A 57,671-nucleotide genomic window follows, 5' to 3' on the forward strand; every position below is an offset into this window, starting at 1 on the left:
AACCGTTCAGCTTGGTATTGGTTTTACGTGGACAAAAACACCGGAAGAACATAGAGAAGCGTTAAAAAAGGCTTGGCAAATTGTAAAAAAGGAATTGCAGGATGAAACGACGGATTTACTCGTTTTGGATGAATTAAATAATGCACTGGCGATTTCCAAATTTCAAATCGATGATGTTTTGCCTTTAGAGGAAGTACTTGAAGCAATACGTAATCGACCGGCCACAATGCATTTAGTCGTTACAGGACGTTCAGCACATCCGGATCTTATTGCAATGGCTGATCTGGTTTCAACCGTTGATGCGACAAAACATTATTACAGCGAGCAGGACGTCACAGCAATGAAGGGGCTGGAGTTTTAGTGCAGGCAATCATGATTCAGGGCACCGCATCAGATGTAGGGAAAAGTGTACTCTGTACAGCACTATGTCGCATTTTAGTTAATGACGGTTATCGGGTTGCTCCATTTAAATCACAAAATATGGCGCTGAATTCGTATATTACAAAAGATGGCGGAGAAATTGGTCGAGCGCAAGGGGTTCAGGCAGAAGCGGCAAAAATTGATGCAACAACAGATATGAACCCGATATTACTGAAGCCTAAAGGGGATATGGTATCAGAAGTGATTCTGCACGGTAAACATTTTGCCAATATGGATGCGGTCAGTTATCGTGAACAATTTGTAGAGGCGGTCATGCCTGAAGTTCGTACCTCACTTGACCGTTTATCGGAGAACTATGATGTTCTTGTTTTGGAAGGTGCGGGAAGTCCCGCGGAAATCAACTTGAAAAGCCGTGATATTGCCAATATGCGAATGGCTCATGAAACAGATGCGGCTGTGATTTTAGTGGCGGATATTGAACGAGGTGGTGTTTTTGCTTCACTTGTCGGGACACTGATGTTATTGGATGATGCGGAGAAAGCCCGTGTCAAAGGAATCATTATTAACAAGTTTCGCGGCATGAAAGAACTGCTGACAAATGGAATCGAATGGCTGGAAGAGTATACAGGAATTCCTGTACTGGGCGTTATTCCGTATTTCGATATTCAAATTGAGGCAGAAGATTCAATGGCGCTATCCAGCTTACGCTTGAAGAAGCCACAGCAACACGAATTTGCGATTGATGTTGCTGTCATCCGGTTACCGCGTATATCGAATTTTACCGACATAGATCCATTGTTTGAAGAACCCGGCGTAGGCGTGCGCTTTGTTTCCAACCTAAGTGATTTAAAAAATCCGGATGTCGTAATTTTACCAGGGACTAAAAACACGGTGGAAGATTTTTTATGGCTTCAGCAAACCGGGTTAATGCAAGGTATTTTACAATTAGCGAATCTAAATGTCCGCATTATCGGTATTTGTGGAGGTTACCAGATGCTGGGTGAAACTATCCGTGATGAGCAGGCGGTGGAAAGCACTGGCGGAACGTATTTAACTTTAGGTCTGCTGCCGGTTGAGACAACGTTCATTAATAGTAAGCAAACGGTTCAAGTTTCTGGAAGGAGCTGTACAGGTCATGAAATCGAAGGTTATGAAATTCATTTAGGACGTAGTGTAGCGACTAAACCGTTGAAACCTTTCATCCAATTTTATGATGGCCGGACAGATGGTGTGTATACGGAGCAAGTATTTGGTACATATGTACACGGGATTTTCCAAAATCGCCTATTCACACGTGATTATTTTAATACAGTCCGTATACAAAAAGGGATGGAACCAATCTCAGGAGAGGTCTTATCCGATTTTGAACGTCGCGAACAAGCCTATGAAATGCTGGACCGCCATGTACGTGAGCATTTGGATATGGAGAAGATTTATTCGTTTATTTCCGAAACTACTGTTGATAAGAGGTGAAATTGATGGCTGTTTTACATGGGCCACTCGCAATTGATTTTGAGCAGCTCTGGAAGGAAGGGATGCTGGACTGGAATGGGAATATGCCTGAACGGATGAAAAATGATGCATTGGAAGAAGCTTTTTGGGCACAGTCGATGCAAAAAAAATCCTATAAACAAACGGATGCACATGCCGTTCCGATTTATGAAAAGATTCGTCAATACATACCACAGGGCGCAAGCTGTCTGGAAATGGGACCCGGTTGGGGGAATTATACATTTCCTTTAAGAGAAGATGTCGGAAAACTGACATTGGTTGATGGTTCAAAAAGTGTTTTGGATTACTTGCAGCAGTATTTCATAGAAGACGATGCAGTACACTTTGTCCATGCGAAATGGGAAGAAGCAGATGTTGAACAGCATGATATTGTAATCGGAGTCAATTGTTATTACCGAATATATGAGATGAATGATGCATTGCTTAAAATGAATGATCGTGCAAAGAAAAGAGCGATCATCGGTTTAACGACAGGACCGATTCAACCACATTATGATGTTTTAGCAAAAGAATATCACTATCAGATTAAATATCCGAGACGTGATTATATTGAAATTTTAAATATGCTGTATCAGCTCGGTATTTACGCTGATTGTGAGATGCTGCCATTAGAGCGCGTTTATTACTATGAAAATTATGAAGCACTCTATGAAGCACAAAGTAAAAAGATATTATCGGAACCTTTTGATTTTGAGCATGTTAAAGAGGTACTTGCCCGATTCGTTATAGAGGAGGAAGGCAAGATTGTTTACCGTCATAAATTTTATGCAGCGATCATTAGTTGGGAGCCGGTAAACTTTTATGAATAAAAAGAAATTTTGGCTATGGATGTCTATTTTTATTATTGTGCTAGGAATATCGATTATTGGTGCAATCATGGTAGGTTCTGTAGGAATTACACCCCAGTTAATTATTGAGGTTTTACTTTATAAAATCGGAATTTTAAATGAAACCAATGCTACAAATGCGCAGCAAGTAATCATTTGGGAAATTCGGGTACCACGCGTATTATTGGCATTTTTAGTTGGGGCTTCATTAGCAATATCAGGTGCCGCAATACAGGCGCTAGTTAAGAATTCCATCGCAGATCCATACATACTCGGTGTATCTTCGGGTGCATCTGTAGGGGCAACTTCGGTAATTTTATTCGGTGCTTTTAGTTTTTTCGGCGTGTTTGCTTTATCGCTTGCTGCTTTTTTGGGTGCGGTATTTGCCGTAGTGATTGTCTTTATGCTTGCGCGTGTGAACGGGAAAACTTCGATGATTCGATTGTTACTTTCGGGAATTGCGGTCTCCATGGTTTTAGGAGCCATGACCAACTTTATGTTAATGATCACGAAAGAACAGGGCGGAGTCCAGGCCGTCATGTTTTGGATGCTTGGCAGTTTAGGCGGTGCAAAGTGGTCAAATCTCGGAATACCTTTTGTTACTTTTTGTATCATATTCCCATTATTACTACTAAGCTATCGTCAACTGAACGCACTGTTGCTAGGTGAGGAAACAGCATCGACATTAGGGATTAGTATTGAACGATTCAGGTTGTTCATTATTATCATTGTATCGTTATTAACCGGAGTCGTAGTTGCTGTAAGCGGGAGTATCGGATTTGTCGGTCTCATTGTCCCGCATATTGTGCGCATGATTGTCGGGTCCAATTATAAAGTAGTTTTACCGCTAAGTGCCTTACTTGGGGCAATTATTATTATCTGGGCTGATATGGGTGCACGTATTGCAATTGCACCGGAAGAAATGCCGATAGGAATTATTACCGCATTATTCGGCAGTCCGTTCTTTATTTGGATGCTTCGTCGCGAGCACTATTCTTTTGGGGAAGGGGAATGAGATGATCCAGCTACATCATGTTGAATATTCGGTTGATGATAAAGAGATTCTGAAAAACATTTCTTTGGAAATCATAGAAGGAAATTTTATAGGGATTATTGGTCCAAATGGAAGCGGGAAATCAACGATGCTTAAAATTTTGTACCGTCATCTGAAACAGTCATCGGGAAAAGTAACTTTGCATGAACAGGAAGTCTGGGATATATCCCCGAAAAAACTGGCTAGACAAATGGCTGTCGTTAGTCAGGAGTCCACTGTGTTATTTGATTTTACGGTAAGGGATTTGGTGATGATGGGGCGCACTCCTTATAAGGGCTGGCTCAGTCCTGATAACTCAGAAGATATGTCAATCGCGGACAGAAGCATGGAACTAGCCAATGTCGCGCATTTAGCCAATCGTACATTAAGCAATCTATCAGGTGGCGAGAAAAAACGGGTAATGCTCGCACGTGCTTTGGCACAGCAGGCAAGTATTCTCGTATTGGATGAACCGACAAACCATTTGGATATTGAACACCAGCTCCATTTAATGGATTTAGTCAAAGATTTACCGATTACGATTATTGCGGCGTTACATGATTTAAATTTAGCTGCAGCCTACTGTGATGACCTAATCGTTATGAAAGACGGAACATTACATATTCAGGGTTCACCTGAAAGTGTCTTAACAACAGAGATGTTAAAAGAAGTATTTAACATACATGCAGGAGTTTCTAGAAATCCATTCACAGAAAAAATGCATTTATTTTTTTATACTACTACAGCTATGGATACAAGAGGAGAACAATAATGAAATTACGAAAAAAAATTTGGGCACCAATTGCCCTGGCATCAGCACTAATTTTAGGTGCATGTTCGGGTGATGAGCAAAATATCAAACAGGTAACAGCAGATTCAGATGAGACGTCACAGACAATAACAATCGAAAACGATGGGGTATCCATTACATATGATGAAGCGCCCAAAAAAGCGATTTCTATTAATCAGCATGTAACAGAAGTGATGCTTGCACTTGGGTTGGAGGATTCGATGGTAGGTACAGCTTACTTAGATGATCAGATTTATGCTCCATTACAAGAAGCATATGACCAAGTTCCAGTACTGGCTGTACAATATCCTTCGAAAGAACAGGTTATCTCGACAGAAGCCGACTTTATTTACGGCGGTTGGGCAAGTGCATTTAACGAGAAAAACTTAATGACACGCGAAGAATTAGAACAACTGGGAATCGGCAGTTACTTGCAGTCTTCCTCAGTGAAAGTTGCTCCGGAGCTAGAAGATATCTACACGGATATTCGTAATATTGCAAAGATTTTTCGTGTTGAAGAGCGCGGTGAAACGTTGATAGAAGAAATGAATGCAGATATTGAAAAGATTAAAGAAAAAGTTCCTGCGGTGGACAAACCAATCGATGTTCTAGTATTCGATAGCGGTGATAAAGATGTATTTACAGCAACGCAAAACTTTATGAACACGCTCGTGAATATGGCGGGAGCAAATAATATTTTTGGTGATATCGAAAAAAACTGGGCAACGGTTTCAAAAGAAGATGCCGTTGAACGTAATCCTGAGGCCATCATTGTCATCGATTACGGTTCTACATCAGCTCAAGAAAAAATTAATTTCCTCAAAAATGATCCGGCATTGAGCCAAACACCGGCAGTACAAAATGAGCGTTTTGTTATTTTACCATTATCGGCTGCTTCAGAAGGTGTTCGAGTGGCAGAAGCGCTTGAAATTATCGTTAAAGGTCTTTACCCTGATTCATTTTAATTTTCAAAAACAAAAGAATTCTACCAGTCGCTACAAATGTGCAATTGATGAATGGGAGCGGTGATATATGCAAGAATTTGCTAAGAAAAATTTCGAGAAGGCGTTGCAGCTACCGATGCCGAACAAGACTTTTGCAAAATTAAAAGCAATGGATGACTATGTAGCATTAATTGTACGACCAGGGTTAATAAACAAACATTTAACAAGTAATCAGCTAATTGTGTTAGCGAATCTTGAAAAATCTGGCGCTGTAAAATATTCTGCCGGCCACAGTTTTATCGTCACTGTCCATCGTTCACACGTGGAGAAGGCAATGGAAAAATTAACGGAAGTGAATTTGTATGTGGCATCCCAAACACCAAGTGCTTTATTTAAATGTTGCGACTTTTGTGATGGGGATTTGTTAGACGGGTTACCACTTGCAAAGGACTTACTAGAACAAGTTGAACAAATGCCATTAAAAAATAGGGTACGCATCGGCTTTAATGCATGTACTAAAGCATGTTATAACGCCGTCCAGGATGACTTGGCGCTCATTTTTCATAATGGCAAAGTTGATATTTACGGAGGCGCGATTCCAATGGGCAGACGTGCCGGTTCCGGGCATCTATTGTTAAAAAAAGTACCGGAGGATCAAGTGATCGATCTTGTGAAAAATATATTAGGGAAGTACAATGCGTCATCAATCGATAAGTTTGCCGCTTTCATACAAAAAAATAAAACTTACTTTGATCAACTACAAGAAGGAGGATTCTATGACAACTTGGAATTTAGGTCAAATGCAGCGCCATCTGTTAATTTGTAACGGGGCTACTTGTATGGGTGCCGGTGCAGAAGAAGTAACACAGCAAATCCGGGATGAAATTCGTAAAAATCGTTTAGATGAAATGATTCATACATCACGAACTCGATGTAACGGGCGATGTAAAGATAAATGTGTTGTCATTGATTATCCGAAAGGGACATGGTATTCCGTTCAAAACGAGGAAACCTCGCGTGCCATTGTCCAGGATACCGCTGAAGAATCATCCATTATTTATTCGATGGAACACGGGGAAAGAATTCGTCATGAAAATCGAATTAAAGGGATTGATAAATATAAAAAAGGAAGAGGACCAATGAAAAAAGCAGTATTATTTGTTGGACATGGAAGCAGAGTAGATGCGGGAAATGAGGAGGTACGCCAGTTTGTAGAACAGATGAAAACGTACATTGATCCTGCACTTCTTGTTGAGACATGTTTTTTAGAGTTTGCTGCTCCGAATATAGAAGATGGAATTCAGCTATGTATTGAAAAGGGTGCGGATGAAGTTCATGTAATTCCAATCATCTTATTACACGCAGGACATTCAAAATTGCATATTCCAGCCGAAATCGAACATGCAAGAGAGCATTTTCCGGATATTCGTTTTACATATGGTCAAACAATTGGGATTCACGAGGAAATTTTTGAAATTCTTAAGTCGCGTTTAACAGAAGTCGGTTTTAATCCAGATGAAAAACATGAAGATACAGCTATCTTACTCATTGCACGTGGGGGGAGTGATCCATATGCAAATGGCGATTTCTATAAAATTACCCGTTTATTGTGGGAAAAATTGGATGTTCCTATTATAGAAAGTGCGTTTATGGGTGTAACAACTCCGTCTGTAGAACAAGGGATTGAACGTTGTATAAGACTTGGAGCAAAAAAAATTGTGATGCTTCCATACTTCTTGTTTACAGGAGTGTTGATGGAAAGAATGGCTAAAATGGTCGATCAGTTTACAGAGCAGTATGAAGACGTCGATTTTTTACTTGCAAATTATTTCGGCTACCATCCGAATTTGAAGAAAGTATTGTTGGAGCGCATGGAACAGGCTCTGGACGGTACTTCAACAGGTATGATCGATTTAGAGAATTTCCGCAAATATGCAGAAGAACACGGATATGAACACCACCATCATCATTAATATTAGAATTTATCCAGAGCATCGAATATGCTCTGGAATTTTCATTTCATAACAAACGAAAATAAAGGAGCGAGGGGCACGATGTATTTTATTATTTGTGTAATCGCAGTGCTCATCGATTGCATTGTTGGGGATCCGAAAAAATGGACACATCCCGTCATTTATATTGGCAACGTGATTTCGTTTTTTGAGAGGAAATGCAATAACGGCAGTGACAGTAGAAGACGGATCAATGGCTTTTTAACAGTTTTTTTCACGGTAAGTATAACAACGGGCTCGGTTTTCTTAATTGTCTTTCTTGCAATAAAAATACATCTTCTTCTCTGGCTTGTAGTCGAAATCTTTTTTATCAGTTTAGCACTAGCCCAGAAATCATTAAAAGAAGCGGCGATGCTCGTTTACGATTCCTTGAAAGCGAATGATTTACCCGAAGCAAGAAAATATTTAAGCTGGATCGTGGGCCGTGAAACGAATCATTTGGATGAAGCTGAAATTGTAAGAGGTGTCATTGAAACAGTCTCGGAAAATACGAGTGATGGCGTGACGGCTCCGCTTATGTATGCGTTATGTTTCGGGGCAACCGGTGCTTGGTGCTATAAAGCGATTAATACGCTGGATTCGATGATTGGGTATAAAAATGAACGGTATGCTGATTTTGGGTTTGCTGCAGCTAAATTGGATGATGTTGCGAACTATCTGCCCAGCAGAATTTCCGGGTGGTTCCTTATATTATTTACAAAATGTGATACGGTACAACCATTTAAACATCGCTATAAAAACTGGCTAAAAGATGCTAAAAAACATCCAAGCCCGAATAGCGGATATTTGGAGGCTGCTACAGCCGTGCAGTTAGGAATCCGTTTAGGCGGGTATAATCGTTATGGTGGGGTGGAATCATTTCGTGCTTATATGGGTGAACCGGAAAATACGATGCAGAAAATACATATAAAAAAATCGATCCGGCACATGTATGTTTGTACATGGTGTGTTGTGATAACAGGAGGAATATTGTATGGAATTGCCCGCACATGGAGCTAATGCAGCCGCGTTATATAAAGCGATGAACTTACATATGCCGGACAAAGTCATCGATGTTAGCGAAAATGTCAATCATCTCGGGTATCCGAAGCTAGTAGAGCAACAGTGGGCGAATTTGATGGATAAAATAGTGGGGTATCCGCATGAACAAGCGGAACCGTTTCGCTCTCAAGCGGCCGATGTACACGAAGTGGCAGCACAACACGTTGTCGTTACGAACGGTGCAGCAGAAGGGTTAATGGCTTTGGCACAGCTTTTCAATGGACAGGAGATTGCTTTGTTACAGCCAACATTTTCGGAGTATGCTAGAACACTAAAACAGCAGAATTGTGTCATTCATTCTATTTTAGCTGACGATATTGAAACATATCGATTTAATGAGGAAATATTGGAGAAACAGCTGAAAGATGTCCATGCCTGCTATATTTGCAATCCGAATAATCCTACAGGCGTATTATTGAAAAAACATTGGATTGAACAGTTGATTAAAAAGTATCCCCACTGCGATTTTGTTGTCGATGAAGCGTTTATGGACTGGACCGATGAATCGGAGAGCGTTGTTTCATTGGCAAACACCTATTCCAATTTATTTGTCGTACGATCCATGACAAAAATGTATGCAATGGCAGGGATTCGTCTCGGTTATGTCCTAGGGCAACAGGCAGAAAAAATCCGTCATTACTTGCCGCATTGGAATGTGAGTGCCATCGCAAATGAAATCGGCAGTCTCTGTTTACAGGACAAGTATTTTGTAAAGGAATCTCGTGAAAAGAGCAGTAAATTAAGAAGTCAGATGGTGAAGGACTTAAAATTAATTGGTTGTAAAGTATCAAACAGTGCAGCGAATTTCTTATTGTTTCAATTACCGGAACAGTATAATTCGGATAAATTTTTTGAGTATTTATTAAAACGAGGAATCGTATTGCGCCATACAAAAAACTATGTCGGCCTGGACGGCGCATGGTTTCGAATCGCTGTCAAAAGTGAAGAAATCTGGACTAAATGCAAGGGTGAGATAAGTAATTATGTTAAAAATCATTAACTACTACCGTCATGGTGAAACAGTCTGGAATAGAGAAGGGCGAATGCAAGGATGGCTTAATTCGGATCTGACGACAGAAGGAATAGAGCACGCAATGTCCGTGAAATGGAACCCGCAGATTGTATTTTCCAGTGACTTGAATCGGGCGGTACAAACAGCACACCTAATGTTTCCAAACCGCACTATTCATAAGAGCAAAAATTTGCGTGAAATACACTTAGGGCATTGGCAAGGCAGCTACATAAAGGACCTTCAGCAGGATGACCAGTATCTTTGCTATTTGAATACCCCGCATTTATTTGTGAATACGACTCAGGAATCCTTTAATGATGTAACAAAACGGATGCTCGGATTTCATGAATATTTGTTGCAGTTACCGTATGAGAGAATCGCTGTCGTATCTCATGGTGTTGCCATAGCCTGTTTGATGTCGGCGCTTCATAAACAGCCATACAACCAGCTATGGGGTTATATGTTGAATGGTGCTGCTTGTTTTTCGATAGAAGGGAATAGCGAACAATTACATAAAGGATATTTTTGTACAGTAATAATGGGGGAGAGCAATGATTTACGATGTTTGTGTAATCGGTGGTGGTCCTGCCGGGATATTCAGTGCATTTTATAGTGCATCTAGAAAGATGAACACTGTATTAATTGAAGGTAATCATGAACTAGGAGGGCGACTTAATCTATTTTTAAACTATGAAATATACGATATTCCTGGTCAATTTGGTGTTTTAGCGCGTGATTTTAAACAAGCGCTGATCGAACAGTTAAAAGTAAGTAAAGCTAATATGTTACTTGGAGAAATTGTTGAGGAAATTGAAAATATTGACGAGTTGTTTTATGTAACGACAACAAAGCAAACCATACTAGCTAAAACTATCATAGCGGCAACCGGCAATGGATTTAATGAGGTAAAAAGGATCGAACATGCGCACACCTCGGGAAAAATACAGTATGACCCGCCAGCTTTCCAACAATATGACGGTCCAATTGCAGTGATCGGTCATACACCGATGGCAGCAGATTGGGCAATTCAGTTAATGGGGTATGGAAATACGGTTACATTATATACCGACAAAGAGCTGAATTTACAGCCTATTTTAATGGACGGGCTTGCCAATAATAACATTCCAATTTATAAATTCTCGGATTTTAATGATTGGGCATATGAGGCTGTCTTTTGCCATATTGGTTCAAAAAAACGTACCATTGAATTCAACGGACGTATAGCGCAAAGAGATAATGGTTTAACGAATTGTCGCGGGTATTTTGTAGCAGGGGATGCCCGCTATGAGCAAGGTAAACTGAAACTCATCCACGGGGCAACACATGACGCAATGCAAGCAGTAAATGCGGCCTTTCAATATTTACACGAAGGGGCGAATTACCAGCCGATAGTTTCAACACATGACCCGATTTTTAAAGAATGGATAAAATGAACTTATTAAATAGGAAGAAACGCTATACCAGATTTTTGGTATAGCGTTTCTTTTAGAATTTAAACGTATCATCAGTTATAGGGGCCACTTTAGCAACCGCATATGTCGCTCCTTTTTGACTGAAGAAATCATAGGTTGACCCTGTATTGGAAATCCCGTTCATTACTATCGGGTTGACTTCCTCGTCAGGGAACATCGTATCGAACCCCAAGTTCATGAGCGCTTTATTCGCATTGTAGCGCACGTATTTTTTCACTTCAGGGGAAAGTCCCGTTTCTGCGTATAAATCATCGGTATACTTCATTTCATTTTGATATAAATCGAGTAAATATTCATAGCCCCACAAAGTAAGCTCCTGCTGTTTTTCTGCAGAGAACGTTTTGAAAATGTTCTGGGCGAAAAAGCCGACTGCTACTCCGTGGATTGATTCGTCGCGCAAGATTAAACTAATCACTTCTGCACTGTTTCGCAGTACGCCCTGTCCTCCTAAATAAAGAGGATAGAAGAAGCCGGAATAGAATAAGAAGCTTTCCAGCATGACTGAAGCGAACATTGCCTTCCATAAGCTTTCCGGGTCATCTTCTTTTATAGCAGTGTATACTTCACCGATGCGGTTTGCTTTATATTGAAGAAACTCATTTTTTTGCACCCATTCGAAAACTTCGTCGATTTCAGTGTTTGTACATAGTGTTGTAAAAATATATGAATAAGACTTTGCATGGATTGCTTCAAACGATCCGAATACGGTTAACACCGCTTTCTCCTGGAAATCAGGTGTGTACTTGGCAATTTCATTCATGCCGATGTTCGTTTGTACCGTATCAAGCAATGTCAGGCCGCCGAATACTTTTTTGTATGTATCCTGATGCTCGAATTCCTTCCATTGTTTGACGTCTTTACTGACTGCAATTTCTTCGGGGAACCAGATTTGTTTCCATTGCTGGTCCCAAAAAATGCGAGCGAGTTCACTCGTCGGGGTATTCCAGTTGACTGCTTTATACGTTAAATTTGACATGCGACACACTCCTCAATTGTAAGTAAACGTTGGCGTACGTAATAAACAGTTTTAATGCCTTTCGTCCACGCATATATATAAGCTTTTGCCAATTGTTCTGTGTTCCACTGATCTGTTACGTATAGTGTCATGGAAATCCCCTGGTCCACATGCTTTTGCGCTGCTGCGTAAAGGTCGATCAGTTCATACGGGTTTACTTCATATGCTTCGGTATAAAGTTCCTGGTTTTCATTCGTTAAAAATGGCATCGGATAAATTGTACGGCTGTCAGCATAATCGCGAACCTCCACGCGTTCTGTAACAGGGGCAATGGAAGCGGTACAGCTGCGGATGTAGGAAATGGAGCCAGTTGGAGCAATTGCAAGTCTATATGAGTGGAACAATCCATGCTCCAAAACGTCGGCCTTCAACTGCTGCCACATATTTTGAGTAATGATCGGTGTACCCCCAAGTGCTTTAATCACTTCAGGTGTAAGTTCTTTTTCTTCTTTATATATATAAGTTTCAAAGTAAACACCGCTCGCATAATCACTTTCCTCAAATCGATAAAACGTTTCGTTCTTTTGCTTCGCGATTTCCATTGATGCTTTTAATGAGTAATAATTCAGTGCTTCCATAAACGCATCGATAAATTCAATTGACTCTTTGGAGCCATAACGGATTCCGCTTTGTACGAGGTGTCCATGCAAGTTCATAACGCCCAATCCTACAGAGTGCATCACTTTGTTGGCTTTCGACACAGAAGGGACGTTTACAATATCGGTCATCGTTGAGACATTCGTCAAAAGACGCATTGCTGTATCGACAAGCTGTCCGAAATCCTGAACTTTCGTTGCTTCGTGAATGTCGATCGATCCTAAATTGCAAGAAACATCGAGGCCATATTCATTCGGCTCGTTTTGATCGGTAACAACACTTGTTTGCTGGTATTGGAGAATTTCGGTGCACAGATTCGACATCTTCACACGTCCGATTTCTTTTAATGGATGCTCGTTATTAACATTATCATCGAATATTTCAAAAGGGTAACCCGATTCAAACTGCGCTTTTTTAATTTCCGTATATAGTTTACGGGCATTTAATCGTTTCAGTTTACGGATGTTCGGATTATCCAATAGCTCATAGTACATTTCTGTAATCGAAATTTCCGACATGCGTTTCCCGTATTCTTTATAAATATCATATGAACTGAACAAGACGATATCTTTATCTCGGCGCATCAGTTCAAAGAAAATATCGGGTAGAATAATCCCTGTAGATAGTGTAGCTAATCGGATTTTATCGTCGGCATTTGGTTTCTTGGAAGAGATGAACGCTTCAATATCACCGTGGAAAACATTCAGGTAGACGACTCCTGAACCATTTCTTTGACCAAGCTGATTCGAATATGAGAATGAATTCTCCAGCAGTTTCGCAACGGGCATAACCCCGCTCGCACGGTTTAAGATCCCTTTTATCGGATCACCTAAAGGACGAAGATCGGTCAAGTTTACCCCGACACCGCCGCCTAAACGGGAAAGCTCCAGACAGTAACCGATGTTCTCGGCAATCGAGTTCATCGTGTCATCCATTGTCAGTTTAAAGCATGAGACAAGCTCACCACGCGCCTTTTTCCCGCTGTTTAAAGCAGTTGGGGTTGCTGGCTGGTAGGCAGTCATGACCGCTTCGATGGCCTTTTCCGCCAACATTTCATCACCTTGTGCTAAATAAAGGGCGATGATGACAATTCGATCCTCGTACTTTTCCAGAATTTCTTTTCCGTCACGGCTTTTCATCGCATAGCTTTCGTAAAACTTTGAAGCACTCATGAATGAAGGGAACCGGAACTTGTAGGAATAGGCTTTTTTGTACATCCGTTTAATAAAGTCCATCGAGTAGAAATCAAAAAACTCTTTTTCGTAATAGCCTTCATCAACTAAATAGCGCACTTTTTCCTCAATATCAATAAAGTAGCGTAAACGGACATTGACGTCTTCCAGAAAATAGCGGCGTGTTGCTTCTTTGTCTTTCGCCAAATCAAGTTCACCGGTTGCACGGTAACGGTTTAATATATCGTTATTTAATTTTAAATACTGTTTCATATCGATGCCTCTTTCCAAATGGAGTGGTAGTAATCTGTAATCGACTCGTAATTAGCCGGAGTTCCCCGCATTTCCACTTTTTCAATTAACGGAATTCCGTATTGTGCAGCTAAAAGGTCACCAGCACGGCCGAAAAAAGCATGACCGAAATTCCGGTTTCCGCTTACGATAATTCCTTTGCATAATTCAAAGTTCGCAGTCATGAACTGGTCGACGATAGGGGGGACAGAGCCTAATCCATCCGTATATGTAAATAAAAGATACGGTTCATCGATTTTCACCATCTCGGCCAGATCCTTTGCGGGTAAGCCGAGTTTTTGCACGATGTATCGTACATTGCCAGTTCGTGAAGCATAAATAATCATGCAGTCATTTCAGAAATGCGATCGATAATAGAAGTCGGCTCTGAAATGAACTCACCGTTTATTTCAAATAACGGCACAGACAGAAAACCTGCATCGATTACTTGTTGTTTTGCTGTTTCGTCCTGGTCGATATTGATGACCTCTACTTCCAAGTTGGCTGCATCAAGTTCTGATTTTACCCATAGGCATTTCGGGCAAATTGTTTTCGTATAAAGTTTCATATTAGAATCCCTCGCTATATAAATATTACTAGTTATCGTGTCGTACAGTATGCGGGAGAGATTTGTGACAAATAAAAAAGCTATCCCGGAAAACAGGATAGCTTGAAATGGAAACGAGTTAAAGAGCGCCTCCATTTCCTATTCCCCGAAGAAATGTACGTAGTTTTAACGCGGCAGGTCTCCTGGCTTTGCCTCATCCGTCAGACATACCTTCCCATGCATTGCACAGTGGTCTATTCGTCTTCAGTCAGCATTTACAGTTGCGGGGACAGCGTTGGATTCACACCAAACTTCCCTTTTAAACTACATTTAGTAGTACCGTGATAAAAAAACACAATATATAGTTGAATTGAGTATAAGCTTTAACAACATAAAAGTAAAGAGCCTAAAGAAAGATAACATAAATCCAATAAGATTTCTAGAAAACTCCCTATTGAAAATAAAGAAAAAATATGGTTTTGTTATAACTGCATGTAAATAGATTTTATTAATGAGAAAGTTGGTTGAATATGTCGATTCAATTGAAAATTAAGAAAACCCACCCGGATGCTGTATTACCGAAACAGGCACGGGAAGGGGATGCAGGGATGGATTTAAGCGCGGTTGAAGAGAAAGTTTTACTGCCTGGTGAATACGCATTAATTAAAACCGGTCTTCAAATCGAACTGCCGGAGGGAACAGAAGCGCAAGTACGCCCACGTAGTGGATTGGCACTCAAACATGGGATTACGGTGTTAAATAGTCCAGGTACGATCGATGCTGGCTATCGCGGTGAAATCGGCGTGATTTTAATCAATCACGGGAAAGAACCTTTTACGATTGAGAAAGGAATGCGCATCGCCCAGCTAGTCATTCAATATGTTCCGCAAGTTTTCATTGAAGAAACAGACAAACTGTCGGATACGGAGCGCGGTGATAAGGGCTTTGGTTCGAGCGGAGTGAAATAATGAAAAAAAGCCTGCTTTCGGATGAACACAGGCTTTTAATCTTCTTTTTTCCACTTTATGTAATTGTATGACGTTTGAAAAACAAATACGATCACGAGCAACAGCGTAACAAATATAAAGTTAGCGGAAAACCTTTCAAAATAATAAATGATTGCTAACGGAAAAATACAAAACGGGATTGAATAAATCGTGCGTAAAAATTTACGGCGATATGATAGGCAAACTTAAATCCTTTATCCACTTTCGGCTTTTTCCGGAAATACATAGACAAGACAAATGTCGTAATTGAAATCACTAATAATATGAATCCGTACTGAATTAAAAAATCTAAATCAACCATAGTAGTTTCCTTCCTCTCCTTTTGACTGAATATCGATCTGTGTCACAATTTTTGAAATCGGTAAATACAAAAGTTCACAATTATAACGCCCATCAGGTAGATCTTTCTAAAATCCAATGAGTACCATCATTCCCTCCTTTAGAATTTATTTTCTAATAGGTACTAAGTATGCATAAGGATATATAGAAACGTTTATCCGTTTAGAAGGTGATCAATCAATTTTAGTCGAATGCATAAGAATCATAGTAGAAAAAATAGGATGGAGGCATTGTATGCGTAGCGTGCAAAGTGTGTTGTTTGAGAAGTTTTTAATACTGCGAGGAACAAAGAAGAAATTTATGGATTTACGACTGCTCGATGAATTTATTGCAATGAAACATAACGAGAAACCGTATGAACTGGATGCTAAATTCAGAGATCAGCATCAAATACAGAAAGACGAATTGAATAGCATTCACTATTACACAATTAATGAACAGCAAACACCGGAAAAGGTCATCTACTATTTCCACGGCGGAGCGTATATTAATGATCCACTGATTTTTCATTGGCGTTATTTAGTAAAGCTTGCACAGGAGACAAATTTCACGATTGTTGTGCCAATTTATCCGAAGCTACCTAAACATACACATAGAGAGTGTTTTGTTGCCATCCATGACTTATATGATCATCTTGTTTTAAAATACGATGCACCGTTTATTTTTATGGGGGATTCTGCTGGAGGCGGGTTGGCAATGGCGTTGGCTCAGGATGTAAAGCGATGTTCGAAAAAGCAGCCTCAGCATATTGTTCTACACTCTGCCTGGCTAGATGTACGAGGGGAAGACCCGCGCTATAAAGAACTTGAAAAACGCGATCCGATGCTTGGAGTGATAGGCGCACAGGAGCTTGGCAGGTTATGGGCGGACGGCTTGGAGTTAACCGACTACAAAATAAGTCCTGTACATGGAGAACTGATAGACATTGGACAAATTACCGCTTTTGTGGGGACGGATGAACTACTGCTAGTCGATGCAAATATGCTTCTCGATAAGGCAAAAGAACAGGGAGTAGCAATTCAATACTACGAATATCCGAAAATGAACCATGTTTTCCCGGTATTTCCGATTCCGGAAGCAAAAAAGGCAATGAATCAACTGCTTAGGATTATAAAAAATTAGTACGAATTAACAAGGGAGCTTTAACAGTACGGAAACGTATATTATCCGACACATCAAAACGGAGGACAAGATTAGGAGACCAAGTTAACAATAGCTGATAAGGTAGGAATAAGCAGCTACACAGGTAATTTCAAATATCCCTCCAGCAGTTTTCTGATCGCCTGTTTACAGATGACAAACAGGAAACAGGTGTGTTGAAAGGTAAAAAAATTTCTACACACCTGCATTGCTTAAAAACTTTGGCATCCATTTATTAATAAAGGTCACTACATGAGACTTAAGGACCCCAACAAAGCGAAGATAGTTTGGATTTCGAACCACAAGCCATGCTAAAGAATGCGTCCTCTGGGAACAGAGATGAACATTCCTAAATTAATTATTGCACTGTGTACCCGCCATCTAAAACGATCGCCTGGCCAGTCATTCCTTTTGCTCCCTCCCTTGAGATAAATAGAGCCAAATCAGAGATTTCTTTTACATCAAGTAATCTTTTTTGAGGAACGAGTGGATAAATCACTTCTTCCAATACGTTTTCGAGAGGTATTTTGCGTGTTGCTGCTAAGTCTTGCAACTGATTTCGAACAAGTGGTGTATCTACATAGCCTGGACAAATAGCGTTAACCGTTATGCCATCTGATGCAGTTTCAAGTGCCGCAACTTTTGTTAGACCAATAACACCATGTTTGGCTGAATTATAGGCTGCTTTCCCTGCAAATCCAACAAGCCCGTTAATTGAAGCCATATTAATAATACGGCCAAATTTTTGTTTTCTCATATGCGGTAACACATGCTTAGTTAATATAAATGGGGCAGTTAACATTATTTTTATTAACAGTTCGAAACGCTCTGTCGGAAAATCTTCAATCATTGCAACATGCTGCATACCAGCATTGTTTATAAGTATATCGATTCGATCAAATTTCTGTACCGTTTCATCAATTGCTGCTATAATTTCTTCTTCTTTTGTCACATCACATTTAAGTCCAATTGCCCGTTCTCCAAGTGCGCTTGCTGCCTCTTTCACTTTTTCTTCATTTATATCTGATAGTACAACAAAAGCACCTTTTGTATAAAACTCTTTCGCAATCTCAAATCCTATACCTTGTGCTGCACCTGTAATGAATACCACTTTATTTTGTACCACCAAAAACGCCTCCTAGATAAGGAGCCAAAAGTGCTGGCTCCGTTTAAATTTTATTTCACTACTTTAAACTCTCGGTATATTAAACATACCATTTAATAACTACCGATCTATCATACTAATCCAAAGAATGTATAAAGTGCGATGATAACAAATACGGCTAGGGTTTTAATGATCGTAATTGCAAAAATATCACGATAAGACTGCTTATGTGTGAGTCCTGTTACCGCAAGCAGGGTAATAACCGCTCCGTTATGCGGAAGGGTATCCATGCCTCCTGAAGCCATTGCCACTACACGGTGCATTACTTCTGGTGGTATATTCGCAGCAATAATTGCTTGATTATACTTATCAGCCATTGCGCCCAACGCAATCCCCATACCACCTGATGCGGATCCCGTCATACCCGCAAGAGTAGTGGTTGTAACTGCACCATTGACAAGTGGATTTGTAAATGTTGTAGATATTCCGTCGCTGATTTTTGCAAATCCTGGAAGGGCTGCGATGACTCCGCCAAATCCATATTCAGCGCCGGTATTCATAGTAGCAAGCAGCGATCCTCCAATGGCTGTATTAACACCTTCTTTAAATCCATTAAATACCCTTTTAAAATCATAGGCAATCGATGATAAAATCCCCACAATCAACGCCATAATAATCGCCCAAATAGGAGCAGATGTTGCTACATCTACTTTATAGGCACTCAAGCCAATTGCTTCAAAGTCAAAGCCATTCGGATACCATTTCGGTATACTTGTAACAAATATTTTGTTGGTAACCCCAACCAAAATAAGCGGGACAAAAGCTAGGATTTGTCTAGAAAGCGATTGTTTGGCAGTTAAATCGGGAAGAGCAGGCTCATCCTTTACTTCTGCACTTTGAATCGTAACTGCCGTTTCCGAATCAAATCCAAAATAACCTTCTCCAGCTAATTCGGCTTTTTTCCTTCTAGATTCCAAGTATAGTAACCCAGCCGTTAAAACAATAATTGCCCCTATGATACCTAGAACCGGTGCAGCATAAATATCCGTTTTAAAGAAGGCGATTGGAATAACGTTTTGTATTTGCGGTGTCCCGGGAAGTGCATCCATTGTAAAGGTAAATGCACCAAGAGCAATCGTACCCGGAATTAAACGTTTGGGAATATTTGCCTGTCTAAACATTTGTGCAGCAAATGGATAAATTGCAAATACGGCTACAAATAAACTCACTCCACTGTATGTTAAGATGGCGCCAAGCAATACGATCGTGAGCATTGCCCGTTTCGCACCTAGCCAGCTGACAATTGTTTTGGCAATTGACTCGGCAATCCCCGACATTTCTACAACTTTTCCGAAAATAGCTCCCAATAGGAAAACAGCAAAATATGATTTAATAAATCCGACCATCTTTTCCATGAATATACCTGAGAAAAATGGTAAAACATTGCTTGGCGCAATTAATACAACAGCTAAAAGCGCACAGATTGGTGCAAATAATATGACGGAATAACCGCGGTAGGCAGCAAACATTAATAATCCAAGCGCCAATAGAATAACCAACAAATCCATATAAATCCCCCTCGTACAATAGTAGTAAGAGTTCTATTCTTTGGACAATTGCCATATGAAAGAAACTCTTATTTATGGTGTATTACATCGTTTATCTGACAGGAATACAGTTAAATGGAAACGCTCTCTTTTACATTCTCAATAATTAAATTTGCTTCCGTTGATTGAATTACATCCTCAACAGAATATCCTTCAAATACTTCTTTCAGCTCTAAACCACGTGATGTTACTTCAATTAGGGCTCTTTCCGTAATAATTTTATTGACTACGCCTTTGCCCGTTAAAGGTAAAGAACATTCTTTTTTTATTTTTGGTGAACCGTCTTTCGAGACATGGTCCATTATGACAATAATTTTTTTGGCACCATGGACTAAATCCATCGCACCACCCATACCTTTAATCATCTTTCCGGGGATCATCCAGTTGGCTAAGTCGCCTTTTTCGGAGACTTCCATTCCACCCAAAATGGCAACATCAATATGTCCGCCGCGGATCATTGCGAATGATTCTGCACTTGTGAAAAAAGAGGAGCCAGGTATTGTTGTGATTGTCTCTTTTCCGGCATTGATTAAGTCTGGATCAACTTCCTCTTTTGTCGGATACGGTCCGATTCCAAGCAAACCGTTTTCGGATTGCAGGATGACGGTTTTTTCTGGAGATATATAATTTGCGACCAATGTAGGCATCCCAATTCCTAAATTGACATAGTTACCGTGCTCTATTTCTTTTTCAGCCCGAATGGCAATCCGTTCCCTATTAGTTAAAGTCATTTAGAATACTCCTTTCTTATTAACGTACTGTTAATCTTTCTACTTTTTTTTCTTGTTTTGCCTGAAGCATACCCTGGACATAGATACTCGGCGTTTGAATCATATTGGGATCCAATTCACCCGTTGCCACAATTTCCTCAACTTCTGCAATCGTAACTTTTCCGGCTGCAGCCATTATAGGATTGAAGTTTTGAGCGGTTTTGTTATAAATCAGATTACCTAATTGGTCAGCTTTAGCAGCGCGAATTATAGAAAAATCAGCTATTAGTGCTGTCTCTAACACATAATCCTTTCCATTGAAATTTCGAATTTCTTTCCCTTCCGAGGTGATTGTCCCTACTCCGGCTGGTGTATAAAAGGCTGGAATGCCAGCACCTCCTGCCCGGATTCTTTCAGCAAGCGTGCCTTGGGGAGTCAGCTCCACTTCGATTTCACCGGAAAGTACTTGGCGTTCGAACTCTTTGTTTTCACCTACATAAGATGCAATGATCTTTTTGATTTGCTTCTTCCGCAATAAAAGTCCTAATCCCCAATCGTCTATACCGCAATTGTTCGAAATTACCGTTAAATCTTTTACTCCTTTTTCTTCAAGTGCAAGGATGAGCTGTTCAGGAATACCAACCAATCCGAAACCACCAACCATGAGAGTTGCACCATCTTGAATTTGACTTACTGCCTCTTCTGCAGAAGAGAAAATGCGTTTCATGTTTTTACCTCCAATAGAAAAGTATTTTTCGTGAAAATATTGCTTTAAAAGCATATTTATTTGTATTAAAGCAGAATATTTCAACGTGTACAATATCGTGTGACAGAACTGTGACGGAATTTGAGGCAGTTTTATTCCGATAAATCGGACTCAATTAGTGGGGGAGATAAAAAATATAAGATTGATGTGAAGTAAAAAAATCCGATGTTTCGGAATTTAATCCAAAATATCGGAATTTAGGTCATAAGTTGTGTTTTTTTATTTTTTCATAAAGTGTTGATCGGCTTATGCCCAACTTCTCGGCTATCCGCATTTTGTCCTTCTCATTTTCGAGATATTCTTGTAGAATCTGCTCTTCCACTTGAAAAAGGATTTCTTCCAAAGTTCCATTAATTCGAATATAATCCGGTTTTTGTCGTCGAATATAAATTGGTAATGCATCTTCAGTAATTTGCTCACCATTTGATAACTGAATAATTGCTTTTAACACATTTTTGAGTTCTCGAACATTTCCCGGCCAGTTATATTGTTGAAGCAGCAACCAAGCTTTTCGACTAAGCTTAAAATCTTGGCGACTCACTTCGGAACTGAATTTGTGCATAAAAGTTTGTATTAGTTCAGGAAGATCCTCAATCCGATCGCGAAGAGGGGGAATTTGCAATGTAATCGCCTGAATAAGATAAAATAAATCTTCACGAAATTGCTTTTCTCTTACCAGCCCAGCAAGTGATAAATTTGAACCTACGATTATGCGAACATCAACTGGGATTACTTCATCAGTGCCGGCTGGTTGAACTTTTTCATCCTGAATGACCTTTAACAGTTTTGCCTGTAATGTTGTTGGGAGTTCGCTTATTTCTTCAATAAAAAGAGTTCCGCCTTGTGCCCGCTGAATTCCTCCTGTTTTAATTCGCTGTTCGGCCGAATCCCATTTTCCAAACAATTCTCCTTCCAGCAACTCTTTTGGTATAGTGGAACAATTAATCTTCACGAAAGGATAATCAACCTGATCCGATAATCTATGAACACTCTGGGCAAACATTTCTTTACCAGTACCTGTCTCACCCTCGATTAAAACAGGCAGTTTTGTCGGAGCAATCATGAGGATTGTCTCTTTAATTTTCCGCATAGAGTTGGAGGTTCCTTTAATATCTGACAAGCTGTAAAATGATTCGCGGTATTGTTTCATATTTGTTTCAATTTGGTCTAAAGTCTTTCGAACATGAGAACTTAGTTTTTTCCAGTCATTTAAATCCCGGAACGTTACACTCCCGAAAGCTCCAATAATTTCCCCATCAATCACAATCGGAACACGATTGGCAAGCATATAGGTACCTTTAATATATTGAGGGGCTGCAATATCAGGTGTCCCTTTTTCTATGACGAGATGCATCTCACTATTTTCAATCACATCTGCTACATGCTTACCGATCGCTTCTTCACGTTTCACTTCAAGAAAATTACAATAACCTTCGTTAAGGTAAATAATTTTGGCATTTCTGTCTACGACAACAAACCAAGGAAAGGCTGTCTCCAAAATTTGCTTAATTGCAGGACCTGGTAAATTCTTTATCCAATCTTCCATTTTCCTGCCTCCATTCTTCTAATATTTTACATACTAGTTTATACTGTAAAAGAGTCAGAGGCTATAGATAAAGTAGTATTCATGCAGAAACTTGTATACTTTAAGCTTGATAATTATTTGATATTTTATGTTATATTGTCTGGCATTTTGGGAACTGGCCTGCTTATAGAAAAGTTTTCGTGTTAGAAATTGACTAAATTGTCATGGGGGATGACTGAAAGTAAAGTTGAAGGAATAAATAATCTGGAAATATGATTTAAAAAAGAGTCGACTCAATTTGAGGCGGCACCTCGCTATAAAATAGATATAAAATTTAGCGTAAGGAGATTTAAGTTGTGAAATTATATATAATCCGCCATTGTGAAGCCGATGGGCAAGCACCAAATGCTAGCTTAACGTTGGCTGGGAGAGAAACAAGCAGGCGTTTAGCAAAGTTTTTATCTGACTTAAATATCGAGCTAGTCATTTCAAGTCCATTTACGAGAGCAGTTCATACAATACAATCTTTCGTTCAGCACAACAACGTTCCATTTAAATTAGATGACCGTCTAAAGGAAAGGGTTTTAAGCAGTGAAGATATTCCCGACTGGTATGAAAAGTTACAGCAAACCTATATTGAAAAGGATTTAAATTTTACTGGCGGGGAATCAAGTAATGAAGCGACAAAACGTATAAATGAATTGGTGGAAGAATTAAAACAATGTAATTACAAGTCAGTGGCAATCGTTACACACGGCAATATTATGTCATTACTACTCAATCAATCTCAGCCGCATTTTGGATTTGACGAATGGAAGCAACTGTCGAATCCGGATGTTTTTGAAATAGATTTTGGCAATGAGCAAACAGTTGTAAATCGTATATGGCGGTAGGTAGTGTAAAATAGGTTGTAGAAAAGCGGGTGCAATATGAAAAATTATTTTATTATCAGTGATATCCACGGTCAGTATAAAGCATTTGAAAAGTTATTAACGTATTGGAATCAAAAGGATACCCTTGTTTTACTCGGAGATTTAATCGACCGAGGTCCACGGTCTTATGAGGTCGTGCAGAAAGTAATGGATTTAAAGCGGCAATACGGGGAACAGGTTATATTTTGTAAAGGGAATCATGAAATGATGTTGTTGGATTTTCTCGAAAACCCTGGACAAAAACACGCCTTTTATTACAAATACGGTGGTCGGGAAACAATGGCTTCATTTTTAAAGTGTTTACCTGTTGAAGTTAGTGAGCTTGATCCAATTGAACAAGCGCAAGTCGTAAAAGAGAAGTTTGCGGAGGAATTGGAATTTTTAAATAACGGCAAATTATATGAAATCGCAGGGAAACTGTTATTGACGCATGCAGGATTTGATTCGAGTTTTGAGACAGTTGATGAAACGCAGGATGAAAATTTCTTATGGATTCGCCAGCATTATAAAAATGAAAATAAAACACCGTATATCAATGTTTTTGGTCATACACCATTACAACATATTCATGCTTGCAATGATATTTGGATTAGTAAAGACCAAAAATATATTGGAATAGACGGCGGGTGTTATTTTACAGGCCAGTTGAATGGCATCGTTCTGTCGGAAGAAGGCCAAATCATTAATATATATGCGGTTACATCGGACAAAACCGAAAACTATGATAATTGACAGGTGTCGTTTAGATTGAGCATAAAGTTATAATTATATAATATTTTCTCTTGAATGTATGTTTTCCCCCGATTTTTTGGTATACTACAATTAATGATATGTAAAAGAGGTTATCCCGTTCGATTTTGTGCGGGGTAGCCTCTTTCGTGTTTAAACAAGTTTTTCAGGGAGGAAACATTTTGGAGCAATATACAAATTTACGAGCGGGCGAAAAAGGTGCCTATTTATCGATTATTGCCTACATATTTTTAAGCGCGCTGAAGTTAGCAGCAGGCTATTTAGGAGATTCAGAAGCATTAAAGGCAGACGGATTAAACAATACAACGGATATTATTGCTTCAGTAGCCGTTTTGATAGGGCTGAGAATTTCCCAGCGCCCGCCTGATGATGACCATCGATACGGACACTTTCGTGCAGAAACGATCGCATCACTTGTTGCATCATTTATTATGATTTATGTCGGGATTGAAGTACTTATATCGGCAGGTGAAAAAATCGCAAATCCGATCGATCAGAATCCTTCTATTTTAACAATTATTGTTGCTGTGTTTAGTGCAGCAGTCATGTTTGCAGTATATAAATATAATTTAAACCTCTCGAAAAGAATTAACAGTTCAGCTGTTAAAGCGGCAGCCTATGACAATCGCTCTGATGCCTTTGTCAGTATCGGGACAGCAATCGGTATTACCGCAGCGATATTAGGTTTCCCGATTGTCGATACGATTACTGCCTTTATTATTGGTCTTATTATTATTAAAACAGCTATTGAAATTTTTAAAGAGGCGGTGTTCTCGTTAACAGACGGTTTTGATACGGAATTGATCAGTTCGATTGAAGAGCGTGTTTCGAAAATTCCGCGAGTCCGTGATGTTACCGATGTACGTGGCAGACAGCACGGGAGCTTAATTCTTGTAGATATTACGGTAAGTGTTAATCCTAATCTAAATGTACGTGATTCACATGCCATTACAGAGCAGATTGAAAATGAAGTGAAGCAGTTGAATCCTTATGCAACAACACTTGTCCATATCGAACCGTACGACCCGAAAGAGCTGATTATTTGCGAAGATGATTTCCATTTCTAATGGATAGCCCTATAAAAGCTGTTCTGATTTTACTCTTCGCAAATTAGCAGAGGGCGATAACTATTAAATTAATTTGTTAAGGGCAATTGAGAAAATAATTCAGGAATTTTACAGGTAGTTTTAGAATTGAACTGAATCTGCATCTAACGATTCGATTAAGTCACACTCATTATGAGTTGTGGCTTTTTCTTATGCAATATTTTTTGTTAGTTGAGGCATGATAAGAAGAAATATTATTTACAAGGAGGAAAGTAGTTGGACGTTTTATTGGGTCAAATTCGTGAAGGTCTGGATTATCTGACTATACAAGGTAAGAAAGTAAATAAAATTAAAATGAATCCAAATATCTTCGGAAAAATGACTGACAAACATATGGACGTTGAGGTAAGTGACGATGCTGTTACTGTATTCGGAATTACGATCGAAGCTGATGAAAACATTGAAATATATGCTTTTGTAATGGATGAAGTCACTTAATTTTAAGTGGCTTTTTATTATACCCTCATTATCTGTGAATACTTGCACCACATTATCTAACGGAAAATGAAAATGACTTTTTACTATGGATGAATCAAAATACCCCAACTTCTGTTAAAATGTATGTACTTACGGGCAATCGTTTTAGTGGAGGTTATTATATGAAAAAAATATTTGCAATCATTGCAGTATTAATCATTGTATCAATCCCAATCTTTGAGTGGTTGTTAACGAATCCCTCCAATTCATTGGAACTGATGCAAACTTTAAGGAATTCTGAAAATCCGGAATCGCTTTTTATGGATGAAAATAATTTCGATGCCGAGATTGTTGAGTACATACAGGAAGAATTTAATCCAAATATGGTGAAGCAGTTTACAATACTGGACTTTGATGAGAAAAGTTTCTTGATTCAAACAACACCTGGCACTACAAAGTTAGAGATTATCAATATTGAGGAACTGCCAGAGGAAATAAGAGACTATTTTCTTTCACAAGAATGACTGTACCATGATTCAAAATTTATGAAAAAGAAAGAGGGAAATTTTTGCATACTACAATCGGAATTGTTGCTCATGTCGATTCTGGTAAAACGACATTTTGTGAGCAATTGCTTTATCATACAAATGCCATTAAAAAGCGCGGGCGGGTCGATCACCAAGATACTTTTTTAGATAATCATGCCATTGAACGGCAGCGCGGAATAACGATTTTTGCGGAGCAGGGTCGGATCGAGTATAACGGGCAAGTGTATACGCTGATTGATACACCGGGTCATATCGATTTCGCGCCGGAAATGGAGCGTGCGGTTCATGTAATGGATGCGGCCATTGTCATTATCAGTGCTGTCGACGGCATCGAAGGACATACAGAAACGGTTTGGCATTTGCTGCGGGAGCACCATGTTCCGACATTTATCTTCATTAATAAAATAGACCGTGAAGGAGCAGATGTTGCAGCTGTAATGTCTGCGATTAAAAAAGATTTATCCCCAAATACCTTACTGTTCAATAATGGAATGGATCCAACTGTAAAAGAGTGGCTTGCGGAACGTGACGAACAGCTGATGGAAAAATATTTTGCCGATAATCTAACGGAGAATGACTGTTTAGAGAGCCTGAAACATGCAATCAACAATGAACAAGCATTTGTTTGTATGTCAGGATCGGCTTTAAAAGATGAAGGGGTACTGGACTTTTTTGAAACGATTGCACAACTGATGGAAACAAAATTTGACGTGAATGGTGCATTTGAAGGTAAAGTATATAAAATTCGCCATGACAATCAGCAGCGACTCACATTTATGAAAGCATTATCGGGTGTTTTAAAGGTACGAGATGAATTTACATTAGGTGAAACGTCAGAAAAGATAACGGAAATCCGACTGTACAATGGCAGCAGTTTTACTCAGGTTCGTCAAGTGCAGGCGGGTGATATTTTTGCGGTGAAGGGATTGGCGACGCCGATTATTGGTGATGTGGTTGGAGCCACAGAAGTAAATCCTGCACAATTTGAGATGATTCCGACATTGCAGGCGAAAGTGATGTATGCAGGTGCGTTACATATTAAAGAACTACACCGGATATTTCGTGAAATTGAAGCAGAGGAGCCGAGTTTACGGGTCGTATGGAATGAAAAATTTCAGGAAATCTCGGTTCATGTTATGGGGACGATTCAGCTGGAAGTATTAACGGAGCTGGTGCAGGACCGCTTCGGAATTGATGTGCACTTTGGCAAGCCTCAAATTCTTTATACTGAAACGATTGCTGCACCAACAGTCGGCTATGGCCATTTTGAGCCGTTAAAGCATTATGCGGAAGTGCATCTAAAAATGGAACCGAATACACGCGGTGCAGGCATCACTTTCTCGAACCAGTGTCATGCGGATGACTTATCTGTCGGACATCAGCGGTTAATAGAAAAGCATCTATTTGAACGGGATCATCACGGATTACTTACAGGTTTTCCGGTAACTGATATTCATTTTACGATATTAACAGGACGTGCACATAATAAGCACACAGATGGCGGGGATTTCCGGGAAGCTTCGTTTAGAGCATTGCGACAAGGACTTGAACAAGTGGAAAATTTACTGTTGGAGCCTTATTACCGTTTTAAGATTAAAGCGTCAAACGACCATATCGGCCGGATGATGTCGGATATCCAACAGGCAAGCGGGACATTTGAAGCGCCGATTTTAACAGAAGATACCGTGACATTGTACGGACGTGCACCTGTAGCAACTTTTATGGATTATTCTACTCAATTTTCGGCTTACACAAATGGAAAAGGGGCGTTAACACTGCAATTTGACGGCTATGATGTATGTCATAACAGCGATGAAATCATCGAACAAATTGACTACAGTAAAAACGCCGATCCTGAATATACATCTTCAAGCATTTTTTGTGCAAAAGGGAAGGGATACAGTGTGCCCTGGCATGAGGCAAAAGATGCGATGCATTGTGAAGTGCGGGAAAATGAATGACGAATGAAAGAAGGATTTTGCAGGAGAATAAAGAAGTAAGCTTAAGGTGTTTGGAAAAAAGGAGGCTCTTCTAATGGCATATATTTTACAAGTAGATTTCAAAATGGATGGTCCCTTCGGCGAGGAAATGGCTGCTGGGTTTAAAGGTTTGGCTGAAAGTATTAACGAAGAAGAAGGCATGCTTTGGAAAATTTGGACAGAGGATGCGGAAGCTGGTGAAGCGGGCGGTATTTACTTATTTGAAACAAAAGAAAATGCTGCAGTTTACTTGGAAATGCATTCAAAACGTCTAAATGGTTTCGGTATTACAGCAATCAACAGCAAAATTTTTGCAGTAAACGAGTCGTTAACGAAGATTAACAAAGGTCCGGTTAATGTATAAATAGGGGTACAAAATTGCCAACAGTAAAAATATTGGGAAATGGTATTATGGGAATTAGGAGACACAATGGTGGTGTCTCTTTTTCCATGTTCTGATTTAATCAAACTTAATAATTATCAAACGATGATTTGGGGATGTTTGAACCTTAACGTATAATATAATATATTCCAAAAGTGAAGGGGGGAGGTTAGCGTTTTATGGAAACATTAGTTCCTTTATCTTTAATAGGTATTCCACTATTCTCGGTAGTGCTTTGTGTTAATATTATCAATTTGCTAAAAATAATAATCCATAATCCAGAACAATCTGTAAAAAAACATACTCTTTTAATTAGTATCAGCGTTGCTTACATACTATTTTCATTTTTATGTATACTAATCGTCATTGCCGATTCAGTTTGGGGAGGATCTCTATAAAAACTCCCTATTACCGAATTTGATTTAAAAACTCTAAAATACCAAAAATAAACATATATGGTATTATTATAATATCTAATATTATTTTATGGGGTGAAAGGGTTGAAAAAATATCTTTACATAAGTATTTTATCTGGAGCGATTGCTATATCAGGTTGTGCTGATGAAGGAACTGATAGTAAAAAAATTACAGAAGAAATCTCGCCATCTCTTTTAAATTTAACGCAAGAGCAAAAAGAGGATTATTATCAAAAATATTTAGCACTCATAGAAGACATAAACTCAGAACATGACACAGGCCTCAAGTTAGAGCCTATCACTTCATTTTCTGAGGACTATTGGGTTGAAGTAGAAACATTTAAAAAGCGAGCAAAAGAGCGAGTTGATATATCAATTGTTGTGTCAAAAAATAAAGAACGTTATCATCCGGCTTCAGTCCCAAAGACAGTGACGTTAGAAATCGGTCCGAATAAAGAGCGCATTATTTTTGAAGGGTCTTTTGATACACAATTAAGCGAAAATACTTCAAAAGGAAGACAACTATTTTCTGTATTCAATGGTATTTCTTCAGAAGCAGAAAATTCTGATGGAAGTTGGACTCAAATAGGGTACACAAATTCGTTAATGGAGAATGGATCACTATATGTTATCGATGTTTCAGGAAATTACTCACAAAACGGTATTCTTTCTATACATAACATATCTTTAGAATTTGATTGTAATAAAAATGGAGGAATTAGTTAGAGTAATTTACAAACACGAAAATAGCAGGAACGTTGTTAAAACAACGTTCCTGCTTTTCTATAGGTATGTTCTTTATGGATTGTTTTATATACTTCTACTAAATGCCAATAATGACAACGGTTTAAACGTACAAGGGTTTTGCAAAGTCATCGGTATTTTTGCATCCTCTAACCAAGTCAGCGTTTATTTTACAAAAAAATGTGCATCGCAATAACAAAGAGCTTTGCAACTTGGGCAATCGACTTGATAGGGCTCGAAATAGCGCGGCATATAAATAAATGGTTCAAAGCCCTGTGCTGTAAATTGTCGCTCTGCTGCCCAGCGGTTTGTATCGGATGGAACCCATCCAACCGTAACAATCGTTTTAGCAATCGGCTGTGCGGCTTCGAGATAAGCGCGTACAAGCTTTGTTCCAATCCCTCTTTTCCGTTCGTTTGGATGAACGACAAAATGACTTGTATAATAACTGATGCCTGATCCAATCAGTTCCTTTAACGACTGCAGCTCTTCGTGAAAGTAGGGAAAATCCTTGTTGAAAGCCTTTATTTCATAACCCGCAATATAACCGACAACTTCATCATGCTCATTCACGCATACATAACGAATGCCTCCAGCCTGATCGACGGTAATGTCTGTTTCTGGTTCAAATGGTAAAAAATCATTGAGCAATGCCGCAATTTGCACTGCATATTTCTTTTCATAGGGGTAAATATTCATCGGTGGACCTGCCTTATATTATAGATGGTTGTTATTGTAACATAGTAAAGGGAAATAAGGATATTTTTGATAATTGTAATTTAGGAACACTTGTTCTAAAATGGAGCTAAGAAAGGTGGAAGGGTAATGAAAGAACACTTGCAAAGAGCAATGCAACACAATCAAATATTGGATATTGTGTACATTGCCAAAGATCAGTCAATAACAAAGCGTCGAATAAAAATTATCAAAATGTCCGGAGACCATGTGCAAGCATATTGTTTTTCGCGCCATGCAAAACGAAATTTTATTATAGATAATATCTTAGCTGTACATCCGGTAAATAAAAAAGTAAGAGGGTTACAAGCATAAAATATATGTAACATTATCGAATATATAAAAGTATTATCATTTATTTATTAGTTTTGTGGAATTTTCTGACTATTTATGTTATTATTAAGTATAGGGAGGTGAATAAGTGATGCAAGCTTTAAAAAGAATGGGGGCAACAAACTTCTTTGAAAATATTGTGAAGAGTAAACCAAGGTTAAAGAAATTGAAATGCATGTATATATTAAGAAAGGAAATTTCGGATTATGTTAAAACAAAATAAATAAAGCCCTCCACTTTCAATTGTGGAGGGTTATTTTTTGTCAGAATAAAATGTAGCAATCGGATTAACTATTTCCGAGAAGTTATTCTTTAGAAGATTTTACAGTTTTGCCATTGGATAAAAACCAGCCAGCCAGTGCGATTGAGATTAATATTCCATAAAATATTAGTTTCCACTCAAGGGAGTGGGCAAACTCATAAGAGATGACACCTACATCAGGGTGACTTAAAGTTAATACAGCAAGTTTGACACCAACCCATCCAACTATTACAAAAGCTGCAATCTCTAGTCCTGGTTTAGATTCAAGAAGTTTCACAAAGAAGTTTGCAGCAAACCTCATAATAATTAATCCGATTAATCCCCCTGCAAATATGACAAGGAACTTTCCGCCATCCATGCCGCCAATCTGAGGTAAATCCGTATTAGGCAGCGTCATTGCAAGAGCTACTGCTGCTAAGATTGAATCAACCGCGAATGCTATATCGGCCAATTCGACCTTTATTACCGTACCCCAAAAACCAGACTTTTTCTGTTCTTTTTCTTTTTTTGGTCCTTTATTTTTAAAGTATAGTTTCCTTACGATGTGATTGATCGCTATAAATAATAGATATAGAGCACCAATAGCCTGAACCTGCCATACATCTACAAGAAACGTTATGATAAATAAAGAAGCGAAGCGGAAAATGAAGGCACCTGCAAGACCATAAAATAGAGCCCTTCGCCTTTCTTTTTCAGGTAAATGTTTAACCATAATGGCTAAAACGAGGGCATTATCTGCAGCAAGCAATCCTTCTAAGCCAATTAACAATAATAATACCCAACCATACTCTAGTAACAAAGAGATATCCAAATACATTCCCCCTAACTAAAATCAAAAAATGATAAATATATTAACATTTACGGTGAGTATACCCCCTTTTAAGTTTGATAAGCCTTCATAGGTTATATAAAATCAGTAAATTAGAAAAACGTTCATAGTATTTTCTTTCGATAAAATGGTTTTCTTACGGGAAATAGTAGTGTTAGAAAAAGTAATTTAAACAAAACAGGCACATAGTCCATTGGTAATCAATGAACTATGTACAATGAATAAATCGATATTAACTCAAATTCAATTAGAAGCGAAACAATATGTAATCCTTCATTTAATTAAGCGGCAATATCCGAATACCTATTAAGTAATTCATCCAGTTCCTGACTGCAATTGACAACTTCCGGATGAGTGAATCCTAAATCTTTTGCTTTTTTGTACATAATTTTTCTTTTTGTCTCAATTCGTAGTTTTAGTAGCTTTTTTAATAGTAAAAATTTCATCGATAAATTTCCCTTCAGTAGTAGTTGGTAGATTTAAACTTTTGTTAAAATAAAATAACAACTGTTTCATCCTAACTTATTTCGGATAAGATATGTGTCGAAACATGCTAAAAAAACATAATTCAATAATTTGTAAAAAATAAAAACTTTATACATAAATAGAATACTTTATATTTGACTAAACTTGAAATGTATGAATATTTTGTGGGATCTTGTGAGTGTAAAGACCATTCATAAATCTCTGAAATCCAATTTTTGTACAACTGTTAATAACCTTGCTATAATGAGCGATGTGAATACATATAAACAGAAAGAGGTTATGAAAAATGACAAATGCTTACGATGAATATATGCGTCAAGTGACACAGCCAATGCGTACAGAACTTGAGAGCGCAGGCTTTACACAATTAACAACGGCAGATAGCGTACACGAATTTATGGCTGAAACAAAAGGAACTGCTTTAGTTGTAATCAATTCTGTTTGTGGTTGTGCTGCAGGTCTAGCACGTCCGGCTGCTCGCGAAGCGGTAGCAGATGTGAAACCTGATCAGCTTGTAACAGTATTTGCCGGTCAAGACCCGGAAGCGACTGCAGCAATGCGCGGATACTTTGATGAAGTGCCTCCAAGCTCACCATCAATGGCGGTTTTAAAAGATGGTCAATTAGCTTATTTCATTCCACGTGATCAAATCGAAGGTCATCCAATGGAGCAAATCCGAGATCATTTATCAGATGTGTTAAAACAAGTATGTGCCGAGTAACGATTGTCACAACTGCAGGCAGACCGGACGAGCAATCGCTTCAGTTAGCTGAATTTGCAAGTAAGGAGCTGCAGGCAAAAATTGTACCTCGCCAAAAACGTTCGGTTCGTAAGCTTTGCGAAGTATACGATGCCAATGTCATTGTTGCGGGAAAAAATCGTTTTGAATACTATGCGAAAGGTGCCGAGGCGCCTTTCTTTTTTCATCCAAACTCCGCCGCATTTCGTTTGAAACGAGTCGCTCGCGGTGAAGACGAACCATTACTTACTGCATGTGCACTACAAAAAGGGCATACGTTTTTAGATTGCACCCTTGGTATTGGGGCAGACAGCTTACTGGCTGCTTATGTTGTAGGGGAAAAAGGTAAAGTTATCGGTGTAGAAGCAGATAAAAATGTGTCGTTTATTGTTAAAACAGGGATGCAAACCTATGATACGACTGAACTTCCATTGACGGCATCCATGAGAAATATCGAAGTCGTACATTCCGCAGCTCTGGAATATTTAAAAAAGCAAGAAAATGACAGCTTTGATGTCGTCTATATGGATCCGATGTTCGAGGAAGTCATTGAGGAATCGACTAATTTTGAAGCGCTGCGCTATGCCGGAAAGCACCTGACATTAACTGATGAATGGGTGGCAGAAGCAAAACGCGTGGCGAAAAAGCGCGTCGTGTTAAAGGCACACTATAAATCGGACTGGTTTGAAAAGTACCAGTTTCAGCGTGATATACGATTCACTGCCAAGTTTCATTATGGTGTGTATGAAAAATAAAGACGTTGAAGTTCTCTTCAATTAGGACTTCAACGTTTTATTTAAACTTTACATACCCCTTATAGGTATGGTAATCTGAAATCAAGTAAGGGGGATTGATCGAATGCATGAAAACGATAGTCTAATGGAAACTCATGAAGAAAGCTGTCGTAAAAGTCATCATCCTGAATCGATAAAAAAAGATTTAACGACGAGATTGAATCGGGTCGAAGGGCAAATTCGCGGAATTAAAGGAATGATTGAGAAAGACGTATATTGTGATGATATCATTACACAATTATCGGCAACACAATCGGCTTTAAACAGTGTCGCGAAAATATTGCTTGAGGGTCATTTAAAGGGCTGTGTTGTGGATCGTCTGAATGAAGGCGATACAGAAGTTTTGGATGAACTGGTAGTAACTATTCAAAAAATGATGAAAAAATAAGGAGTGTTCAACTATGGTAAATGTGACGTTAAATGTTAATGGTATGTCTTGCGGTCATTGTGTAAAATCTGTAGAAACTAGTGTTGGCGCATTAGCTGGTGTACAGGAAGTAAAAGTGGATCTTGCTGAGAAAAAGGTATCGGTAGCGTATAACGAAGATGCCGTTACTGTTGAGCAGATCAAAGAAACTATTGATGAACAAGGTTATGACGTTGTTTAGCGACTTAGGTTTACGAATGATTTAGGTTCTCGAAAATAGAGAACCTCTCTTTTTACAAAATTATATACCCCCTTGAGGTATAGAGAGGTGAGAATATGACGAAAGAACTGACGTTGCAAGTAACAGGTATGACGTGTGCGGCATGTTCGGCAAGGATTGAAAAAGGGCTGAACCGGATGGATGGGGTTGAATCGGCGAACGTCAATCTAGCGGTTGAAAAAGCGGCGATTCAATATGATGAAACGGTTATAAAAGCTCAGGATATCGAGCAAAAGATTCAGGCACTCGGCTATGATGTCGTCAAAGAGAAAGCGGACTTCACAATCGATGGAATGACGTGTGCGGCATGTTCAGCGAGAATCGAAAAGGTGCTTGGAAAAATGGACGGAATTGCTTCGGCAAATGTGAACTTGGCGCTGGAAAAAGCGACTGTTGAATTTAACCCGTCACAAGTATCGGTGTCCGATATAATTGCGCGTATCGAAAAAATCGGCTATGGCGCACAGCCAGTTGTTGAAGGAGATCCGGTTGATCATCGGGAAAAAGCAATTCAACGGCAAACGATTAAATTTATCTCGGCTGCCATTTTATCATTGCCGCTGTTATGGACGATGGTTGCCCATTTTTCGTTTACGAGCTTTTTATATGTGCCTGACATTCTTATGAATCCTTGGGTACAGCTAGTATTAGCAACACCTGTTCAATTTATTATTGGCTGGCAATTCTATGTGGGAGCATATAAATCATTGCGCAGTGGTGCTGCGAATATGGATGTGCTCGTTGTGATGGGAACGAGTGCGGCCTATTTCTATAGTATTTATCAAATGCTCGCACATCCTAGCGGTCATATGCCGCACCTGTATTTTGAAACGAGCGCGGTACTTATTACATTAATTTTATTAGGCAAACTGTTTGAAGCGCGTGCAAAAGGCAAATCATCACAGGCAATCAAGCAGTTGATGGGGATGCAGGCGAAATCAGCACTTGTTATCCGTGGTGGCGTCGAGCAGTCTGTACCGCTTGAAGAAGTACGCATTAATGATATTGTGCGAGTGAAGCCAGGTGAAAAAATTCCTGTCGATGGGGAAGTCGTTTCGGGAACTTCAGCAGTGGATGAATCGATGCTGACAGGTGAAAGTTTGCCGGTGGAAAAAAGCATTGGAGATTTCGTTTACGGTGCAACCCTGAATAAAAATGGTGCACTGGAAATGAAGGCATTAAAGGTTGGCAGTGAAACAGCACTGTCACAAATCATAAAAATCGTCGAGTCGGCTCAAGGTTCGAAAGCCCCGATACAGCGTCTTGCCGATAAAATTTCCAATATTTTTGTGCCGATTGTTGTAGGGATTGCCGCTGTGACATTCATATTATGGTGGCTGATCGGCGGAGAATTTATCCAGGCATTTGAGGCGACAATTGCAGTACTTGTTATCGCATGTCCATGTGCGCTCGGCTTGGCAACACCGACTTCGATAATGGCGGGTTCAGGACGTGCTGCACAGCTCGGTATATTATTTAAAGGTGGCGAACATCTTGAACAGACAGGTTTTGTCAATACGATTGTTGTTGATAAAACAGGGACCGTTACAAACGGAAAGCCGGTGCTAACAGATGTTGTACTGTTCAATAATTTTAATGAAGATGATGTGCTTCGCATTGTTGCATCAGCAGAAAAACAATCCGAGCATCCATTGGCAGAAGCAATTGTTGAAGGTGGGTTAGAGCGCGGGATTGAGCTTTCGGCTGTTTCTGGCTTCCAGGCACTTCCTGGGCTTGGCATTGAAGCGCATGTGGATAATACAGAAGTTGCCGTTGGTACGAGAAAGCTGATGCGAGACCAGCAAATTAGTATTGATAAATCGGTTGAACAGCAATTGATTTCATTGGAACAGCAAGGGAAGACTGCAATGCTTGTTGCGATAAACAAAGAATTTGCAGCAATTATCGCCGTTGCGGATACGGTAAAAGAAACATCAGCTGAAGCGGTAAAACGTCTGCATGCGCTTGGCCTGAAAGTCATTATGCTTACAGGAGATAATGAACGTACTGCAAAAGCGATTGCTGCTGAAGTTGGCATTGATGAAGTAATTGCAGAAGTGCTGCCGGAACAAAAGGCACAGCAAATCGAAAACTTGAAGCAACAGGGCCGGAATGTTGCGATGGTTGGTGACGGGATCAATGATGCACCGGCCCTTGCTGTAGCTGATATCGGGATGGCGATCGGTACGGGAACGGATGTGGCGATGGAAGCGGCGGACATTACATTGATTCGCGGGGATCTGAACAGTATTGCCGATGCGATTTTAATGAGCCGTAAAACGATGACAAACATTAAACAAAACCTGTTTTGGGCATTTGCCTATAATGTTATCGGTATTCCGATTGCCGCACTCGGTTTCCTCGCTCCGTGGGTAGCAGGTGCTGCAATGGCTTTCAGTTCCGTTTCGGTTGTGTTAAATGCATTAAGACTGCAGCGTGTGAAATTGTAAATCATCGGATATCCTGGATAAAGAATGCTGATGAGTTTGACGGAAAATGCGCAAGGATGATAATCAGTATTGAATTGAAGTTTAAATTCGATAAGAATATTCCAACATAGAAATACAGCATGTGTTTTAAAAATTATTGTAGTGGAAACGTACATTGGAAGTGTTAAATGCGTTTGAAAATAATAGCACTCTAATTTCTTAAAATGATTGGAGACAATAATATGAAGCAAGATTCAAAGTTATATGATGTCACGATTATCGGTGGAGGTCCTGCAGGAATGTTTACGGCATTCTACGGAGGCATGCGCCAGCTTGAAGTTAAGTTAATTGAAAGTCTGCCACAATTAGGTGGGCAGCTTGCAGCACTTTATCCGGAAAAATATATTTATGATATCGCAGGATTTCCAAAAATCCGTGCAAAGGAGCTCGTAAATAATCTGAAAGAACAAATGTCAGCCTTTGAGCAGGCAATCGTAACTAGTCAAAGTGTTGAAGCCATTGATAAATTGGAAGACGGAACATTTAAGCTGACAACTAACAATGAAATACATTATTCAAAAACAATCATTATTACGGCAGGTCTTGGTGCATTTCAACCAAGAAAGTTGGAAGTTGAAGGAGCCGATTACTACGAGGACAAAAACCTTCATTACTTTATCAACAGTATAAATGAGTTTGAAGGGAAAAATATAGTCATTTTCGGTGGGGGAGATTCAGCTATTGACTGGTCGCTTATGCTTGAGCCAATTGCCAAGAAAGTTACACTTGTTCATAGACGAAATCAGTTCCGAGCACATGAGCACAGTGTTGAAAAACTGTTCAATTCGAGTATTGAAATAAAAACGCCTTACATGCCTGATGGGGTGTTTGGTGATGAAAAGGGCATTAAACAAATTGTCATCCGGAATCAAGAAGGAGAAAAAGAAACACTCGAAGTCGATGACATCATTGTAAATTACGGATTTAAATCCTCTCTGGGTCCAATCAAAGAATGGGGTTTAGAAATCGAGAAGAATTCCATTGTCGTAAACCCTAAAATGGAAACAAATATCGAAGGAATCTATGCTGTTGGTGACGTAACTACATTCGATGGAAAAGTGAAGTTGATTGCAACCGGATTCGGTGAAGCGCCGGTTGCCATTAGTGCAGCGCGGTTGTATATTGACCCAACAGCCAAGAAACATGTACCGCACAGCACGGATCTTTTTAAAGGGGAATTGTAGCGGGTTTATCGGTATGAATGGAATTTTTAACAGGGAAGTGGAGACACAATTCACATATGAATTTGTGTCTCTTTTTTTATTGCTATGTTTAAACTGATACAAATTGTTATTTCCTGTTTTAGGGAAAATGGGGAATTATAGATTGTGACATTTTATACTTTCACTGCATGACAGGCAATTCTACGACAAAGTTGGTTCCACGATTTTCAATACTGTTCACATGGATTAATCCACCATGTAAAGTAACAATGGCAGCCACTATTGATAGTCCCAGTCCTGTCCCGTCAACTGAACGCGTCCGTGCGGTATCTACTCGATAAAAGCGGTCAAAAATTCTTTCTTTCTCTTTATTATTCATTCCTATGCCCGTATCTTCAAAGATTACCAATACCGATTTCCCTTGTTCTTCGATTGATATTTCAATCGTGCCGTTCGGTTTATTATATTTGATGGCGTTGGTTAACAGATTGTCCCAAACCGCATAAAGTAAGGACGGATCTCCGGTGATTTCTACATCCGGTAATGTGAACCCGAGCGTAATCCCTTTTTCACCTATTTGCCACTGATTGTTCCGTACTAGTTCCTTAATCTGTTTTCCGATATTAACTGTTTTTCTTTTCAAAATATCCTCATCGCGATCCAAAGAAGCGAGAAGCAATAATTGTTTCGTTAAAGTAGAGAGTCTTTCGATTTCCGCATTGATGATTAAAATGTAATTAGTTTTATCTTCAGGACTCGTTGAATCACTTTTTAACAGGTTTGTATATCCTTTAATATTGGATAGGGGTGACTGAATATCATGAGAAATGTTTGAAATAAACTCTTTTCTCATTGCATCTAATTGTTCCAGTCTACTGGCCATTCGTAAAAAACTAAGTGAAAGTTCTCCTAATTCATCATGACGGGTAGTATCAAGATCAACATTGTAATTTCCATTTGAGAGCGTTTTAGTTGCGGATGTAAGCTTTGAGATTGGATTAACTAAATATTTTGTAATAAAAATTACCATTATAATGCTCAGCATAATGGTCAAAGCTAGCAGCCACCCGAATAAAATATGCATTTCGTTAAATAGCAGCTTAATATCCGGTCTTAGAAAGAGGGCATACTTTTCCTCGTTATGTGTCAATGGAACACCAATCGTATTCTTTAATTCGTTCGCAAAAAATCCTGTTACAAATGTTTCCTGGGGGAAATTTGATATACCATGAAAAATATTGCCGTTAAGTACTTGTTCTTTAGTTGAATTGGACAAAGTGTTTTCCCTGAAAGGTGCACCAAAATAAAATTCATTTCCTGAATTGTCAACGAGGAAAATTTGATATCCTATTGAAGATATATTTTCAAGATAATCTATGAGGTTTAAATCAGGTTGATTTCCGGTAAATTCAGCGATTTCCAATGCAATTTTAGTGTTTTTTTGGTCATTAAATGGTTTTAATTTTTGCTGATAATACGTATTCGAAATTAAAAAGGCAAATATACCACTAAAAATCATAATTCCAATGGTGAACACAACAAATTTCACATAAAGAGATTTCATTTGCGGTTTGCCTCCAGTGAATAGCCAACCCCACGCACAGTCTTAATATGAAAATCGTCTGTCAATTTAGAAAAACGTTCCCTTAATCTTTTTACATGAACATCTACTGTCCGCTCATCTCCTTCAAAATCTACACCCCAGATGTTTTCTATTAGATGATCTCGAGAAAATACTTGCATAGAATTTGTAGCCAGGAAGTACAGCAGTTCAAATTCCTTTAAGGGTAACAGAATCGTCCGTTCTCCAATCTGAACCTCATAGCTTTTTTTATTTATAGTTGTACTACCTAAATGAATAACAGTTTCATCGGATTGTTTATCATATCGTCGTAGTAAGGCTTCTATTCTAAATTGTAATTCTTTTGGTTCAAACGGCTTGACTAGATAATCATCTGTGCCAGATTTATATCCTTCTTCCTTATCTTCAATTTGATTCTTAGCCGTTAAAAGGATGACTGGAATATCATATTTCTTTCGAATTACCTTTGTTAATGCATACCCATCCATAAAAGGCATCATCACATCGACTACTGCTAAATCACATACTTCTCTATTAAGAACTGCTAATGCTTGAGTCCCGTCCTTTGCTTGAACAACTTTGAATCCTGCCTCGGCTAAATGGATTTTTACAAGCTGTAATATATTGATGTCGTCATCTACGATTAGAATTGTTGTCATTCTTATACTCCTGTTTTATAAAAATTTTTGTCTGCTTTAAACCATATCAAATGAACAGCCATGCAACGTCCAGGCTGTTCATTAATTTCTGCTTATATCGATCCTTCTTTAAAATTTGCAGAACTTACTCTTTACTTTGCAAAACCATTCCATCGCTCATTTTTATCACATGGTCTACATATGAAAGCAATTCTTCATCATGTGTAACCATTAATGTAGCAATATTTAACGTTTTAGTTAACTCTTGAATCAATAACATAACATCTCTAGACTTCCTTGAATCTAGGCTGGCTGTTGGTTCATCTGCGAAAAGAACTTTCGGTTTATGGATAATGGCTCGTGCAATGGCGATCCGTTGTTTTTCCCCACCTGATAAAGAAGAGGGGTAGGCCAGTCTTCTATGATCCATTTCAACGAGTTGCAGAATTTTACGAACTTCAGCCATTTTTGATTGTTTGCTTAAGTTAGATTCAGAAACATCCAGCATCAAAATTAATTGCTCTTCAACAGTGAGAAAAGGAACAAGATGAGCAAACTGAAAGACAAACCCAAATTTACTGGCCCGTATTTTTCGAACCTGTTCAGAACTCATTGCAGTCATATTGTTTCCGTCGAAAATAACTTGCCCATTTGATGGGGGTTGTAATCCAGCAGCTATAGTAAGGAGCGTACTTTTACCGGAACCTGATGCGCCTACTAATGCTGTTATCTCTCCTTCTTTAACAGTAAGGTTAATACCTCTAAGTATTTCTTCTTCTATTTCCCCCGAAGTAAATGTTTTTCTTACATCTTCAATTGAAAATATTGTCATATTAAGCCTCTCCTTGTTGTATCGCATGTAATGGTTCGATTTTTTTGATTTGTATTCCAGAGAGTGTAGCTCCGATAAAACCGATGAATAGGAAAACTAAAGATAATTGTATGGTTGTTTCAAATGTTAAATGGAAAGGCATTCCATCAGGTGCAATCATATTAAATACTTGGCTGAATGAAATGGACAATATAAGAGAAATTATCGTAATGAAAAGCATTTGTGTCCACATAATTTTGAATAACCTGCTTGTTTTCATGCCAATTGCCTTTAAGATACCATATAAACCGACTTTTTGAATGTTCATCATGTAGAAAAAGATGGCAAACAACATGCCGCTAATGACAACTAAAAACCAGACAATCATATTTAAAGACATCTGTTCTGCATTATAGCTTGGAATTGTATTAAGGAAATCCTTGTTCGAAAAAGATTGCAGACCCGTGAATTGTTCTGAAGATTCTCCACCTGGTATGAATAACAATTGCATTTCCATAACTCGATAGATTTCCTTATAGTTCTTCATATTTATATATGCAACAGGGGCATGACTGAATTTCTTCTGATCGACAAAACCCTTAACTTTAAATTCACCACTAAATTGATTATTCGTTAAGACATCTCCAACCTTTATCCCTTTATCCTCCATTGAACGATCTAATATAATTTCCCCATCTTCAACCTTTTCAAATAGCTCTGAATCAGTGGATGTAACAAAGGCAACGCTATGCTGTTTGTCAGTTTCGCTATTTAAAAAACCCATTTGAATTGAGAATGCCAGTGCATCTTTTTGTTTATTTATTATTTCATCCTGTATATCACTGTCTATTTTTGAAAGATTGTAAGTTTCATCTCCCTCTTTATTCATATAAAATTGACCTTCTGGTAAATCTTTGATCAACGAAGCATTGTCTTGCGATAATCCATTCGCCAAACCCGATATTATAAAGGTCAATAAACTGACAAGAAAAATAATTGAACCTAAAATTAAAAATCTTACTTTGTTTTTCTTTATTTCTTTCCATGCAATATTCATTTGTAATTTCCTCCGATCTCTTCTTTACATCCATAGTTTATAGATTGAATATGAACGGGAGATGAACAGTAAATTACATTTCGGGTTCGTTCGAAATATTTACAAATGAACAGTACACAATTATTAGGCACTAGATTATTTAAATTGCGGAAAGTATCAGAATGAAAAAGTACCAGAGAATGGGGAAACAGTATTCAAAGTTAAATCAACAGTCATATCAATAACATGTCCTTACGAAGGAAAACCCGAGGTATAAAGGTATTAGGGCAAATCTTTAATCTCTTCGTACATATTAATTTCTGAAAATTCCATACTTTGTTATAATATAATTAGTAAATAAATAGAGATACTAAGGGAGTGCCAAAACTATGGAATATATCACGCTTAATAATGGAGTAAAAATGCCGATCGTTGGTACTGGTACAAATACGTATGGTAAACAAAATAATGACTATAACGGTGAATTAACAAATGAAATTCCTGAACTTGTATCAGCACTTGAACTGGGATATCGATCAATTGACGCAGCTATTAGTTATAGAAATGAAGAGCTTGTCGGGGGGATTTTAGCTGAAAGCACAGTGCCTCGAAAAGAGTTGTTCATTACGACAAAAGTTCCTGCGAGAGAAGAATATGTTTCTTCAAAGGAATCGACTCGAGCGGCAATCGATAATAGTCTGAAAAACTTTAAAACAGACTATCTGGACCTGCTTCTGATTCATGCCCCGATTGAAGACAAAGAGCAGCTAAAAAACACTTGGGAAGTATTTGAAGAATACTATGAGGCGGGTAAACTTAAAGCAATCGGCGTTTCGAACTTTAAGAAAAATCATCTAGATGAATTGAAAGAATTAGCAAAAGTGAAACCGGCCGTTAATCAAATACAAATTAATTTAAAAGAAAAGAACAAAGAGCTCCTGGATATATTGGAAGAAGAGGGCATTACACCTGTAGCGTGGGGGCCGATGAAAACGGAAGAACATCAAGAGGAAGTGTTGGATGAAATCGGTAAAGCGTATGGTAAATCGGGTGCACAAGTTTTATTGAAATACCAAATCGAGCGCGGTGTAGTCGTTATCCCGAAATCACATAATCGTGAAAACCAGGCAGCAAATCTGGATCTTTTCGGTTTTAAACTGACTGAAGCGGATGTAGAAAAAATTGAAAACCTTTAGTTAATCGCTACGTTTTTAAATCATTTAACCAGGCGCCTCCTATTTTGGGGACGCTTGTTCTGTATCTGCCTTTTTTAAAAGGCCACTTATCAAAATAAAAGCAACCATGCAAAACATTGTAATAAACAGTATGACCATCACGCCCATTCCTGCAAAGCCCTCTGCTTCCACAGGGGAATATTTAGGATTCAAGGGTAAAAGTATAATATTTATAGATTACCGATTATTTGGTAGATAGAAAGGAAGTCATCCATTGTCAAAAGGGCTTATTCATCATATTGAACTGTATGTTTCTGATTTAAAAAGTTCCATCAACTTTTGGGGATGGTTATTAGAAGAATTGGGATATGAATCCTTTCAATCGTGGGAAAGCGGACAGAGTTGGAAAATCGGAGAGACCTATATCGTTTTTGTGCAAGCAGAGGAACGGTATAAGGATGTACCTTATCATAGACGCAGAGTTGGTCTAAACCATTTGGCCTTCCATGCAAGCTCCCGTCAACAAGTAGATGATATGACAAGAAAGTTGGAAAGTAAAGGTATTAATATCCTTTATTCTGATAAACATCCCTATGCAGGAGGGGAAAATTATTACGCTGTATTTTTTGAAGATCCAGATAGAATTAAAGTTGAATTGGTAGCACCATGACCTTGCCTGTTTTGATGTTTTTTCTTCTACATGAAATTAAAAACGGAACGCCTACTGAATTGTAGATGTTCCGTTTTCACATATTCCAAACAAAGAAATCTATTCCTTCCGCATAATAAAGCTCAAATGTCTGCCTGTTGAGCGGTCTTGGCGATGGGAGAATCCATCATCGTCCATAAATGTGCACATACGGTCAACCGTAATATTTTTTTCAGGCACACCTGCAAGCATGCACTGTGTTTTCACGGTTAACTGGTTGTCGATATGGAATTTGCTCGTTTCTTCATTCCAGTACATAAATTCGTCCGCATAGCTGAGTGCTTTGAATTTTTCCTGAACATCGGCGTCCACTTCGAATTTCTCTTGGCTGATTGCTGGCCCGATCATTACTTTCAAATCACGTAAATCGCAATTTTCCTCTTGTTGTAAATGTTGAAGCAACTTTAATGTAATTTCTTTAATCGTCCCTTGCCATCCAGAGTGCACAGCCCCGATGACATTTGTTTTTTCATTATAAAATAAAACAGGCACACAATCTGCGGTAAAGCTTGAGATCACAACGTTCGGTTCGTACGTATACAATGCGTCGGTATCATGAACAGCAGTTGTATTGTCGGTTGCTCCTTTGCCGATTTCCGATTTTTCCACACGGAAGAAGTTGGCACTATGTGTTTGATTGGCGCATACAAACTCTGATAATTCGGTTTGCAGCAGTGAGGCAAGCTGTTGGCGGTTTTCGATAATATCAGCTTCGTTTTTGCAAACATGGAGTGCCATATTGTTGTCCTCGGCTAATGCTGGATCTTTTAATGTAATGCCTAGTACGCGTTTTTCATTATTTTCATAAAATTTTACCTTCATTTTATCACCCCCTGTACTATACCCGTAAATGCAAATTTTGTATAGGCAAATAGTGTTTGGTATAATGATTGGAAATAGGGGGAATGTGATGAAGAGTTGGCAAATCATTTTAACCGGTTTTTTACCTTATGTCATGGCGGTCATGGTTTTTATTGCATTTTCATTGCCTTATATAAATGAATCGATTACATTCGGTACGGCCATGTCCATAATTATTTATGTTTTGCCGATTTATTTTTTTGTCGTGATTCCCTGGTATTATGTGCTGTACTTCATGCGTAAAAATTACAGCAAACGGGCACTTTACTTAACAAGCTTTATTTTTTGTATTCTGCAGCCAATCGTATTCGGATACCTTATGAAAGCACCGGTCGGCAGCGCGTATTTTTTATTTTTTGTATCACCACCGTTTATAGTTGGCATAATGGTTAGTACATTATGTATTAGCATGTTCTACAAAGAAGATTTGCAGCAAACGAAAAATGGAAGGGGAGAGCCGATTGGAATTGACGATTGAATGGCAATACATTACAAAGACAAAGCAGGAAATAACATGGCGAAGTGATGCAATTCCTGCAGCGCATGCCTATACGCTCGTACTGGATATGGAAAATACTGGTCGCACAAAAAATATTGTGATGACAGATGAACATGACTGTACATGGACATTAAAAGAGCTGAAAAAATATTTGAAATCTCTCGAAACAGAACCTACCGAAGTGGAAGTGTATTTCGATGGCGGTTTTAATAGAGAAGAAAAGCTGGCCGGTTTAGGGATTGTTGTCTATTATAAACAGAATGGGAAAAACTATCGCTTGCGGACGAACCAGCTCGCGGAGTATTTAACATCAAACAATGAAGCGGAATATGCTGCATTGAATCTTGCGGTTGAACAGCTTGAGGAAATGGGCGTCCATCACCAGAAAATAAAAGTTTACGGTGATTCTCAAGTCGTTATTAATGAAATGAACGGCGAATGGGCAGTAACCGATAGTGTTTTGACAACATGGGCGGATAAAATCGATGCTAAGCTCCAAAAACTTGGCATTCGACCGGAGTATCAATATATTGACCGCAAGCTAAACGGTGAAGCGGATCAGCTTGCTAATCAGGCACTACAGGAAACCGAAATATACGCGGATATTGATATACGAAAAAGTAAGAAAAGATAAATAAAGGGGGATCTTTATGATTCGTTCTGTTGGCACAGGGAGTTCAAGTTTAAATAATCAGACACGTCCCCGAAATTTACAGCAACAAACTACAGCCTTCCCGAAAATCGGAGAAGAACAAGGTGTCGCACGAGAGCAGGAAAAGGTGCGAACGGATGAGGCTGAAAGAGGACCAATGATGGTTGGGGTCAAACCGAAAGCACAGCTGAAGTCCATTTTTGATGAACCGAATGGTGTCGTGAAGCTTAATGCGGACGGAGATAAGTTAGAAGTCAGCAAGCGTGCAATTTCACTCGCCAAAGAAGTACTCTATATTTAAAGAAAAAAGCTCCGCCGGGAAGATCTCGGCGGAGCTTTCGTTTTAAATTTTATTAATGTTTTTCAAATGCTCGTTCACCAGCAATACCTGGTTGCGTTAATTCGAATGGATTTAAAATAATATCCAACTGCTCAAGCGTGAAATAGTTGTACATTAAGCAAAGTTCGCGTACAGATTTGCCGCTATGCAGTGCTTCACGTGCAATTTGACTTGAACGCTCATAGCCTAAATGTGGAGCCAGTGCTGTAATTACTCCGATTGAACGTTCTACATAATCATGCAGTCGCGCTTCATTTGCTTCAATATGATCAAGACAGTATTTTGTAAATACTGTAAAGCCGTTTGTCATAATTTCAATCGACTGAAGCAGATTAAATACTAGAACTGGTTCCATTACATTCAGCTCAAATTGTCCTGCTTCTGAAGCAAGTGATATTGTCACGTCATTACCGATTACTTGGAATGCGATTTGGTTAATGACTTCCGGCATAACAGGATTTACTTTACCTGGCATAATAGAAGAACCTGGTTGACGCTCCGGTAAGCGGATTTCTGCAAATCCGGCTTTTGGACCTGATGCCATTAAGCGTAAGTCATTACAGATTTTTGACATATTCATCATTGCGATTTTTAACATTGATGATACTTCTGCATACGTATCGGTGTTTTGTGTACCGTCAATTAAATTGTCAACTTTTATGAACGGGAAACCACTGTAAGTCGCGATGTTTTCTACTGCCAATTTCATATATTCAGGGTCCGCATTCAGGCCTGTCCCGATTGCAGTTGCACCGATATTGATTTGCAGCATTGTTTGCTGCGCTTTTTTGATTCGAGCAATATCACGGGAAACAACGGCAGCGTATGCACCGAATTCCTGGCCTAAACGAACTGGTACAGCATCTTGTAAATGCGTACGACCCATTTTAACGATTGAATCGAATTCTACTGATTTTCTGATAAAGCTATCACGCATCATTTCCATCGCCATAATTAAATTATTTAACGTAGAAACTGTTGCAATATGAATAGCCGATGGGAATGCATCATTTGTTGACTGCGCCATATTGACATGGCTGTTAGGACTAATGATTGAATAAGTACCTTTTTCTTCCCCTAAAATTTCCAGTGCACGGTTTGCAATTACTTCATTGGCATTCATGTTCATTGAAGTGCCTGCTCCGCCCTGAATTGGATCTACAACGAACTGGTCATGTAATAGTCCTGAAATAATGTCATCTGATGCTTGTGCAATTGCATTAGCAATTACTGGATCCAATTTGCCGATATCGGCATTTGCAAGTGCCGAACTTTTCTTTACGATGGCAAATGCACGAATTAATTCAGGGTGCATTGTCATTTTAGTAATCGGGAAATTTTCTAATGCACGAGTTGTTTGAACGCCGTAATAAACGTCCTTTGGAATTTCTAATGTGCCTAAAAAGTCTTTTTCAATACGTGTACTCATCTGTACAAACCCTCCAAGAGAATGGTGTAATAGTTGGATAAACAACTACATTATACGCCATATAATGATAAAAGCTTACTTGCTGAATTATTAGTTTATTTGATTTTCTCAAGTAAGTTTAAATTAACCAATATTAACAAATATAATGAGGGCTATTTTGTAACTTTTTGATTTTTTAAACGACTAATAAGGAAAGGAATGAGGTGGTTGATATTGAAGAGGTGGCTAAGTTACATGTTGGTCGTGGGGATGATCTTGGTCCTTGCAGCATGTAATATGAAAGAAAACGAAACATCATCCGATTCAACTGAACCCGTGCAGGAAGAAAATAATGAGAATAAAGTAGAATATGAATTACTGTTTCATTTGGATTCGATACCTCCTGAGGTTGGTACGAGTATTTCAATCGTGCAGGATGAAAAGCTTTATACTACTTGGGCAGAGATTTTTGGTTTTGAATCGGTTCCACCTGTCGATTTTGAAAAAGAGGAAGTACTGTTTGTCACAGGATATTCAGATGGCTGTGGAAGAGAAATTGAAGAAATCGAAAAAGATGGGGATACTTTAGTCATTACCTTAAACTATCCGGAAAATATTCGAAGCGAGAAAGACATCGCCTGCACAGAAATAGCTTTAGACAATACTTATGTTGTCAAAATGAAAAAGACAGACACAACAAAAGGTAAGCTGATTGATATCAATCGGACAACATATGAAGAAGATTCGACGGTTCAGGAAAAACTGCATTAAACGAATACAGTAATACGAGGGGCTACCAATTCCTCTATATGAATATTACACTGAAAATATCGAATTTTCGGTGTAATATTTTTTTGGTCATAAATTTTCTGCAAATAGAAAACATTATGTTGGGAATAAGGTTAAATTGCTATTTACATAATAACAGGCTACGTTTATCCATTGTAAGACGGGCAAAAAATTGGTAATATGAATTATCGTACAATAATAGTATTGAACGCGAACTATAGAAAACTGGAAGATGCCAGGGAACTATAGGCAACTAATTGCATACATATCAAGCGTTGATCGCCGTGGATAAAACTACTGGCGGGAGCAGTTTCTGGAGAGAGCGCGATAATTCGCGTCGCCGAAGGGTTCATAATCTCAGGCAAAAGGACAGAAGAGTAATGAGAGATGCTTCTCTTTAACATTAGGTGTGAGAAAAATACCCTTTGTTTCATGAAAAGCCCTCGATAGATGTCACAGATTTTTTGAAATCTGGACGCGATTTCGCAGAGGCGAGATCGATTATTCTTACAAACAGGGACTGGCGCATAATCAGTCCCTGTTTTAATTTTCCAGAAAAAATTACTTGATGGACCGCGGTGAAGTACTTATTATTTTGCGCTGTGTAAACAGACAAAATACTTATCCTTTGGAGGAATCGTTTTGGAACAACAAGAATTAAAGCGCGACCTGAAAAATCGCCACGTTCAGTTAATAGCGATTGGAGGAACAATCGGAACGGGGTTGTTTTTAGGGTCAGGTAAAGCGATCTCACTTGCAGGACCTTCTATTATCTTTGCATACTTAATCGTTGGAATCGCACTATTTTTCGTAATGCGTGCACTTGGCGAATTGCTTTTATCAAAAGGCGGCTATGCATCATTTACCGAGTTCGCCACTGAATACCTAGGGGATTGGGCAGGCTATATTACCGGCTGGACATACTGGTTCTGCTGGATTATGACGGCAATGGCGGATATTATCGCTGTCGGTATGTACACGCAGTACTGGTTCGACATCCCGCAATGGGTACCGGCTATCGCATGTTTAGTAGTCTTACTTATTCTGAATTTATTGACGGTCAAACTTTTCGGAGAGCTGGAGTTTTGGTTTGCGTTAATTAAAATCATCACAATTGTTGCGTTGATTGCGATAGGCATTGTATTGTTGATCATTGGTTTTGAGACTGATACAGGCAAGGTTGCTGTCTCGAATTTATGGGAGCATGGCGGATTGTTCCCGAATGGTACATTTGGATTTTTAATGGCATTCCAAATGGTTGTCTTTGCATTCGTTGGGGTTGAATTAGTAGGGGTTGCTGCTGCTGAAACGGCAAACCCGCAAAAGAATATCCCATCTGCTATTAATAAAATTCCCGTTCGTATTCTGCTGTTTTATGTAGGGGCATTATTTGTAATTTTAACAATCAACCCTTGGGATACATTAAGTGCAGCAAGCTCGCCATTCGTTCAGGTTTTCGCATTGGTAGGAATTCCAATTGCAGCAGGTTTGATTAACTTTGTTGTGCTGACATCAGCTGCTTCTGCAGGAAATAGCGGAATGTTCTCAACGAGCCGTATGCTGTTCAGTTTAAGTAGTAATAAACAAGCACCGAAAGCTTACGGTAAGTTAAACAAAAATGCGGTGCCGCAAAATGGTCTGTTATTTTCTGCGGTTGTAGTATCGATTGGTGCATTGCTTAGCTATTTCATGCCGGACGATGCATTCAGTATCGTGACAACAATTAGTGCGATTTGTTTTATTTGGGTTTGGAGCATTATTCTGATTTCGCATATCATTTACAAAAAGCGTCATCCAGAATTACATAAATCTTCAATTTTCAAAGCACCTTTAACACCATTCGTTAACTATTTAATATTAGCATTCTTCCTGTTTTTACTAATCATTATGGCTATTTCCGAGTCTACGAGAACTTCGCTGCTGTTAACACCGTTATGGTTTTTACTGCTGTTTGTTCTTTATAAGGTTCGAAAGAAATAAATGTAAAACCGGGTTTCCATCGAGGAAGCCCGGTCTTTTCTATTAGTTTATTTTTCGCAAAAATTGGCTTCTTGCTTCTGAGAAGATTTTATTGTCACAGGAATCACAGGAAAATTTGCCGCTCATATTCCGTTTGTAGTTCCGGTATTTTACTGTTCCTTCTATTAATAAAAAAGGTTTTTTACAGCAGTAGCAAATGGTTTCGTAGGTTATCAAGTTAGCTCCTCCTTTGCAAACAATGGTTTGTTGTTTAACAGATGGAAATAAACGATACATGCGATGACAACACCGATTAAAGCGAAGATGCTTGTTGTCAGTTGAATCGTGTAGATTTCCGCCAAAAATCCGATAATCAAAGTTAAAGTGATCTGCATCACACTTTCGATCAGTCCAAGTGAACTGCCGAACCGTCCCATCAATTCAGTCGGGATTGTTTGCTGGTAAAATGTCGCGTAGCCCGTATTGCTGAATGCCATAAACAGTCCGAGCAAAATAAAGGCAGCGACCGCAATCATTAAATTATGTGAAAAGTAAAATATAAAGTAGGAAAGTAAGGTACATGTAAATCCAAGGCCGATGTACGAAACGAGTGACAGCTTCTTCACGAATCGGACAGCCAAATAGCCACCGACAATGGCACCGATTCCTGTGATTCCTACAATGATGCCGTATACCGAATCCGTCACTTTATGAAAGTCTTTTAAAAACGACATTTCCTGGGAATCAAGTGAAAAGCAAATCATCAGCGCTGTTGAATATAAAACGAAGAATTTCAACAGCGTTTTGCGTTGCGAGATAAATTTCCAGACAGTAATAAAATCATCTCGAATAACAGCAAGTGTGAGTACAGATGATTGAGTGGCCGACTTGATCTCTGGATTTGGCAGCAAATACATCATGTATGAGCTAAACAAAAGCATAAACCCATTCACCCACATCGCAGTGGCAGTACTGCTCATGGCGATAATGGCACCACTTAAAGCAGGGCCAATCATAAAGCTCCCTGAACCGAGCATGCTGTTGATGGCATTAAAACGCAAGCGATCATTTGGCAAAACGAGTTTTGTAATCATAAATGTGCTGCTCGGATTGGCAAAACAGACTGCAATATTTGCCAAAAAGATCAAACTGTAGATGAGCCAAATTTCCGAGAGCAATGGCATCATACAAACGATACCTGCGCGGAAAACATCACAAACAATCAAGATGATTCTTTTATTGGTTCTATCTACGATGGAGCCCGCAAAAAAACTGCACAAAATGCGGGCAATCGGACCGATAATATAGATGCCCGCAACCGCTGCCGGTGACTCGGTTAAATGCCAGACCGATAGATTGAGCGCAATCAAGTAAATCCAACTTCCCAGTTTGGATGCGCCAAACCCGAACCACAAATAAAAATACTCTTTTCTTAACTCCAAATCATCACCCCTTAGCTGCTCATTCTCTGCCGTATTTTTTCACTTGCATATAGTGCCTGCCTAAAGCAGTAGCTCGCCTGTTTATAGGCATGGAGCTGCTCATAAAACTGTGCCCATAATGGAGCATAGAACAGAATCAGCGAATAATACTGTTGTTCGTTGAAATGCGGAAAAGCTTCATCCTCCAGCAATTTCAATCCGCGGATCGTATGTGCAGATTCAACCGCATACTGCAATAGTCTGCGCTGATAAATATGATGGGGTACAGAAAATTGATGTTCTTCATAACGTTTTAATAGTATTTCCAGCTGTTTGAAATCCTTCTGCGCAAAGCATGTGCGCATCCAGTTAATTGCTGAATGCAGGTCTTCATCGTAGTTATTTGCCGTTTTATAATGTTTGGACGCTTCTGGAAAGTTTTCCTGGCATTCGTAACAATACGCGATATTGTTATGCAATGAGCTCCATTGCATCGGTGTTTGGATTGAAGGTACACTTTCAAGCAAATTTAGCCCTGCTTCAAACTCCTTGAGAGCTTTCTGGAATCGATGTGAATCATTGAAAATCACACCTTTCATGGAGAATAGCTTCAACTGAAACAACGGTTTATACTGATGGATGAAAAACTGCTGTGCCAGTTCAATATGTTCCAGTGCCTTTTGTAACTTGTAGCTACGGTGATTTGCAAAAGCAATATGATAATGATAGTTGGCCAGTTCGAATGGGTGAGCATTGGATAGAAATTGCGCAAATTGACTGTCTTCTTCTTTGTTAGACAACTGTTCAAATTCCTGAAAAGAAAGATGGCCGAAAGTCGTAATGGCTACGAATAGTTGAGTGACCCGGTCTTTTTTCCAGCTGACGAACGGCTCGATTTCATTAAGTATTGTTCTCGCCACATCATCTTCTTTTTTCGAGTAAAGGAAACGAGCATACACGAGCTTTGCCATCAGCTGCTGTTCAAACGGCTGCTCTTCGGTTTGCATAGCGGTTAATTGTTCAATTTCACCTACAGTAAACTCGGCATTCGACAATAATTTTTCATATAACTGCTCCAAAAAAGTGGTTTGGCTTTTCAGTTGTTGTTTGAGCTTGTTGAAATCGATGCCCAAGTTTTCAAACAGCTGCTCATACATCGAATGCTCTGCGATAACGATCCCGTTTTCAATCCGGCTTAAATATGAAGGGGTACAAATACCGAATGCAACGTCATCCTGTTTTTGCTTCTTTTTTTGACGATAATATTTTAATAGCTTCCCCCAAGCTTTTTCATTGTTTTCCATAAAAACACCTCATAGATAGTTTACCAAAATACTAAACAGGAATATTGCGAATTTTCTTTAAAAAGTGCACAATTAACGTTACGAAAATGATAAACTTACACAAATCATTAAAGGTTTACATATTTTAATTGCATATTCTGAAATAGCTCTATATGATAAGAAAATAAAAAAGGGTTTATTGTTTTAAATGGGAGCTTAGATTGGAGAGATAGTAATGTTCTTTTATGAAGTAGATAATGAAATTCAATTAAAATTAATCACACAAAATGATGCTGAAGAAATCTTTGCTTTCATTGACCGTTCACGCGATTATTTACGTGAATGGCTTGGATGGGTAGATAATACAAAAACTGTTGAAGATACACGCGATTTTGCCGGAATGAATCTAGAAAAATTCGCAAAACGTGAAGGCCTTGATACAGCGATTTTTTATAAAGGGCAATTTGTCGGGAAAGTATCGATTAATACGATTAACTGGTCTCTGAAAAAATGCGAAATCGGCTATTTTTTAGATGAAGAATATCAAGGGGAAGGCATTATGACACGTGCTGTGAAAGGTATTATTGATATCGCCTTCAATGAATATAAGCTTGGTAAAGTCGAAATTCATGCTGCTGTTAATAATACGAAAAGTCGTCATATTGCAGAGCGCCTTGGTTTTATGCATGAAGGGACAATCCGTCAGGCGGAATGGCTGTACAATCACTATGTCGATCATGCGGTTTATGGTCTTTTAAAAGACGAATGGGTTGGGGAATATTAATAACTGGTTTCGCCTCATCAGAAGTACCTGATGAGGTTTTTTATCGCTAAATTATAATTTAATGAAACTTTTTCCATACTCATCCAGTATAGTAATTAGAATCTATTACATGTGAAGTCATTCATGCCACTACATATAACATCTTGGTACAAAAATAAATGCTTGTAATAGAAGAAATAGCAGAAAGCAGGTGTGGACAATTGTCACAGCCAATTGTGGAAATTAAAAATTTGAACAAAACGATTAAAGGCAAACACATTATCAAGGACTTGAATCTAGAGTTTTATCCGGGTCAAATAACAGGTTTCTTAGGTCCGAACGGAGCGGGTAAAACAACGACGATCCGTATGATGACGGGGTTAATGTATCCGTCAAAAGGAGAAGTAATCATCGATGGGAAAAAACTGTCGACAAATTATGAAGAGGCGATCAGTAATATCGGTGTAATCGTTGAAAACCCAGAAATGTATAAATATATGTCAGGGTATAAAAACTTGCAGCACTTTGCCCGTATGCATAAAGGAGTAACGAAACAGCGTATTGATGAAGTTGTAGCTCAAGTCGGTCTGCAAAATCGGATAAATGAAAAAGTTAAAACGTATTCGTTAGGGATGCGTCAACGTCTTGGACTGGCACAGGCGATGCTGCACCGTCCAAAGTTTTTAATTTTGGATGAGCCGACAAATGGTCTTGACCCTGCTGGTATCCGTGAATTCCGTATGTATTTGCGCAAAATTGCGGTAGAGGATAATGTCGCAATCGTTGTATCGAGTCACCTTTTATCCGAAATCGAGTTAATGGTAGACCGCATCGCGATTATTCAAAATGGTGAGCTGATTGATATCCGTGAACTGCAACATGTCGCGGCAGCACAATATTACATTGAAGTCGGTCAGCCAGATCAGCTTCAGGCGATGTTTGAAGAGCCGTTAGCAAAAGAGAATGGCGGCTATGTGTTAAATCTGACTAAAGAAGAAGTGCCTGCACTTATTCGTAAATTAGTTGAATCGGGCATTGATCTTTATACAATCCAGCCGATTCAGAAGCGTCTTGAAGATCAATTTATCGAGATGACAGGTGGAGGTGCAATCGATGCAATACGTTAAAAATGAATGGATCAAAATGTGGTCGCAAAAAAATGCTTGGATCATGTGCGGGCTCTTAATTGTACTAATCGTATTCGTTGCAGGGATGAACAAATATTATGATGTGGATTCAAGTACAAAAGAAGCGCGCTTAGCAGCAAATGAAGAAATGATGGCCCATCCAAAAGAAATGCTTGCTTCAGAAGATTTAATGCCGGAAGATGAGCAATATTTCAAGGAAGAAATTGCAATGGCCGAATACCGTATCGCCAATGATTTGCCATCATCAAATGCAATGACATTTACGGAACATATTGATTTATCATTAACATTGACAATTATGGTAACAAGCATCTTTACAGTTGTTATTGCGGCAGGTATTGTATCATCAGAGTTTGGTACAGGTACGATTAAAATGCTTCTTACACGACCTGTTGCAAGATGGAAAATTTTACTTTCGAAACTTGTTGCGTCTATACTTTATGGAATTGTACTATTTGCCGCTGGAATCGTTGTCGCATTAGTTGTCGGTATGGCATTATTCGGTACGGACAGTGCAATTGCATTATCAATCGTAGATGGGCAAGTCGTACAGGAAACCGTAGAGAATACATTTATCGAAACGACACTTTATTCGCTCGGTTCTACAATTATGACAATTATATTTGCGTTTATGATCGGTACGATTTTTGGTTCAAGTACGTTAGCGGTAAGTTTATCGCTGTTCATCTTGTTGATGGGTTCAACGGCAACAATGTTTATCGCCCAGTATGATTTTGCGAAATATATTTGGTTTGCGAATGATTTATCGTATTATGCACCAGGAAGTATTCCGATGATTGAAGGATTAACGTTTACGTTCTCGCTAGTTGTCAATATCGTATATGCGATTGTGTTCTTGGTGATTACGTTCGGTTACTTTATGAAGCGTGACGTAACGGCTTAGTTCAGAAAATTTTTTGGGAATAGCGAAAAAAATAATTTAAAAATCCCTGTTCTTTTATCGGTAATGATAAATGGAATGGGGAATTTTTGATTTAATCATTCAAGGTCAATGAAGCATTTGCTGAAACCTAATCCATGTGTCATTATCTAGAATCTAAACGTACGAAAAATAAAAAATATTCATTTAAGGATATAGCAATTTCCAGTTCCGGCTTTATACTAAAGATTAAGTCATTTGATTTAGGGGATGAATAGGTGTTAAACGATAAATATAAAATTATGATGTGTGACCGAATTACTGAAACAATTCAAAGTTGGGAACAGCAAAATACTGTTGAAGAACAGGAAATATATACATTTCTTCATAATTTAAAAGGGACTGCTGGCTCAATTGGGATGGAAGGGCTATCTGAAATTGCAGCAACCAAGCTTGAACTATTAGAAGAAAAAAGCAGCAAACGTTGGGAAAAAGAAAATTGGAAAGCATTTTTATTTCAAATTGAAGAAACAGTAAGCTTTTTTGAAAAAAATGTGAAGCGCAGTTCCACCGAGGAACATGATCTTCCTTATATAAAAAGGTCGAAAAAAAATAACTTTATACTTGTAATTGACGATGATATTGTGTTTGCTTCGTATATTAAGAATATTTTAGAATCAAAAGGTTTTATGGTCATTGTTGCCCATAATGGGAAACGGGGTTTAGAACTAATTTATGAGTTGAATCCGGCCCTCGTGTTTTTAGATATCAAATTACCGGATATCAACGGTTTTTCCATATTGGAGAATATTAATAAAATTAAGTCTAACCATATGTTTGTTACAATCATGAGTGTCGATGACAGTAAAGGGAACCGTACAAAGGCATATGATCTAGGTGCGCTTGATTTTATAAAGAAACCTCTGGATGCCGATATTTTAATTTCATATGTAAGAAACCGTCTAGTTTTTAAGCAGGCGCTTGAACTTTCTATTATGACAGATGAATTGACACAACTTTATAACCGGAAATATATGAATACCCAACTGGAATTTTTAATTGAGCATTTTGAAAAAAGAGGCGAAGAGTTTTCCATAGCGATTGCTGACATCGATTTCTTT

At 38.8% G+C, this 57,671-nt stretch carries 63 protein-coding genes and 2 riboswitches (2 of these 65 cut by a window edge); of the genes, 42 read left to right on the plus strand and 21 right to left on the minus strand.

Annotated features, from left to right (window positions below):
• The 12 genes from ABS917_RS06945 to ABS917_RS07000 all read left to right on the plus strand — a co-directional run.
• On the plus strand, positions 1-361 hold the 3' portion of the coding sequence (locus ABS917_RS06945; RefSeq protein WP_350478322.1) for a cob(I)yrinic acid a,c-diamide adenosyltransferase. The gene continues 176 nt to the left of window position 1, outside the view; the window shows 361 of its 537 coding nt (coding positions 177-537); the start codon falls outside the window, past its left edge; it ends in the stop codon at positions 359-361.
• Entirely contained in the window at positions 361-1,854 is a 1,494-nt protein-coding gene (locus ABS917_RS06950) for a cobyric acid synthase (RefSeq protein WP_350478323.1), read from the plus strand. Before ABS917_RS06945 ends, ABS917_RS06950 begins: the two co-directional genes overlap by 1 nt.
• 5 nt (positions 1,855-1,859) lie before the next feature.
• Positions 1,860-2,702, plus strand: coding sequence for a class I SAM-dependent methyltransferase (locus ABS917_RS06955; protein ID WP_350478324.1), 843 nt, complete (start codon positions 1,860-1,862; stop codon positions 2,700-2,702).
• Positions 2,695-3,735, plus strand: coding sequence for a FecCD family ABC transporter permease (locus ABS917_RS06960; protein WP_350478325.1), 1,041 nt, complete (start codon positions 2,695-2,697; stop codon positions 3,733-3,735). The genes ABS917_RS06955 and ABS917_RS06960 overlap by 8 nt, the downstream gene beginning before the upstream one ends.
• Before the next feature lies 1 nt (position 3,736).
• On the plus strand, positions 3,737-4,525 hold the full coding sequence (locus ABS917_RS06965) for an ABC transporter ATP-binding protein (RefSeq protein WP_350478326.1): 789 nt from the start codon (positions 3,737-3,739) through the stop codon (positions 4,523-4,525).
• Complete coding sequence (locus ABS917_RS06970) at positions 4,525-5,508, plus strand: ABC transporter substrate-binding protein (protein WP_350478327.1); 984 nt, start codon at positions 4,525-4,527, stop codon at positions 5,506-5,508. The genes ABS917_RS06965 and ABS917_RS06970 overlap by 1 nt, the downstream gene beginning before the upstream one ends.
• A 67-nt stretch (positions 5,509-5,575) precedes the next feature.
• Entirely contained in the window at positions 5,576-6,313 is a 738-nt protein-coding gene (locus ABS917_RS06975) for a sulfite reductase (protein ID WP_350478328.1), read from the plus strand.
• Positions 6,264-7,460, plus strand: a complete 1,197-nt coding sequence (locus ABS917_RS06980) for a CbiX/SirB N-terminal domain-containing protein (RefSeq protein ID WP_350478329.1) — start codon at positions 6,264-6,266, stop codon at positions 7,458-7,460. The genes ABS917_RS06975 and ABS917_RS06980 overlap by 50 nt, the downstream gene beginning before the upstream one ends.
• A gap of 81 nt (positions 7,461-7,541) precedes the next feature.
• Positions 7,542-8,498: an adenosylcobinamide-phosphate synthase CbiB gene (gene cbiB / locus ABS917_RS06985; RefSeq protein WP_350478330.1), complete on the plus strand. Its 957-nt coding sequence runs from the start codon at positions 7,542-7,544 to the stop codon at positions 8,496-8,498.
• Positions 8,473-9,540, plus strand: coding sequence for a pyridoxal phosphate-dependent aminotransferase (locus ABS917_RS06990; RefSeq protein ID WP_350478331.1), 1,068 nt, complete (start codon positions 8,473-8,475; stop codon positions 9,538-9,540). The genes cbiB and ABS917_RS06990 overlap by 26 nt, the downstream gene beginning before the upstream one ends.
• Entirely contained in the window at positions 9,524-10,165 is a 642-nt protein-coding gene (locus ABS917_RS06995; RefSeq protein WP_350478332.1) for a histidine phosphatase family protein, read from the plus strand. Before ABS917_RS06990 ends, ABS917_RS06995 begins: the two co-directional genes overlap by 17 nt.
• A complete protein-coding gene (locus tag ABS917_RS07000) occupies positions 10,104-10,985 on the plus strand; it encodes an NAD(P)/FAD-dependent oxidoreductase (protein WP_350478333.1) in 882 nt (293 codons plus the stop codon). The genes ABS917_RS06995 and ABS917_RS07000 overlap by 62 nt, the downstream gene beginning before the upstream one ends.
• A gap of 52 nt (positions 10,986-11,037) precedes the next feature.
• Here the strand turns inward: ABS917_RS07000 and nrdF are convergent, their stop codons facing one another.
• Genes nrdF through ABS917_RS07020 form a run of 4 tightly spaced genes read right to left on the minus strand, consistent with a single transcriptional unit; the run spans position 11,038 to position 14,667 of the window.
• Positions 11,038-12,000 (minus strand): class 1b ribonucleoside-diphosphate reductase subunit beta, encoded by a 963-nt coding sequence (gene nrdF / locus ABS917_RS07005; protein WP_350478334.1) that lies wholly within the window; start codon positions 11,998-12,000, stop codon positions 11,038-11,040.
• A complete protein-coding gene (nrdE, locus tag ABS917_RS07010) occupies positions 11,988-14,081 on the minus strand; it encodes a class 1b ribonucleoside-diphosphate reductase subunit alpha (protein ID WP_350478335.1) in 2,094 nt (697 codons plus the stop codon). Before nrdE ends, nrdF begins: the two co-directional genes overlap by 13 nt.
• Entirely contained in the window at positions 14,078-14,446 is a 369-nt protein-coding gene (gene nrdI, locus ABS917_RS07015; RefSeq protein WP_350478336.1) for a class Ib ribonucleoside-diphosphate reductase assembly flavoprotein NrdI, read from the minus strand. Before nrdI ends, nrdE begins: the two co-directional genes overlap by 4 nt.
• On the minus strand, positions 14,443-14,667 hold the full coding sequence (locus ABS917_RS07020) for a glutaredoxin family protein (RefSeq protein WP_350478337.1): 225 nt from the start codon (positions 14,665-14,667) through the stop codon (positions 14,443-14,445). The genes nrdI and ABS917_RS07020 overlap by 4 nt, the downstream gene beginning before the upstream one ends.
• A gap of 155 nt (positions 14,668-14,822) precedes the next feature.
• Positions 14,823-15,005: riboswitch (cobalamin riboswitch) on the minus strand.
• A gap of 171 nt (positions 15,006-15,176) precedes the next feature.
• Here ABS917_RS07020 and dut point away from each other — a divergent pair.
• Positions 15,177-15,614, plus strand: a complete 438-nt coding sequence (dut, locus tag ABS917_RS07025) for a dUTP diphosphatase (protein ID WP_350478338.1) — start codon at positions 15,177-15,179, stop codon at positions 15,612-15,614.
• Positions 15,615-15,768: 154 nt separating this feature from the next.
• Here the strand turns inward: dut and ABS917_RS07030 are convergent, their stop codons facing one another.
• Positions 15,769-15,954: a hypothetical protein gene (locus ABS917_RS07030; RefSeq protein ID WP_350478339.1), complete on the minus strand. Its 186-nt coding sequence runs from the start codon at positions 15,952-15,954 to the stop codon at positions 15,769-15,771.
• A 242-nt stretch (positions 15,955-16,196) separates the two neighbouring features.
• On the opposite strand from ABS917_RS07030, the gene ABS917_RS07035 reads away from it, so the two are divergent.
• A complete protein-coding gene (locus ABS917_RS07035; protein WP_350478458.1) occupies positions 16,197-17,114 on the plus strand; it encodes an alpha/beta hydrolase fold domain-containing protein in 918 nt (305 codons plus the stop codon).
• A gap of 376 nt (positions 17,115-17,490) precedes the next feature.
• On the opposite strand, the gene ABS917_RS07040 is transcribed toward ABS917_RS07035, so the two are convergent.
• The 5 genes from ABS917_RS07040 to ABS917_RS07060 all read right to left on the minus strand — a co-directional run bounded on the left by ABS917_RS07040 (position 17,491) and on the right by ABS917_RS07060 (position 22,866).
• Complete coding sequence (locus tag ABS917_RS07040; RefSeq protein WP_350478340.1) at positions 17,491-18,258, minus strand: 3-hydroxybutyrate dehydrogenase; 768 nt, start codon at positions 18,256-18,258, stop codon at positions 17,491-17,493.
• A 110-nt stretch (positions 18,259-18,368) separates the two neighbouring features.
• Positions 18,369-19,805: a GntP family permease gene (locus ABS917_RS07045; RefSeq protein ID WP_350478341.1), complete on the minus strand. Its 1,437-nt coding sequence runs from the start codon at positions 19,803-19,805 to the stop codon at positions 18,369-18,371.
• A gap of 110 nt (positions 19,806-19,915) precedes the next feature.
• On the minus strand, positions 19,916-20,575 hold the full coding sequence (locus tag ABS917_RS07050) for a 3-oxoacid CoA-transferase subunit B (protein WP_350478342.1): 660 nt from the start codon (positions 20,573-20,575) through the stop codon (positions 19,916-19,918).
• A gap of 19 nt (positions 20,576-20,594) precedes the next feature.
• Positions 20,595-21,281, minus strand: coding sequence for a CoA transferase subunit A (locus ABS917_RS07055; RefSeq protein WP_350478343.1), 687 nt, complete (start codon positions 21,279-21,281; stop codon positions 20,595-20,597).
• A gap of 241 nt (positions 21,282-21,522) precedes the next feature.
• On the minus strand, positions 21,523-22,866 hold the full coding sequence (locus ABS917_RS07060) for a sigma-54 interaction domain-containing protein (protein WP_350478344.1): 1,344 nt from the start codon (positions 22,864-22,866) through the stop codon (positions 21,523-21,525).
• Between the two features lie 335 nt (positions 22,867-23,201).
• Between ABS917_RS07060 and ABS917_RS07065 the strand changes: the two genes are divergently transcribed.
• The 9 genes from ABS917_RS07065 to ABS917_RS07105 all read left to right on the plus strand — a co-directional run bounded on the left by ABS917_RS07065 (position 23,202) and on the right by ABS917_RS07105 (position 30,101).
• Complete coding sequence (locus tag ABS917_RS07065) at positions 23,202-23,738, plus strand: histidine phosphatase family protein (protein ID WP_350478345.1); 537 nt, start codon at positions 23,202-23,204, stop codon at positions 23,736-23,738.
• A 36-nt stretch (positions 23,739-23,774) separates the two neighbouring features.
• Positions 23,775-24,509 (plus strand): metallophosphoesterase family protein, encoded by a 735-nt coding sequence (locus ABS917_RS07070; RefSeq protein ID WP_350478346.1) that lies wholly within the window; start codon positions 23,775-23,777, stop codon positions 24,507-24,509.
• Between the two features lie 179 nt (positions 24,510-24,688).
• Complete coding sequence (locus tag ABS917_RS07075; RefSeq protein ID WP_350478347.1) at positions 24,689-25,594, plus strand: cation diffusion facilitator family transporter; 906 nt, start codon at positions 24,689-24,691, stop codon at positions 25,592-25,594.
• A 255-nt stretch (positions 25,595-25,849) separates the two neighbouring features.
• Complete coding sequence (locus ABS917_RS07080; protein ID WP_350478348.1) at positions 25,850-26,071, plus strand: lactate dehydrogenase; 222 nt, start codon at positions 25,850-25,852, stop codon at positions 26,069-26,071.
• Between the two features lie 161 nt (positions 26,072-26,232).
• The gene (locus ABS917_RS07085; protein WP_350478349.1) at positions 26,233-26,574 is read left to right on the plus strand and encodes a hypothetical protein; all 342 of its coding nucleotides are present in this window, start codon (positions 26,233-26,235) and stop codon (positions 26,572-26,574) included.
• 44 nt (positions 26,575-26,618) lie between these two features.
• Positions 26,619-28,559: a GTP-binding protein gene (locus ABS917_RS07090; RefSeq protein ID WP_350478350.1), complete on the plus strand. Its 1,941-nt coding sequence runs from the start codon at positions 26,619-26,621 to the stop codon at positions 28,557-28,559.
• Between the two features lie 73 nt (positions 28,560-28,632).
• Positions 28,633-28,941 carry a monooxygenase gene (locus tag ABS917_RS07095; protein WP_350478351.1) on the plus strand — a complete coding sequence of 103 codons (309 nt, stop codon included), beginning with the start codon at positions 28,633-28,635 and terminating at the stop codon, positions 28,939-28,941.
• Between the two features lie 197 nt (positions 28,942-29,138).
• Positions 29,139-29,357 (plus strand): hypothetical protein, encoded by a 219-nt coding sequence (locus tag ABS917_RS07100; protein WP_350478352.1) that lies wholly within the window; start codon positions 29,139-29,141, stop codon positions 29,355-29,357.
• 102 nt (positions 29,358-29,459) lie between these two features.
• Positions 29,460-30,101, plus strand: coding sequence for a hypothetical protein (locus ABS917_RS07105; protein WP_350478353.1), 642 nt, complete (start codon positions 29,460-29,462; stop codon positions 30,099-30,101).
• 183 nt (positions 30,102-30,284) lie between these two features.
• On the opposite strand, the gene ABS917_RS07110 is transcribed toward ABS917_RS07105, so the two are convergent.
• Positions 30,285-30,818 (minus strand): GNAT family N-acetyltransferase, encoded by a 534-nt coding sequence (locus tag ABS917_RS07110; RefSeq protein WP_350478354.1) that lies wholly within the window; start codon positions 30,816-30,818, stop codon positions 30,285-30,287.
• Between the two features lie 126 nt (positions 30,819-30,944).
• Here ABS917_RS07110 and ABS917_RS07115 point away from each other — a divergent pair, with 126 nt between their 5' ends.
• Positions 30,945-31,169 (plus strand): transcriptional regulator, encoded by a 225-nt coding sequence (locus ABS917_RS07115; RefSeq protein WP_350478355.1) that lies wholly within the window; start codon positions 30,945-30,947, stop codon positions 31,167-31,169.
• A 106-nt stretch (positions 31,170-31,275) separates the two neighbouring features.
• Positions 31,276-31,410 (plus strand): hypothetical protein, encoded by a 135-nt coding sequence (locus tag ABS917_RS07120; RefSeq protein WP_350478356.1) that lies wholly within the window; start codon positions 31,276-31,278, stop codon positions 31,408-31,410.
• 82 nt (positions 31,411-31,492) lie between these two features.
• On the opposite strand, the gene ABS917_RS07125 is transcribed toward ABS917_RS07120, so the two are convergent.
• Positions 31,493-32,260, minus strand: coding sequence for a TerC family protein (locus ABS917_RS07125; RefSeq protein ID WP_350478357.1), 768 nt, complete (start codon positions 32,258-32,260; stop codon positions 31,493-31,495).
• Positions 32,261-32,559: 299 nt separating this feature from the next.
• Entirely contained in the window at positions 32,560-32,724 is a 165-nt protein-coding gene (locus ABS917_RS07130) for an aspartyl-phosphate phosphatase Spo0E family protein (protein WP_350478358.1), read from the minus strand.
• 326 nt (positions 32,725-33,050) lie between these two features.
• Between ABS917_RS07130 and ABS917_RS07135 the strand changes: the two genes are divergently transcribed.
• From ABS917_RS07135 to ABS917_RS07160, 6 genes are all read left to right on the plus strand, one after another.
• Positions 33,051-33,485: a BrxA/BrxB family bacilliredoxin gene (locus tag ABS917_RS07135; protein ID WP_008406646.1), complete on the plus strand. Its 435-nt coding sequence runs from the start codon at positions 33,051-33,053 to the stop codon at positions 33,483-33,485.
• Positions 33,473-34,258: a class I SAM-dependent methyltransferase gene (locus ABS917_RS07140; RefSeq protein ID WP_350478359.1), complete on the plus strand. Its 786-nt coding sequence runs from the start codon at positions 33,473-33,475 to the stop codon at positions 34,256-34,258. Before ABS917_RS07135 ends, ABS917_RS07140 begins: the two co-directional genes overlap by 13 nt.
• Before the next feature lie 103 nt (positions 34,259-34,361).
• Complete coding sequence (locus tag ABS917_RS07145) at positions 34,362-34,685, plus strand: metal-sensitive transcriptional regulator (RefSeq protein WP_350478360.1); 324 nt, start codon at positions 34,362-34,364, stop codon at positions 34,683-34,685.
• Positions 34,686-34,698: 13 nt separating this feature from the next.
• Positions 34,699-34,905: a copper chaperone CopZ gene (copZ, locus tag ABS917_RS07150; protein WP_251688345.1), complete on the plus strand. Its 207-nt coding sequence runs from the start codon at positions 34,699-34,701 to the stop codon at positions 34,903-34,905.
• A gap of 95 nt (positions 34,906-35,000) precedes the next feature.
• A complete protein-coding gene (locus ABS917_RS07155; protein WP_350478361.1) occupies positions 35,001-37,394 on the plus strand; it encodes a heavy metal translocating P-type ATPase in 2,394 nt (797 codons plus the stop codon).
• A gap of 221 nt (positions 37,395-37,615) precedes the next feature.
• Positions 37,616-38,617: an NAD(P)/FAD-dependent oxidoreductase gene (locus ABS917_RS07160; RefSeq protein WP_350478362.1), complete on the plus strand. Its 1,002-nt coding sequence runs from the start codon at positions 37,616-37,618 to the stop codon at positions 38,615-38,617.
• Between the two features lie 160 nt (positions 38,618-38,777).
• Here the strand turns inward: ABS917_RS07160 and ABS917_RS07165 are convergent, their stop codons facing one another.
• The 4 genes from ABS917_RS07165 to ABS917_RS07180 form a co-directional block, all read right to left on the minus strand.
• A complete protein-coding gene (locus ABS917_RS07165) occupies positions 38,778-40,160 on the minus strand; it encodes a sensor histidine kinase (RefSeq protein WP_350478363.1) in 1,383 nt (460 codons plus the stop codon).
• A complete protein-coding gene (locus tag ABS917_RS07170; protein ID WP_350478364.1) occupies positions 40,157-40,837 on the minus strand; it encodes a response regulator transcription factor in 681 nt (226 codons plus the stop codon). Before ABS917_RS07170 ends, ABS917_RS07165 begins: the two co-directional genes overlap by 4 nt.
• A 124-nt stretch (positions 40,838-40,961) precedes the next feature.
• Positions 40,962-41,648 (minus strand): ABC transporter ATP-binding protein, encoded by a 687-nt coding sequence (locus ABS917_RS07175; RefSeq protein ID WP_350478365.1) that lies wholly within the window; start codon positions 41,646-41,648, stop codon positions 40,962-40,964.
• A 1-nt stretch (position 41,649) separates the two neighbouring features.
• On the minus strand, positions 41,650-42,684 hold the full coding sequence (locus tag ABS917_RS07180; protein WP_350478366.1) for an FtsX-like permease family protein: 1,035 nt from the start codon (positions 42,682-42,684) through the stop codon (positions 41,650-41,652).
• Positions 42,685-43,052: 368 nt separating this feature from the next.
• Between ABS917_RS07180 and ABS917_RS07185 the strand changes: the two genes are divergently transcribed.
• Together ABS917_RS07185 and ABS917_RS07190 are read left to right on the plus strand one after the other, a co-directional pair.
• Positions 43,053-43,859, plus strand: a complete 807-nt coding sequence (locus ABS917_RS07185; RefSeq protein ID WP_350478367.1) for an aldo/keto reductase — start codon at positions 43,053-43,055, stop codon at positions 43,857-43,859.
• A gap of 253 nt (positions 43,860-44,112) precedes the next feature.
• Positions 44,113-44,508 carry a VOC family protein gene (locus ABS917_RS07190; protein ID WP_350478368.1) on the plus strand — a complete coding sequence of 132 codons (396 nt, stop codon included), beginning with the start codon at positions 44,113-44,115 and terminating at the stop codon, positions 44,506-44,508.
• A 99-nt stretch (positions 44,509-44,607) separates the two neighbouring features.
• Here the strand turns inward: ABS917_RS07190 and pgeF are convergent, their stop codons facing one another.
• The gene (gene pgeF, locus ABS917_RS07195) at positions 44,608-45,369 is read right to left on the minus strand and encodes a peptidoglycan editing factor PgeF (RefSeq protein WP_350478369.1); all 762 of its coding nucleotides are present in this window, start codon (positions 45,367-45,369) and stop codon (positions 44,608-44,610) included.
• 88 nt (positions 45,370-45,457) lie between these two features.
• Between pgeF and ABS917_RS07200 the strand changes: the two genes are divergently transcribed.
• The 3 genes from ABS917_RS07200 to ABS917_RS07210 are packed head-to-tail and all read left to right on the plus strand — an operon-like array spanning position 45,458 to position 46,860.
• The gene (locus ABS917_RS07200) at positions 45,458-45,886 is read left to right on the plus strand and encodes an ATPase (protein ID WP_350478370.1); all 429 of its coding nucleotides are present in this window, start codon (positions 45,458-45,460) and stop codon (positions 45,884-45,886) included.
• Positions 45,870-46,541 carry a DUF771 domain-containing protein gene (locus ABS917_RS07205; RefSeq protein WP_350478371.1) on the plus strand — a complete coding sequence of 224 codons (672 nt, stop codon included), beginning with the start codon at positions 45,870-45,872 and terminating at the stop codon, positions 46,539-46,541. Before ABS917_RS07200 ends, ABS917_RS07205 begins: the two co-directional genes overlap by 17 nt.
• A 16-nt stretch (positions 46,542-46,557) precedes the next feature.
• On the plus strand, positions 46,558-46,860 hold the full coding sequence (locus tag ABS917_RS07210; protein ID WP_350478372.1) for a DNA primase: 303 nt from the start codon (positions 46,558-46,560) through the stop codon (positions 46,858-46,860).
• A 52-nt stretch (positions 46,861-46,912) separates the two neighbouring features.
• Here ABS917_RS07210 and aspA read toward each other — a convergent pair whose 3' ends face one another.
• Positions 46,913-48,328: an aspartate ammonia-lyase gene (aspA, locus tag ABS917_RS07215; RefSeq protein WP_350478373.1), complete on the minus strand. Its 1,416-nt coding sequence runs from the start codon at positions 48,326-48,328 to the stop codon at positions 46,913-46,915.
• A gap of 234 nt (positions 48,329-48,562) precedes the next feature.
• Between aspA and ABS917_RS07220 the strand changes: the two genes are divergently transcribed.
• Together ABS917_RS07220 and ABS917_RS07225 are read left to right on the plus strand one after the other, a co-directional pair.
• Complete coding sequence (locus ABS917_RS07220) at positions 48,563-49,078, plus strand: dehydrogenase (RefSeq protein WP_350478374.1); 516 nt, start codon at positions 48,563-48,565, stop codon at positions 49,076-49,078.
• A gap of 321 nt (positions 49,079-49,399) precedes the next feature.
• A riboswitch (glycine riboswitch) is annotated at positions 49,400-49,479 on the plus strand.
• Between the two features lie 259 nt (positions 49,480-49,738).
• Positions 49,739-51,076, plus strand: coding sequence for an amino acid permease (locus tag ABS917_RS07225; protein WP_350478375.1), 1,338 nt, complete (start codon positions 49,739-49,741; stop codon positions 51,074-51,076).
• Positions 51,077-51,288: 212 nt separating this feature from the next.
• Here ABS917_RS07225 and ABS917_RS07230 read toward each other — a convergent pair whose 3' ends face one another.
• Together ABS917_RS07230 and ABS917_RS07235 are read right to left on the minus strand one after the other, a co-directional pair.
• Complete coding sequence (locus ABS917_RS07230) at positions 51,289-52,497, minus strand: MFS transporter (RefSeq protein WP_350478376.1); 1,209 nt, start codon at positions 52,495-52,497, stop codon at positions 51,289-51,291.
• A gap of 11 nt (positions 52,498-52,508) precedes the next feature.
• Positions 52,509-53,780, minus strand: a complete 1,272-nt coding sequence (locus tag ABS917_RS07235; protein WP_350478377.1) for a sugar-phosphatase — start codon at positions 53,778-53,780, stop codon at positions 52,509-52,511.
• Between the two features lie 214 nt (positions 53,781-53,994).
• On the opposite strand from ABS917_RS07235, the gene ABS917_RS07240 reads away from it, so the two are divergent.
• The 4 genes from ABS917_RS07240 to ABS917_RS07255 form a co-directional block, all read left to right on the plus strand.
• A complete protein-coding gene (locus ABS917_RS07240) occupies positions 53,995-54,543 on the plus strand; it encodes a GNAT family N-acetyltransferase (protein ID WP_350478378.1) in 549 nt (182 codons plus the stop codon).
• A gap of 200 nt (positions 54,544-54,743) precedes the next feature.
• A complete protein-coding gene (locus ABS917_RS07245) occupies positions 54,744-55,649 on the plus strand; it encodes an ABC transporter ATP-binding protein (protein ID WP_350478379.1) in 906 nt (301 codons plus the stop codon).
• The gene (locus tag ABS917_RS07250; RefSeq protein ID WP_350478380.1) at positions 55,636-56,574 is read left to right on the plus strand and encodes an ABC transporter permease subunit; all 939 of its coding nucleotides are present in this window, start codon (positions 55,636-55,638) and stop codon (positions 56,572-56,574) included. The genes ABS917_RS07245 and ABS917_RS07250 overlap by 14 nt, the downstream gene beginning before the upstream one ends.
• Before the next feature lie 254 nt (positions 56,575-56,828).
• Positions 56,829-57,671 carry the 5' portion of a diguanylate cyclase gene (locus ABS917_RS07255; protein WP_350478381.1) on the plus strand. Its footprint extends 795 nt past the window's final position, so 843 of the gene's 1,638 nt are visible here — the first part of the coding sequence; its start codon is at positions 56,829-56,831; its stop codon lies beyond the right edge, outside the window.

It is taken from the genome of Solibacillus sp. (assembly GCF_040273735.1).
Taxonomy (GTDB): Bacteria; Bacillota; Bacilli; order Bacillales_A; family Planococcaceae; genus Solibacillus.

What these genes read in the sequence shown, in the direction of transcription:
- ABS917_RS07175 (WP_350478365.1), bottom strand. Translation starts at nt 41,648, where the DNA reads ATGACAATATTTTCAATTGAAGATGTAAGAAAAACATTTACTTCGGGG.
- ABS917_RS07045 (WP_350478341.1), bottom strand. Translation starts at nt 19,805, where the DNA reads ATGGATTTGTTGGTTATTCTATTGGCGCTTGGATTATTAATGTTTGCT.
- ABS917_RS07000 (WP_350478333.1), top strand. Translation starts at nt 10,104, where the DNA reads ATGATTTACGATGTTTGTGTAATCGGTGGTGGTCCTGCCGGGATATTC.
- ABS917_RS07070 (WP_350478346.1), top strand. Translation starts at nt 23,775, where the DNA reads ATGAAAAATTATTTTATTATCAGTGATATCCACGGTCAGTATAAAGCA.
- nrdF (WP_350478334.1), bottom strand. Translation starts at nt 12,000, where the DNA reads ATGTCAAATTTAACGTATAAAGCAGTCAACTGGAATACCCCGACGAGT.
- ABS917_RS07030 (WP_350478339.1), bottom strand. Translation starts at nt 15,954, where the DNA reads ATGGTTGATTTAGATTTTTTAATTCAGTACGGATTCATATTATTAGTG.
- ABS917_RS07155 (WP_350478361.1), top strand. Translation starts at nt 35,001, where the DNA reads ATGACGAAAGAACTGACGTTGCAAGTAACAGGTATGACGTGTGCGGCA.
- ABS917_RS07145 (WP_350478360.1), top strand. Translation starts at nt 34,362, where the DNA reads ATGCATGAAAACGATAGTCTAATGGAAACTCATGAAGAAAGCTGTCGT.
- pgeF (WP_350478369.1), bottom strand. Translation starts at nt 45,369, where the DNA reads ATGAAGGTAAAATTTTATGAAAATAATGAAAAACGCGTACTAGGCATT.
- ABS917_RS07020 (WP_350478337.1), bottom strand. Translation starts at nt 14,667, where the DNA reads ATGAAACTTTATACGAAAACAATTTGCCCGAAATGCCTATGGGTAAAA.
- ABS917_RS07235 (WP_350478377.1), bottom strand. Translation starts at nt 53,780, where the DNA reads ATGGAAAACAATGAAAAAGCTTGGGGGAAGCTATTAAAATATTATCGT.
- nrdE (WP_350478335.1), bottom strand. Translation starts at nt 14,081, where the DNA reads ATGAAACAGTATTTAAAATTAAATAACGATATATTAAACCGTTACCGT.
- ABS917_RS07165 (WP_350478363.1), bottom strand. Translation starts at nt 40,160, where the DNA reads ATGAAATCTCTTTATGTGAAATTTGTTGTGTTCACCATTGGAATTATG.
- ABS917_RS07115 (WP_350478355.1), top strand. Translation starts at nt 30,945, where the DNA reads ATGAAAGAACACTTGCAAAGAGCAATGCAACACAATCAAATATTGGAT.
- ABS917_RS06955 (WP_350478324.1), top strand. Translation starts at nt 1,860, where the DNA reads ATGGCTGTTTTACATGGGCCACTCGCAATTGATTTTGAGCAGCTCTGG.
- ABS917_RS06965 (WP_350478326.1), top strand. Translation starts at nt 3,737, where the DNA reads ATGATCCAGCTACATCATGTTGAATATTCGGTTGATGATAAAGAGATT.
- ABS917_RS07185 (WP_350478367.1), top strand. Translation starts at nt 43,053, where the DNA reads ATGGAATATATCACGCTTAATAATGGAGTAAAAATGCCGATCGTTGGT.
- ABS917_RS07220 (WP_350478374.1), top strand. Translation starts at nt 48,563, where the DNA reads ATGTTGGTCGTGGGGATGATCTTGGTCCTTGCAGCATGTAATATGAAA.
- ABS917_RS07095 (WP_350478351.1), top strand. Translation starts at nt 28,633, where the DNA reads ATGGCATATATTTTACAAGTAGATTTCAAAATGGATGGTCCCTTCGGC.
- ABS917_RS06980 (WP_350478329.1), top strand. Translation starts at nt 6,264, where the DNA reads ATGACAACTTGGAATTTAGGTCAAATGCAGCGCCATCTGTTAATTTGT.
- ABS917_RS07110 (WP_350478354.1), bottom strand. Translation starts at nt 30,818, where the DNA reads ATGAATATTTACCCCTATGAAAAGAAATATGCAGTGCAAATTGCGGCA.
- ABS917_RS07050 (WP_350478342.1), bottom strand. Translation starts at nt 20,575, where the DNA reads ATGACTTTAACTAATAGGGAACGGATTGCCATTCGGGCTGAAAAAGAA.
- ABS917_RS07240 (WP_350478378.1), top strand. Translation starts at nt 53,995, where the DNA reads ATGTTCTTTTATGAAGTAGATAATGAAATTCAATTAAAATTAATCACA.
- ABS917_RS07160 (WP_350478362.1), top strand. Translation starts at nt 37,616, where the DNA reads ATGAAGCAAGATTCAAAGTTATATGATGTCACGATTATCGGTGGAGGT.
- dut (WP_350478338.1), top strand. Translation starts at nt 15,177, where the DNA reads ATGTCGATTCAATTGAAAATTAAGAAAACCCACCCGGATGCTGTATTA.
- ABS917_RS06970 (WP_350478327.1), top strand. Translation starts at nt 4,525, where the DNA reads ATGAAATTACGAAAAAAAATTTGGGCACCAATTGCCCTGGCATCAGCA.
- ABS917_RS06975 (WP_350478328.1), top strand. Translation starts at nt 5,576, where the DNA reads ATGCAAGAATTTGCTAAGAAAAATTTCGAGAAGGCGTTGCAGCTACCG.
- ABS917_RS06995 (WP_350478332.1), top strand. Translation starts at nt 9,524, where the DNA reads ATGTTAAAAATCATTAACTACTACCGTCATGGTGAAACAGTCTGGAAT.
- ABS917_RS07180 (WP_350478366.1), bottom strand. Translation starts at nt 42,684, where the DNA reads ATGAATATTGCATGGAAAGAAATAAAGAAAAACAAAGTAAGATTTTTA.
- cbiB (WP_350478330.1), top strand. Translation starts at nt 7,542, where the DNA reads ATGTATTTTATTATTTGTGTAATCGCAGTGCTCATCGATTGCATTGTT.
- ABS917_RS06990 (WP_350478331.1), top strand. Translation starts at nt 8,473, where the DNA reads ATGGAATTGCCCGCACATGGAGCTAATGCAGCCGCGTTATATAAAGCG.
- ABS917_RS07060 (WP_350478344.1), bottom strand. Translation starts at nt 22,866, where the DNA reads ATGGAAGATTGGATAAAGAATTTACCAGGTCCTGCAATTAAGCAAATT.
- ABS917_RS07210 (WP_350478372.1), top strand. Translation starts at nt 46,558, where the DNA reads ATGATTCGTTCTGTTGGCACAGGGAGTTCAAGTTTAAATAATCAGACA.
- copZ (WP_251688345.1), top strand. Translation starts at nt 34,699, where the DNA reads ATGGTAAATGTGACGTTAAATGTTAATGGTATGTCTTGCGGTCATTGT.
- ABS917_RS07055 (WP_350478343.1), bottom strand. Translation starts at nt 21,281, where the DNA reads ATGAAACGCATTTTCTCTTCTGCAGAAGAGGCAGTAAGTCAAATTCAA.
- ABS917_RS07100 (WP_350478352.1), top strand. Translation starts at nt 29,139, where the DNA reads ATGGAAACATTAGTTCCTTTATCTTTAATAGGTATTCCACTATTCTCG.
- ABS917_RS07200 (WP_350478370.1), top strand. Translation starts at nt 45,458, where the DNA reads ATGAAGAGTTGGCAAATCATTTTAACCGGTTTTTTACCTTATGTCATG.
- ABS917_RS07170 (WP_350478364.1), bottom strand. Translation starts at nt 40,837, where the DNA reads ATGACAACAATTCTAATCGTAGATGACGACATCAATATATTACAGCTT.
- nrdI (WP_350478336.1), bottom strand. Translation starts at nt 14,446, where the DNA reads ATGATTATTTATGCTTCACGAACTGGCAATGTACGATACATCGTGCAA.
- ABS917_RS07140 (WP_350478359.1), top strand. Translation starts at nt 33,473, where the DNA reads ATGTGCCGAGTAACGATTGTCACAACTGCAGGCAGACCGGACGAGCAA.
- ABS917_RS07135 (WP_008406646.1), top strand. Translation starts at nt 33,051, where the DNA reads ATGACAAATGCTTACGATGAATATATGCGTCAAGTGACACAGCCAATG.
- aspA (WP_350478373.1), bottom strand. Translation starts at nt 48,328, where the DNA reads ATGAGTACACGTATTGAAAAAGACTTTTTAGGCACATTAGAAATTCCA.
- ABS917_RS07085 (WP_350478349.1), top strand. Translation starts at nt 26,233, where the DNA reads ATGAAAAAAATATTTGCAATCATTGCAGTATTAATCATTGTATCAATC.
- ABS917_RS07130 (WP_350478358.1), bottom strand. Translation starts at nt 32,724, where the DNA reads ATGAAATTTTTACTATTAAAAAAGCTACTAAAACTACGAATTGAGACA.
- ABS917_RS07250 (WP_350478380.1), top strand. Translation starts at nt 55,636, where the DNA reads ATGCAATACGTTAAAAATGAATGGATCAAAATGTGGTCGCAAAAAAAT.
- ABS917_RS06960 (WP_350478325.1), top strand. Translation starts at nt 2,695, where the DNA reads ATGAATAAAAAGAAATTTTGGCTATGGATGTCTATTTTTATTATTGTG.